The 57671-nt window shown below is 55.5% G+C and carries 56 protein-coding genes and 1 riboswitch (2 of these 57 cut by a window edge); of the genes, 49 read left to right on the plus strand and 7 right to left on the minus strand.

The genetic code is table 11. The features are described from left to right. From JJB07_RS01930 to JJB07_RS01965, 8 genes are all read left to right on the plus strand, one after another. Positions 1 to 106: the end of a response regulator gene (locus JJB07_RS01930; protein ID WP_201630658.1), read on the plus strand. The gene continues 266 nt to the left of window position 1, outside the view; only the last 106 of its 372 coding nucleotides appear in the window; its start codon lies off the left edge, out of view; the stop codon is at positions 104 to 106. A gap of 14 nt (positions 107 to 120) precedes the next feature. Beyond that, a complete protein-coding gene (kal, locus tag JJB07_RS01935; protein WP_236587556.1) occupies positions 121 to 528 on the plus strand; it encodes a 3-aminobutyryl-CoA ammonia lyase in 408 nt (135 codons plus the stop codon). A 4-nt stretch (positions 529 to 532) separates the two neighbouring features. Next, positions 533 to 1360, plus strand: coding sequence for a 3-keto-5-aminohexanoate cleavage enzyme (gene kce, locus JJB07_RS01940; RefSeq protein ID WP_201630660.1), 828 nt, complete (start codon positions 533 to 535; stop codon positions 1358 to 1360). 84 nt (positions 1361 to 1444) lie between these two features. Beyond that, positions 1445 to 2302, plus strand: a complete 858-nt coding sequence (gene fba / locus JJB07_RS01945) for a class II fructose-1,6-bisphosphate aldolase (protein ID WP_201630662.1) — start codon at positions 1445 to 1447, stop codon at positions 2300 to 2302. A 47-nt stretch (positions 2303 to 2349) separates the two neighbouring features. Then, a complete protein-coding gene (gene fsa, locus JJB07_RS01950; RefSeq protein ID WP_201630664.1) occupies positions 2350 to 2994 on the plus strand; it encodes a fructose-6-phosphate aldolase in 645 nt (214 codons plus the stop codon). 91 nt (positions 2995 to 3085) lie between these two features. After that, positions 3086 to 3745, plus strand: a complete 660-nt coding sequence (locus JJB07_RS01955) for a hypothetical protein (protein ID WP_201630666.1) — start codon at positions 3086 to 3088, stop codon at positions 3743 to 3745. 42 nt (positions 3746 to 3787) lie between these two features. Next, the gene (dapD, locus tag JJB07_RS01960) at positions 3788 to 4504 is read left to right on the plus strand and encodes a 2,3,4,5-tetrahydropyridine-2,6-dicarboxylate N-acetyltransferase (RefSeq protein ID WP_236587557.1); all 717 of its coding nucleotides are present in this window, start codon (positions 3788 to 3790) and stop codon (positions 4502 to 4504) included. A 13-nt stretch (positions 4505 to 4517) separates the two neighbouring features. After that, positions 4518 to 5663, plus strand: coding sequence for an N-acetyldiaminopimelate deacetylase (locus tag JJB07_RS01965; RefSeq protein ID WP_201630668.1), 1146 nt, complete (start codon positions 4518 to 4520; stop codon positions 5661 to 5663). A gap of 54 nt (positions 5664 to 5717) precedes the next feature. On the opposite strand, the gene JJB07_RS01970 is transcribed toward JJB07_RS01965, so the two are convergent. Continuing rightward, positions 5718 to 7232, minus strand: coding sequence for a M1 family aminopeptidase (locus JJB07_RS01970; RefSeq protein ID WP_201630670.1), 1515 nt, complete (start codon positions 7230 to 7232; stop codon positions 5718 to 5720). A gap of 149 nt (positions 7233 to 7381) precedes the next feature. On the opposite strand from JJB07_RS01970, the gene glpX reads away from it, so the two are divergent. From glpX to JJB07_RS01985, 3 genes are all read left to right on the plus strand, one after another. Beyond that, positions 7382 to 8350 (plus strand): class II fructose-bisphosphatase, encoded by a 969-nt coding sequence (gene glpX / locus JJB07_RS01975; RefSeq protein ID WP_201630672.1) that lies wholly within the window; start codon positions 7382 to 7384, stop codon positions 8348 to 8350. A gap of 130 nt (positions 8351 to 8480) precedes the next feature. Next, the gene (gene rho / locus JJB07_RS01980) at positions 8481 to 9749 is read left to right on the plus strand and encodes a transcription termination factor Rho (protein ID WP_430727196.1); all 1269 of its coding nucleotides are present in this window, start codon (positions 8481 to 8483) and stop codon (positions 9747 to 9749) included. A gap of 92 nt (positions 9750 to 9841) precedes the next feature. Then, positions 9842 to 11110, plus strand: coding sequence for a radical SAM family protein (locus JJB07_RS01985; RefSeq protein WP_201630676.1), 1269 nt, complete (start codon positions 9842 to 9844; stop codon positions 11108 to 11110). Positions 11111 to 11160: 50 nt separating this feature from the next. Here JJB07_RS01985 and JJB07_RS01990 read toward each other — a convergent pair whose 3' ends face one another. Further along, complete coding sequence (locus JJB07_RS01990) at positions 11161 to 11331, minus strand: hypothetical protein (RefSeq protein WP_201630678.1); 171 nt, start codon at positions 11329 to 11331, stop codon at positions 11161 to 11163. 254 nt (positions 11332 to 11585) lie between these two features. After that, positions 11586 to 12875 (minus strand): helix-turn-helix domain-containing protein, encoded by a 1290-nt coding sequence (locus tag JJB07_RS01995; protein WP_201630680.1) that lies wholly within the window; start codon positions 12873 to 12875, stop codon positions 11586 to 11588. Positions 12876 to 13108: 233 nt separating this feature from the next. Between JJB07_RS01995 and rpmE the strand changes: the two genes are divergently transcribed. The 3 genes from rpmE to JJB07_RS02010 all read left to right on the plus strand — a co-directional run bounded on the left by rpmE (position 13109) and on the right by JJB07_RS02010 (position 14781). Beyond that, positions 13109 to 13306: a 50S ribosomal protein L31 gene (gene rpmE / locus JJB07_RS02000; RefSeq protein ID WP_038087537.1), complete on the plus strand. Its 198-nt coding sequence runs from the start codon at positions 13109 to 13111 to the stop codon at positions 13304 to 13306. 114 nt (positions 13307 to 13420) lie between these two features. Beyond that, the gene (locus JJB07_RS02005; RefSeq protein WP_201630681.1) at positions 13421 to 14041 is read left to right on the plus strand and encodes a thymidine kinase; all 621 of its coding nucleotides are present in this window, start codon (positions 13421 to 13423) and stop codon (positions 14039 to 14041) included. Positions 14042 to 14118: 77 nt separating this feature from the next. Beyond that, a complete protein-coding gene (locus JJB07_RS02010) occupies positions 14119 to 14781 on the plus strand; it encodes a YhcN/YlaJ family sporulation lipoprotein (RefSeq protein ID WP_201630682.1) in 663 nt (220 codons plus the stop codon). Positions 14782 to 14828: 47 nt separating this feature from the next. On the opposite strand, the gene JJB07_RS02015 is transcribed toward JJB07_RS02010, so the two are convergent. Genes JJB07_RS02015 through JJB07_RS02025 form a run of 3 tightly spaced genes read right to left on the minus strand, consistent with a single transcriptional unit; the run spans position 14829 to position 18750 of the window. Further along, positions 14829 to 15971 (minus strand): Ger(x)C family spore germination protein, encoded by a 1143-nt coding sequence (locus JJB07_RS02015; RefSeq protein WP_201630683.1) that lies wholly within the window; start codon positions 15969 to 15971, stop codon positions 14829 to 14831. Further along, positions 15968 to 17137: a GerAB/ArcD/ProY family transporter gene (locus tag JJB07_RS02020; RefSeq protein WP_201630684.1), complete on the minus strand. Its 1170-nt coding sequence runs from the start codon at positions 17135 to 17137 to the stop codon at positions 15968 to 15970. Before JJB07_RS02020 ends, JJB07_RS02015 begins: the two co-directional genes overlap by 4 nt. Then, complete coding sequence (locus JJB07_RS02025) at positions 17134 to 18750, minus strand: spore germination protein (RefSeq protein ID WP_201630685.1); 1617 nt, start codon at positions 18748 to 18750, stop codon at positions 17134 to 17136. Before JJB07_RS02025 ends, JJB07_RS02020 begins: the two co-directional genes overlap by 4 nt. 136 nt (positions 18751 to 18886) lie before the next feature. On the opposite strand from JJB07_RS02025, the gene JJB07_RS02030 reads away from it, so the two are divergent. The 20 genes from JJB07_RS02030 (at position 18887) to wecB (ending at position 44090) form a co-directional block, all read left to right on the plus strand. Beyond that, positions 18887 to 19780, plus strand: coding sequence for a DUF1385 domain-containing protein (locus JJB07_RS02030; protein WP_201630686.1), 894 nt, complete (start codon positions 18887 to 18889; stop codon positions 19778 to 19780). A gap of 25 nt (positions 19781 to 19805) precedes the next feature. Then, a complete protein-coding gene (gene prfA, locus JJB07_RS02035) occupies positions 19806 to 20882 on the plus strand; it encodes a peptide chain release factor 1 (RefSeq protein ID WP_201630687.1) in 1077 nt (358 codons plus the stop codon). Positions 20883 to 20884: 2 nt separating this feature from the next. Then, positions 20885 to 21766, plus strand: a complete 882-nt coding sequence (prmC, locus tag JJB07_RS02040; protein ID WP_283809034.1) for a peptide chain release factor N(5)-glutamine methyltransferase — start codon at positions 20885 to 20887, stop codon at positions 21764 to 21766. 111 nt (positions 21767 to 21877) lie between these two features. Further along, the gene (gene spoIIR, locus JJB07_RS02045; RefSeq protein ID WP_236587559.1) at positions 21878 to 22582 is read left to right on the plus strand and encodes a stage II sporulation protein R; all 705 of its coding nucleotides are present in this window, start codon (positions 21878 to 21880) and stop codon (positions 22580 to 22582) included. A 427-nt stretch (positions 22583 to 23009) separates the two neighbouring features. Further along, complete coding sequence (locus JJB07_RS02050; RefSeq protein WP_201630689.1) at positions 23010 to 31208, plus strand: S-layer homology domain-containing protein; 8199 nt, start codon at positions 23010 to 23012, stop codon at positions 31206 to 31208. 99 nt (positions 31209 to 31307) lie between these two features. Beyond that, positions 31308 to 31808, plus strand: a complete 501-nt coding sequence (locus JJB07_RS02055; protein WP_201630691.1) for a GNAT family N-acetyltransferase — start codon at positions 31308 to 31310, stop codon at positions 31806 to 31808. Positions 31809 to 31886: 78 nt separating this feature from the next. Beyond that, a complete protein-coding gene (locus tag JJB07_RS02060; protein ID WP_201630693.1) occupies positions 31887 to 32954 on the plus strand; it encodes an L-threonylcarbamoyladenylate synthase in 1068 nt (355 codons plus the stop codon). A 77-nt stretch (positions 32955 to 33031) separates the two neighbouring features. Next, positions 33032 to 33189, plus strand: a riboswitch (cyclic di-AMP (ydaO/yuaA leader). A gap of 55 nt (positions 33190 to 33244) precedes the next feature. Then, complete coding sequence (locus tag JJB07_RS02065; RefSeq protein WP_201630695.1) at positions 33245 to 33655, plus strand: NAD-binding protein; 411 nt, start codon at positions 33245 to 33247, stop codon at positions 33653 to 33655. Positions 33656 to 33785: 130 nt separating this feature from the next. Beyond that, on the plus strand, positions 33786 to 34142 hold the full coding sequence (locus JJB07_RS24160; protein ID WP_201630697.1) for a hypothetical protein: 357 nt from the start codon (positions 33786 to 33788) through the stop codon (positions 34140 to 34142). A gap of 94 nt (positions 34143 to 34236) precedes the next feature. Beyond that, complete coding sequence (locus JJB07_RS02075) at positions 34237 to 34818, plus strand: manganese efflux pump MntP (RefSeq protein ID WP_201630699.1); 582 nt, start codon at positions 34237 to 34239, stop codon at positions 34816 to 34818. A 219-nt stretch (positions 34819 to 35037) separates the two neighbouring features. Then, positions 35038 to 36006 carry a 2,3-diaminopropionate biosynthesis protein SbnA gene (sbnA, locus tag JJB07_RS02080; RefSeq protein WP_201630700.1) on the plus strand — a complete coding sequence of 323 codons (969 nt, stop codon included), beginning with the start codon at positions 35038 to 35040 and terminating at the stop codon, positions 36004 to 36006. Between the two features lie 34 nt (positions 36007 to 36040). Beyond that, the gene (gene sbnB, locus JJB07_RS02085; RefSeq protein ID WP_201630701.1) at positions 36041 to 37009 is read left to right on the plus strand and encodes a 2,3-diaminopropionate biosynthesis protein SbnB; all 969 of its coding nucleotides are present in this window, start codon (positions 36041 to 36043) and stop codon (positions 37007 to 37009) included. Positions 37010 to 37102: 93 nt separating this feature from the next. Next, positions 37103 to 37804, plus strand: a complete 702-nt coding sequence (locus tag JJB07_RS02090; protein ID WP_201630702.1) for a low molecular weight protein arginine phosphatase — start codon at positions 37103 to 37105, stop codon at positions 37802 to 37804. Positions 37805 to 37907: 103 nt separating this feature from the next. Then, positions 37908 to 38966, plus strand: a complete 1059-nt coding sequence (locus tag JJB07_RS02095; protein WP_201630703.1) for an AAA family ATPase — start codon at positions 37908 to 37910, stop codon at positions 38964 to 38966. Then, complete coding sequence (locus JJB07_RS02100) at positions 38963 to 39748, plus strand: DUF4435 domain-containing protein (protein WP_201630704.1); 786 nt, start codon at positions 38963 to 38965, stop codon at positions 39746 to 39748. The genes JJB07_RS02095 and JJB07_RS02100 overlap by 4 nt, the downstream gene beginning before the upstream one ends. Before the next feature lie 42 nt (positions 39749 to 39790). Then, entirely contained in the window at positions 39791 to 40261 is a 471-nt protein-coding gene (gene rpiB, locus JJB07_RS02105) for a ribose 5-phosphate isomerase B (RefSeq protein ID WP_201630705.1), read from the plus strand. Next, entirely contained in the window at positions 40255 to 40836 is a 582-nt protein-coding gene (locus JJB07_RS02110; protein ID WP_201630706.1) for a TIGR01440 family protein, read from the plus strand. The genes rpiB and JJB07_RS02110 overlap by 7 nt, the downstream gene beginning before the upstream one ends. A gap of 76 nt (positions 40837 to 40912) precedes the next feature. After that, a complete protein-coding gene (locus tag JJB07_RS02115) occupies positions 40913 to 42178 on the plus strand; it encodes a serine hydroxymethyltransferase (RefSeq protein WP_201630707.1) in 1266 nt (421 codons plus the stop codon). A gap of 118 nt (positions 42179 to 42296) precedes the next feature. Then, entirely contained in the window at positions 42297 to 42926 is a 630-nt protein-coding gene (gene upp, locus JJB07_RS02120) for a uracil phosphoribosyltransferase (RefSeq protein ID WP_201630709.1), read from the plus strand. Positions 42927 to 42947: 21 nt separating this feature from the next. Beyond that, the gene (gene wecB, locus JJB07_RS02125; protein ID WP_201630711.1) at positions 42948 to 44090 is read left to right on the plus strand and encodes a non-hydrolyzing UDP-N-acetylglucosamine 2-epimerase; all 1143 of its coding nucleotides are present in this window, start codon (positions 42948 to 42950) and stop codon (positions 44088 to 44090) included. A gap of 44 nt (positions 44091 to 44134) precedes the next feature. Here the strand turns inward: wecB and JJB07_RS02130 are convergent, their stop codons facing one another. Continuing rightward, positions 44135 to 45451, minus strand: a complete 1317-nt coding sequence (locus JJB07_RS02130; protein WP_201630713.1) for a helix-turn-helix domain-containing protein — start codon at positions 45449 to 45451, stop codon at positions 44135 to 44137. 208 nt (positions 45452 to 45659) lie between these two features. Here JJB07_RS02130 and JJB07_RS02135 point away from each other — a divergent pair, with 208 nt between their 5' ends. The 15 genes from JJB07_RS02135 to nuoH all read left to right on the plus strand — a co-directional run. Continuing rightward, a complete protein-coding gene (locus JJB07_RS02135; protein WP_201630715.1) occupies positions 45660 to 46844 on the plus strand; it encodes an acetyl-CoA C-acetyltransferase in 1185 nt (394 codons plus the stop codon). Positions 46845 to 47114: 270 nt separating this feature from the next. Next, the gene (locus tag JJB07_RS02140) at positions 47115 to 47495 is read left to right on the plus strand and encodes a hypothetical protein (protein ID WP_201630717.1); all 381 of its coding nucleotides are present in this window, start codon (positions 47115 to 47117) and stop codon (positions 47493 to 47495) included. Between the two features lie 31 nt (positions 47496 to 47526). Beyond that, a complete protein-coding gene (atpB, locus tag JJB07_RS02145) occupies positions 47527 to 48297 on the plus strand; it encodes a F0F1 ATP synthase subunit A (protein ID WP_201630718.1) in 771 nt (256 codons plus the stop codon). Between the two features lie 93 nt (positions 48298 to 48390). Further along, the gene (atpE, locus tag JJB07_RS02150; RefSeq protein ID WP_201630719.1) at positions 48391 to 48603 is read left to right on the plus strand and encodes a F0F1 ATP synthase subunit C; all 213 of its coding nucleotides are present in this window, start codon (positions 48391 to 48393) and stop codon (positions 48601 to 48603) included. 92 nt (positions 48604 to 48695) lie between these two features. After that, positions 48696 to 49181 carry a F0F1 ATP synthase subunit B gene (gene atpF / locus JJB07_RS02155; RefSeq protein WP_201630720.1) on the plus strand — a complete coding sequence of 162 codons (486 nt, stop codon included), beginning with the start codon at positions 48696 to 48698 and terminating at the stop codon, positions 49179 to 49181. Then, the gene (locus tag JJB07_RS02160; protein WP_201630721.1) at positions 49178 to 49711 is read left to right on the plus strand and encodes a F0F1 ATP synthase subunit delta; all 534 of its coding nucleotides are present in this window, start codon (positions 49178 to 49180) and stop codon (positions 49709 to 49711) included. Before atpF ends, JJB07_RS02160 begins: the two co-directional genes overlap by 4 nt. A gap of 25 nt (positions 49712 to 49736) precedes the next feature. Then, on the plus strand, positions 49737 to 51245 hold the full coding sequence (gene atpA, locus JJB07_RS02165; protein WP_201630722.1) for a F0F1 ATP synthase subunit alpha: 1509 nt from the start codon (positions 49737 to 49739) through the stop codon (positions 51243 to 51245). Positions 51246 to 51288: 43 nt separating this feature from the next. Continuing rightward, positions 51289 to 52167, plus strand: coding sequence for an ATP synthase F1 subunit gamma (gene atpG / locus JJB07_RS02170; RefSeq protein WP_201630723.1), 879 nt, complete (start codon positions 51289 to 51291; stop codon positions 52165 to 52167). Positions 52168 to 52201: 34 nt separating this feature from the next. Then, the gene (atpD, locus tag JJB07_RS02175) at positions 52202 to 53614 is read left to right on the plus strand and encodes a F0F1 ATP synthase subunit beta (protein ID WP_201630725.1); all 1413 of its coding nucleotides are present in this window, start codon (positions 52202 to 52204) and stop codon (positions 53612 to 53614) included. Between the two features lie 29 nt (positions 53615 to 53643). Further along, positions 53644 to 54048 (plus strand): F0F1 ATP synthase subunit epsilon, encoded by a 405-nt coding sequence (locus tag JJB07_RS02180; RefSeq protein ID WP_201630727.1) that lies wholly within the window; start codon positions 53644 to 53646, stop codon positions 54046 to 54048. Positions 54049 to 54258: 210 nt separating this feature from the next. Further along, positions 54259 to 54627, plus strand: coding sequence for an NADH-quinone oxidoreductase subunit A (locus JJB07_RS02185; protein ID WP_201630729.1), 369 nt, complete (start codon positions 54259 to 54261; stop codon positions 54625 to 54627). Next, a complete protein-coding gene (locus JJB07_RS02190) occupies positions 54618 to 55163 on the plus strand; it encodes a NuoB/complex I 20 kDa subunit family protein (protein ID WP_430727197.1) in 546 nt (181 codons plus the stop codon). Before JJB07_RS02185 ends, JJB07_RS02190 begins: the two co-directional genes overlap by 10 nt. Beyond that, entirely contained in the window at positions 55164 to 55703 is a 540-nt protein-coding gene (locus tag JJB07_RS02195; RefSeq protein WP_201630731.1) for an NADH-quinone oxidoreductase subunit C, read from the plus strand. It begins immediately after the preceding gene. 15 nt (positions 55704 to 55718) lie between these two features. Beyond that, the gene (locus tag JJB07_RS02200) at positions 55719 to 56822 is read left to right on the plus strand and encodes an NADH-quinone oxidoreductase subunit D (RefSeq protein ID WP_201630733.1); all 1104 of its coding nucleotides are present in this window, start codon (positions 55719 to 55721) and stop codon (positions 56820 to 56822) included. 1 nt (position 56823) lies between these two features. Beyond that, positions 56824 to 57671: the 5' portion of an NADH-quinone oxidoreductase subunit NuoH gene (nuoH, locus tag JJB07_RS02205; protein WP_201630735.1), read on the plus strand. Its footprint extends 157 nt past the window's final position; 848 of the gene's 1005 nt are visible here — the first part of the coding sequence; it begins with the start codon at positions 56824 to 56826; the stop codon falls past the right edge of the window.

Here is a 57671-nt window from a genome sequence, read left to right on the forward strand (position 1 = left end):
CGACCTGATCAAAGAAGCGACCGTACTCGGTGCGATCACCCACTTCACCAAGCCTTTCGACATTGACGAACTGCGCCAAGCTGTCAACGCGCAACTCGTTTCCTAAGGAGGGCGTCCCCGATGAACAAAGTCGAAACGGCCATGATTCGTCTGCGCATGAGTTCTCATGACGCACATTACGGCGGAGACCTCGTGGATGGCGCCCGCATGCTCGGGCTCTTCGGAGACGTCGCAACGGAGCTCCTGATTCGCCTCGACGGCGATGAGGGACTTTTTGTTGCGTACGACAAAGTTGAATTCAAAGCTCCTGTCTATGCAGGAGATTACATCGAAGCCCACGGCACCGTCACCCAAATCGGCAATACCTCGCGCAAAATGGAGTTCCACGCCTACAAAGTCATCCGCGCGAACATTGACCCGTCCAACCCGTCGGCAGCCGAACTGCTCCAAGAGCCGATCCTCGTGACCTACGCGAGCGGAACCTGCGTCACACCCAAGGACAAACAGCGTTTCAAGAGGGAGGACTAAACTCATGGAGAAGCTGATCATCACCGTTGCCCTCGACGGAGCGGAAGTTACCCGTGAGCACCAACCGAACCTGCCGCTCAGCCCGGACGAAATTGCAGAAGCCGCCTACGAAGCGTGGAAAGCCGGAGCTTCCATCGCCCACGTTCACGCTCGCGACGAACAAGGCAACCCCTCGCAAGACAAGGAAATCTACCGCCAGATCATCGAAAAAATCTCCGCCAAGTGCGACATCATCGTCCAAGTCTCGACCGGCGGTGCTGTCGGCATGACTCCCGAGGAACGCTTGCAACCTGTCACGCTCAAACCGGAGATGGCAACGCTCACCGTGGGCACCGTCAACTTCGGCAACGACGTGTTCATGAATACCCCGACCGATATCGAAATCTACGCCAAAGCGATGCAAGACCACGGCGTGCGACCGGAATTGGAGATCTTTGACGTGGGCATGATAACCAACGCGATGCGCTTGGTTAAACAGGGCCTCGTCTCCGAACCTGTGCACGTTGACTTTGTCATGGGCGTTCCCGGTGCCATCGCCGGAACCGTGGACAACCTCCTGCACATGGTCCGCCAACTTCCGGCCGGAGCTACGTGGACAGTCGCCGGCGTCGGCCGCGTGCAATTGCCGTTGAACACGATGGCGATTCTGCTCGGGGGCCACGTCCGCGTAGGTTTCGAAGACAATGTCTACTATGAAAAAGGCGTGCTGGCAACCAGCAACGCTCAATTTGTGGAACGGATTGTCAGACTTTCCAAGGAATTGGGTCGAGAAGTCGCAACCCCAGCAGAGGCGCGAAAAATCTTGGGCCTCGCCCCTGTAAATGTTGGGTAAAAAGCGGTATGATGAAGTGGAAACCAGATCTCTAGACATACAGACAGAAACCAAATTCATTGATAGGACGGAGGAGGCTACATAATGGCATTTGCATCCTTTAAGGAAGTTCTTCTTGACGGTCTCAAAAATGGCTATGCAGTCGGTCAGTTCAACATGAACAACCTCGAGTTCACGCAAGCGATCGTCGAAGCGGCGAACGAAGAGAAGTCCCCGGTCATTCTCGGTTGCTCCGAAGGCGCAATCAAGTACATGGGCATCGACTACACCGTCGCGATGGCACGCGTCGCTGCAGAAACCGCGAAAGTTCCGGTCATCCTGCACCTCGACCACGGCCCGAGCTTCGAGTACGTCGTCAAGTGCGTACGTGCAGGTTTTTCCTCGATCATGATCGACGCGTCGCACTACGCGCTCGAGCAGAACATCGAACTGACCAAGCGCGTCGTTGAACTGTGCCACCCGCTGGGCATCGAAGTAGAGGGCGAACTGGGCCGCATCGGCGGTACCGAGGACGACCTGACTGTCGATGAGCGCGACGCAACGCTGGCTCTGCCGGCAGAAGCGAAACGTCTGGTCGAAGAATCCGGCATCGATGCACTCGCTCCGGCGATCGGTTCCGCGCACGGCGTCTACGTCGGCACCCCGAAACTGGCATTCGATCGTCTGGAAGAAATCCGCGACCTGCTCCCGACCACCCCGATGGTTCTCCACGGCGGTTCCGGCATCCCGGACGAAGACATCCGCAAAGCAATCTCGCTTGGTGTTTCCAAGATCAACGTCAACACCGAAAACCAAATCGCGCTGACCCAAACGATCCGTGAGATCTTTGCGAAAGACGCGAAAGTATACGATCCGCGCAAATACCTCGGCCCGGGCAAAGCTGCGATCAAAGAAGTCGTCAAGGAAAAAATGCGCCTGTTCGGTTCTTCCGGCCGCGCGTAAGAGACGGGTCTTTATCACATCCTAGAACATGAGGAGGGGGATGACCCGTGAAATTTTTCATCGACACCGCCAATGTAGCGGACATTAAAAAAGCGGCGGAACTCGGCGTAATCGCCGGCGTTACCACCAACCCGTCGCTCGTTGCGAAGGAAGGCGGCGACTTCCACGCGATGTTGCGCGAAATCGTGCAAATCGTAGATGGACCGATCTCCGCAGAAGTAATCTCGCTGGATGCAGAAGGCATGGTCGAAGAAGGCCTGAAGCTCTCCGAAATCCATCCGAACATCACCATCAAGCTTCCGATGACGCTCGAAGGTCTGAAAGCGTGTCACCAGTTCTCGAAGCGCGGAATCAAAACCAACGTCACGTTGATTTTCTCCGCGAACCAAGCGCTGATGGCAGCTCGTGCAGGCGCTACGTTCGTTTCGCCGTTCCTCGGTCGTCTGGACGACATCTCGACGGACGGCATGGGCTTGATCAACGACATCGTGCAGATTTTCGACGTACACGGCATCGAAACCGAGATCATCGCGGCTTCGATCCGTCATCCGATGCATGTTACCCAAGCGGCTCTCGCTGGTGCGCACATCGGCACGATGCCGTACAACGTGTTGACCTCTCTCGTCAAGCATCCGCTCACCGATGCCGGTATCGAGCGTTTCTTGGCAGACTGGGATAGCATGAAGAAATAAACAAACACTAAGCTTCACTTCCAAGCACCTTCTCTCAAGGGAAGGTGCTTGTTTTTTCTTGTGTAAGGAACGAAAGGGGCATGACCTCGTTATGAACGCATCTTCGTGGGTCCCGTTGGGAGCCAGCCTGATCTCGTTGTGGTTTGCTGTGCTGCTGTTCCGTCAGTACACCGGCCGTAAGAGACTGTTTCAATTGTGGTGGTCGATCTCGATGTTGTCGTATGCGTGTGCGTCGTTTGGCGAGTTTTACGCGCTGGCATTCGGTTGGAGTTCGGCGATGTACAAATTTTATTACTTCAATGCGGTCTCACTTGTCGCGATCATGGCGGTGGGGGAGATGTATATGCTGTTTAAAGCCAAGGTCGGACACCTCTACTTGGTGGTCATGATCGCGTTAATGGCAGCGCTTGCATTTTTGCTCACCACGGCGGTGCCCGACCCGGCCGTTATGGGGCACAACGATGCGGCGATCGGCGGCAACGCATTGCCCAAGGGCTCTGTGATCCGCTCGGTGTTCCCGCCGATTCTCTCAGGGGTCGGAGGAATGATCTTGATCTTCGGACCGCTCTGGTCGTGGTGGAAGACACGCTTCACCGGCAACTGGTTCATCGCGGCGGGGGCGGTCATTCTCTCGCTGGTGGGTCGTTTGGCGGTGCTCGGCTACCCGGAATGGCTGCCGCTTGGCGAATTGGTTGGGATCGTCGTGATCTTCTACGGCGTATTCGGCTGGTCGCGTGTAAAAAAAGCATGATATGATAGGTCAGACAGCTATAGGAAAAGGGGAATGAACTTCATGAGCAACATGATGGACGCACGACAAATTATCGAATTCATTCAGAAAAGCGAAAAGAAAACTCCGGTTCAAGTACATATCAAAGGCACCGACCTCGAAAGCATCGACTTCGGCGCAAATTCGAAGACCTTCATCACCGGCGGTGTCGGTGTGATCTTTGGCGACTGGAAAGAAATCGGCCCGGCTCTCGAAGCGGCCGGCGACAAAGTCGTCGATTACGTCGTGGAGAACGACCGCCGCAACTCGGCGATTCCGCTGCTCGACATGAAAAACATCAAAGCTCGCATTGAGCCGGGCGCAATCATCCGCGACCAAGTGGAGATCGGGGACAACGCAGTCATCATGATGGGCGCTTCGATCAACATCGGCGCTGTGATCGGCGAAGGCACGATGATCGACATGAACGTCGTCATCGGCGGTCGCGGTACGGTCGGGAAAAACTGTCACATCGGCGCAGGTTCTGTCATCGCAGGCGTCATCGAGCCGCCGTCCGCACTGCCGGTCGTCATCGAAGACGATGTTCTCGTGGGCGCAAACGCCGTCATCCTCGAAGGCGTTCGCGTAGGCAAAGGCTCGGTCGTCGCAGCAGGTGCAATCGTGACCCAAGACGTTCCGGCTGGAGTCGTCGTCGCAGGGGCTCCGGCGCGCGTGATCAAAGAGATCGACGCGAAGACCAAGTCCAAGACGGAGATCATGCAAGAACTGCGTCAACTGTAAGGGGAGTACGCACATGCCGACCTTGGAATTGGAACGCTTCCTTCAAATCCGCAGGGATCTCCACCAGATCCCGGAACCGGGTTTCCAAGAGTTCAAGACGCAGCTCTACCTCTTGAACTACATCTCCGAACTCCCGCAAGAGCGCTTGGAGATCAAAACTTGGCGCACCGGCATCCTCGTCAAAGTAAAAGGGAAAAACCCGACCCGTACCCTCGCGTACCGCGCCGACATGGACGCTCTGCCGATTTCAGAAGACACGACCTACGAATTCAAGTCCACCCATCCGGGCTACATGCACGCCTGCGGGCACGATGTTCACATGACCATCGGTCTCGCCGTCCTCACGCATTTCGTGCAAGGGGAGAACTCCGTGGACGATGATTTGCTGTTCCTCTTCCAACCGGCAGAGGAAGGTCCCGGCGGAGCGTTGCCGATGATGGAGAGCGAGGAGTTCCAAGCGTGGCGTCCCGACATGATCTTCGCGTTGCACATCGCACCGGAACATCCGGTCGGCACGATCACGACCAAACCGGGCATCTTGTTTGCGAACACGTCGGAGCTGTTCATCGACTTGATCGGCAAGGGCGGCCATGCGGCGTTCCCGCATACGGCAAACGACATGGTCATCGCCCAAGCCCACCTCGCGACGCAGTTGCAGAGCATCATCTCCCGCAACCTCGATCCGCTGGACTCCGGCGTCATCACCATCGGCAAGATCGAAGCGGGCACCCGCCAGAACATCATCGCCGAACGCGCCCGTCTTGAAGGGACGATTCGCACGTTCTCGATGGAGTCGATGACCAAGATCAAGTCGCGCATCGAAGCGCTGGTGAGAGGGATTGAAGTCGGATTCGAGTGCCGAGCGGAGATCGACTACGGCTCGAACTACTGCCAAGTCTACAACGACGAAGCGTTGACCACCGACTTCATGAACTGGGTTCGGGAATCGGGAGAAGCCAACCTGATCGTCGCCCGCGAAGCGATGACCGGCGAAGACTTCGGCTATTTCCTCGCCGAAATTCCCGGCTTCATGTTCTGGCTTGGAGCGGACACTCCGTACGGTTTGCACCACGCCAAGATCGAACCCAGCGAAAACGCCATCGATGTTGCGCGCAACGTCATGACCAAGTACCTCACCAAAATGGCCACCAGGGCATAGAAAAAAGGGACTCTCCTACTCGCAGGAGAGTCCCTTTTTTTCATACCCGTTCGTCTAGCCCTCGAACGCCGCTTTCACCTGCCCGAGCAACTGGTCATTGGGCGTGTCCAGCCACAACTTCATCCGCGCGACCATCGCGGGATCGATATCGGAGAGCGCTTGTTCCAAATCGGCGCGTGTCGCGGTCCTCTCCACGTTCTTCAGATAATACTGCTTGAGGAACTTGAAAAACTTCTCATCCCCCAACTGCATTCGCAAGTCGTGGTACATCAGGATCGGCCGCAGATAGCTGTAGTAGTAATGCGCTTGCGATGTCGGATACGTCCCGTAAGGCACGGCGGTCTCGCCGTTTTTGACCCCGGCGGGTGTTCCCGGTTTGTACGGGGAGTAGGTGTCTCCCGCTTTGAAACGCTGCCAATCTCCTTGGATCATCGCCTGATACGCATCCGTTCCTTGACGTGTCTCTATCTCGATCAACGAGAGGTAATCGGCCAAGCCCTCATCCAACCACGGCGTCTCCGCTTCGTAATTCCCGACCGCGTTGTAAAACCACACATGCCCGATCTCATGCGCAATCCAATGCTCAGGGTCGTCATATCCCCACAAGTCCTGCGAGAACAACGCCAGATTAGGCAATTCATGCGCGTAGATCGTGCCGGCGGGCAACTCCAACACGTTCAACACGGGATACGGATCGATCCCCACTCGGTCTGAGTACGTGGAAACCGCCGACTTGGCGAGCTCCGCCGTTTGTGCCAACCGTGCCGGATCGATCGTCGCGACGACAACATGCGTGCCATACCCGGTCTCAAACGCGGTCTCTTGAAACCCGCGCCCGCCGACCAATGCGAAGTTCCTGACTTTATCCGCTTTCCAAGTCGAGACGACACGTCCGCCCTCGACCGTCGTTTCTGAAAGCTTCGAGCCTGTTCCGTACCACTTGAACCCGGCGGGTGCATTCCACTCGACTTGGTAATTCCCCAAGTCCATGAGAAACGGATCGCCAAACCCCAGACTATCCGGGCGCGGCACCCAATGCCCATCGCGCTCCACCGCCAGAATCGGGTACCAATAACAAACGGTCGCCACGCCCTTGTACATCCCGAATCGTTTGGCGCTGTCCGGCACCGACACATCAAACTTCAGCGTCACGGTCTGCTCCGTTTGTGCGGGTGTTGCTTGCAACGTGATTTGCTTGGCGTTCAGGTCATATTTCACCTCTTGCCCGTTCAACTTCACTTCATGAATCTGCAACGCACTCTCTGGGGTATATAAATAGAAGGGAATCCCACTCACGTTCAACTGCGGGATCTTCACCGTCTCCTCAACCGAGATCACATGCTTGCCCTCATCAAAAAACGCCTTGATCCCATACGTGGACTCATGCGGCGTCGGCACAGCCAACGGCTGATAGGCAATCGGCTTCGAGCCGAACCAGCGTTGGTAGGTGTCCTTCACGATCGGGGACCAGCCAACCGTTGGACGCAACACAATCGCCAAGATCACCAACGTCGACAGCAACGTCAACAGCATGGAATACAAAATCAATCCCCGACGCTTCCGTCGCATACAGCCGCCTCCATCCGTTCCCAATCCAAGTCTCTCCCAATTCGACAAGGATTCCAAGCTCTCCTGCATAAAATGGTATAACACATTGGTGTCAATGTGTTATAATTAATGGCGAAATGACAGCACAGTGAAACGGAGTGACCTCATAGATGGAACGTGAACTAGCGCTAGAGATCGTACGCGTCACCGAAGCAGCAGCCTTGGCAGCAGCCCGCTGGGTCGGATCGGGCAAGAAAAACGAAGCGGACAACGCCGCGACCACCGCGATGCGGGCAATGTTTGATTCGGTCAACATGAAGGGGACGGTCGTCATCGGCGAAGGCGAGATGGACGAAGCACCGATGCTCTACATCGGCGAGCGCCTGGGTGCAGGTTGGGGCCCGAAGCTCGACGTCGCCGTCGATCCGCTGGAAGGCACGAACATCGTCGCCAAAGGTCTCTGGAACGGCTTGACCGTCGTAGCCGTGGCACCGAAAGGCACTTTGCTCCACGCACCGGACATGTATATGGAGAAACTCGCCGTCGGTCCGCGCGCCAAAGGTCTCGTTCACCTCGACGCCACCGTCAAGGAAAACCTCGAAGCCGTCGCCAAAGCGTCTAATAAAAAAGTCTCGGACGTCGTCGCGACGCTCCTCGACCGCGAACGCCACGCCGAACTCATTGAAGAGATTCGCTCGGCGGGTGCCCGCATCAAATTGATCTCCGACGGCGACGTGGCCGCTGCGATCAACACCTGCTTCGACGAAACCGGCGTAGACATCATGTTCGGCTCCGGCGGCGCACCGGAAGGCGTGCTCGCAGCAGCAGCCATCAAGTGCCTCGGCGGTGAATTCCAAGGCAGACTGAAACCGGAGAACGATGCAGAATTTGAGCGTTGCATCTCGATGGGCCTCCAAGACCCGAACTCGATCCTCTTGCTCAACGACCTCGTCAAAGGCGATGACGCGATCTTCGCCGCAACAGGCGTTACGGACGGCGAACTGCTCAAGGGCGTCCGCTTCCTCGGAAACTCGATCACCACCACGCACTCGGTTGTCATGCGTGCCAAAACCGGCACGGTCCGCTTCGTAGAAGCCCGTCACAACCTCGATCAAAAACCGCATCTCGTCATGGTCTAAATCAGCATGATCGCGTAGAGATATAAGTAAAATTCAATTAGAATAATTTTTGCATAATCGATTTCATGGGCGGGAAAAATGATATAATAACGGTACTTATGACTGAATTGAAGGTGACGGTTCCTTGCCCATGAACATGAACGAATTAGAAGACATGAAGCTGACTGACTTGTATAAGTTAGCCAAGCAATTTGAAATTCCCTATTACGGCACGCTGAAAAAAAAGGAACTGGTCTTCGCCATCCTCCGCGCACAAGCTGAAGAAGAGGGCTTGTTGTTTGCGGAAGGTGTGCTGGAGATCATGCAGGACGGCTACGGGTTCTTGCGTCCTGTCGGCTATTTGCCGTCCACCGAAGATATTTACGTTGCGGCCTCGCAGATTCGCCGCTTTGATCTTCGCATCGGCGACCGCGTCTCGGGCAAAGTTCGCAAGCCCAAGGAAAACGAACGCTATTTCGGTCTGTTGCAAGTCGAAGCCGTCAACGGCATGACGCCGGAGCAAGCGGCGGAACGCATCCACTTCCCGGCGTTGACCCCGTTGTTCCCGACGCGCAAGATCCAGATGGAAACTTCCCCGGACAAGACTTCCACTCGCATCATCGACCTGCTCTCTCCGGTCGGCTTTGGACAGCGCGGTCTGATCGTGGCACCGCCCAAAGCCGGTAAAACCCTCCTGCTGAAGGAAATCGCCAACTCCATCACCACCAACCACCCGCAAGCCGAGCTGTTCGTGCTCTTGATCGACGAGCGCCCGGAGGAAGTCACCGATATGCAACGTTCGGTCAACGCCGAAGTTGTCGCTTCGACGTTTGACGAAGTGCCGGAACATCATATCAAAGTAGCGGAAATGGTCTTGGAGCGTGCGATGCGACTCGTGGAGCACGGCAAGGATGTTGTCATCCTCGTCGACTCGATCACCCGCCTGACTCGTGCCTACAACCTCGTCATCCCGCCGTCCGGCCGTACGTTGTCCGGTGGTATCGACCCGGCGGCGTTCCACCGTCCGAAGCGATTCTTCGGCGCGGCGCGCAACATCGAAGAGGGCGGATCGTTGACGATCCTCGCCACCGCGCTGGTCGAGACCGGTTCGCGGATGGACGATGTAATCTACGAGGAGTTCAAAGGCACGGGCAACATGGAATTGCAGCTCGACCGCAAACTGGCAGAACGCCGCATCTTCCCGGCGATCGACATCCGCAAATCGGGCACTCGTCGCGAAGAGTTGCTGATGGACCCGGATCACCTCGACAAGATCTGGGCGATGCGCAAGACGATGAGCGACTCCCCGGACTTCACCGAAGTGTTCTTGCGCAACATCAAGAAGACGACCACGAACGAAGAGTTCATGGCGACGATCGAAGGGCAGAAGGAACAAAAGCAACTCAACGAACAGCCCTAGTTGCAAAAAAGAACCGGATGCGCATGCATTCGGTTCTTTGTGTTAGAATAGTGCTCAGACCAGGTCTTGATCAGAAATGAGGGAACCAACCCATGCATCTCGTGTATGCAGACTCCAAAGGACAAATCTACGATCACTCCGACCTGCTGGCTCTCGGCCGCAACGGAGAGTTCCTCACCGATATCTACGACGAAGAATTGATTCCGCTCCCGGACGGCGCCACGCTCGTCTCGTTGCCGGGCGCTCGCGCACTGGGCGTGGACCCGGAAACCGGCAAGACGATCGCCATGCCCGAGGAATTCTCGGCTGTCGGCGCACTCTTGCCGCAGGGCTTCACCCGCTTGCTCCTGCCCGCTTATGCGAAAAAAGACGAGAGCGAAACATGGCCGCTGTTCGGCTACACGGCAGTCGTCTGGAAAGACGATAACTTCTACGTCGCTGCCGAATCAAGCGACGATCCGGACAAATGGAATCCGCTCTCCGCTCCCGACGACAAAGTCGAAGCGGCGGTGAGCAAGATCACCACGCTCTACCCGGAGAACCGCATCTGGCAACACTTGACCAAGTGTGCGCTCGAATACGGATGCCTGACGTCGCGCAACACGTTCCTCGAACGCTGGGAGGGTTCGCTCCCGGTCTCGATGACTTGCAACGCAGGGTGTGTCGGTTGCATCTCCGAACAGCCGGATGACTCGCCGTTCCCGTCGCCGCAAGTGCGGATGGACTTCAAACCGACCGTGGAAGAGATGGTCCAATTGATGGTTCACCATCTCAACACGGCGGGCGAGGACTCCATCATTTCGTTTGGACAAGGCTGTGAGGGCGAACCGTCCACTCGCGGCGTCGACATCGCCGAAGCGATTCGTCGTGTGCGCGCCGAGACCCACCGCGGTTTTATCAACATCAACACCAACGCCGGTCTCACCGATATGATCAAATTGATTACAGACGCAGGTCTGGACCTCATGCGCGTCTCCACGATTTCGGCGCTTGACGATCATTACAACGCCTACTACCGTCCGCGTCTGTACGGCGTGGAAAACGTCGGCCGTTCGCTGAAGTACGCCGCGGACAAAGGGGTCTACACCTCGATCAACTATTTAATTTTCCCCGGTGTCACCGACCGCGAAGAAGAGATCGAAGCGATGGTCGATTTCGTGAACGAGAACAACGTCCGCCTGATCCAGATGCGCAACTTGAACATCGACCCGGAGTGGTACTTAAACCACATCCCGAAGGCGCGCGGCGAATTGCTCGGCATGAAAACGATGCTGGAGATCTTCCGCCAAGAGTGTCCGAACACCGTGATCGGGTCTTTCACTCACGTTCCGCCGGAACAACTGCGTCGCAATCGTGCATAAATATGTAAAAAAGCCTCCAAGGTCTTCATGACCGGGAGGCTTTTTATTGTTTAATGGTTCGGGCCGGGTTCGTTCCACCAATCCGGAAGTACCGTCCCGTCAGCCAGTTGCTTGTGATTCGGGCCCGTCTCATTCCACCAAGCCCCCGCGATTTGTGTACCCAGTGCCAAGGAGATCAACGCGCATGTTGCTACTACCAACAGACCCAACCGTTTTTTCATCGAGAACACCCTCCCATGCTGATCGAAAAAGTTTCTTTGAAATCCGGTCATAACTCATATTGAGCTTATAAATATTCATAATATATAGCGACCGGTTGCCTTACATCCATTATACATGCCGGAGCTGATATTACAACAGATTTATCGAAAATTCTTTGTTGTCAACTTAGAAAATTTACATGCCTTATAACTACAATTTACGACAAATTTCAACAAAAAAAGAAGCCTACCTGATGGTAAGCTTCTTCACAAATTTACACGAGCATGCCGATTTTGCGCAGCGATGTATCGAGGACAGTATGAAGTTGGCGGAGGGTTTCGTTCGCGGAGATATAGTCGCCGATCTGTTCATAGAGGTCGGCCAGTTCTTCGATCGCCGAACGCAATTCGGAACGGTGGCCGCGTTGTTCGTGTAAGTGAATGGCGCGTTTGATCCATTCAATGGAGGAATGGGTGTCGCCTTGCTCACGCTTGACACGGGCGAGCGATTGGTAGACGCCGGCCAGATTCTGGGCGTGTTCGGGGAGGAGGAACAACGTCTCTTGGCAGAAGGATTCCGCTTCTTGCAATTTGCCGGCGCGGATATAGAGGCGGGCAATCTCACTATAGATGCGCAAGTTATCGGTAGGCAATTCGTGCTTGCGGTATTCCGCGAGGCATTCGTGCAGGAGTTCAATTCCTTCTAACAAATCGCCGTTCTGAGCTTCGACCAGCGCGAAGTTGACTTTCACTTCAATCGCTTGGCGAATGTTCTGCAAGCTTTCGTAGATCGTCAGCGCATCATGGCAATAGTCGATGGCGCGGGAATATTCTCCGAGGTTCTTATAGGAATTGCCAAGTCCCAAGTAGACGTCCGCCAATTGGCGCATGTTGGTGCTGCCGCGTAACAAATTGTACGCTTCTCGATAAAAGCGGACTCCGTCTGAGAATTCGCCCAGTTGATAGTGGGCATGTCCCAAGTTCGTAATGATCCGTGCCCGAGTGAACGGGTCGATCTCTTTGACGCGGGAGAATGTTTCGTAGGCTTTGTGCCAATGATAGAGAGCAAGCGGGTAGTTTTCTTGTTCATAGCGAGCTTCGCCTAACTTGTTCAAGCAAAGCAGGGCGAACGCATCGTCGTTCTTGCGGACCACCGTGTCGAGAACTTGCTCGAACAACTCGACCGCTTTCTCACGTTCGCCGCTCGCAAGCAACGCGTCGGCGAGGTCGTATTGCACTTCGTACACCATTAAGTGTGGGGCTGGATTGGAGATCAGGTCGCGAAACAGCGGAATCGCCATCTCGAAGTTCTTCGCCGAGAGATAGGCACGAGCTAATTTGTAGGTGGAGCTCTGTTCCATCTGTGTTTGCATGTCGGCTACGAAATATTCAATCGGCGTTTCCAACCGAGTTGCGATCTGTTCCAGTACTTTATGCGACGGGTAAGCTTTATCCGATTCGATCTGACTGATCATAGAGATCGTCACGATCCCGGCGCCGAGCTCTTGCTGTGTCAATCCTTTACGAATGCGCAACTCACGGATTTTTTGCCCCAAAGAAATCAAAGTACACCCTCCTAGTTGTTTAATGCGAGTCATGGTATACATCATAGACCGATTTAAGTTGATCATTATAGAGTAAACTCTATCACTTAAAGTACACCGATTTTTGAAACTTGTAAAGCATTTTTATGTACGAGGCTTTCTTGCTTCTGATGAGTGGTTTGTGATATATTATTTTTTGCGTGTGAACAAAGAGCCATGGCAAAATCTATGGCTAGGAATGAGGTGAACAGACAATGAAAACTGATATCCATCCGAAGTATCATCTGACCACCGTCACCTGTGCTTGCGGCAACAAGTTCGAGACCGGTTCCGTTAAGGAAGGCCTCAAGGTCGAGATCTGCTCGCAGTGCCACCCGTTCTACACCGGTAAACAAAAGTTTCTGGATGCAGGCGGCCGTGTCGACCGTTTCAAGAAGAAATACGGTATCTAAGACACGTGACAAGAAAGCAGGGCAGTATATCGCTGCCCTGCTTTTTATGTTTCTATCGAAATCTGCGCTATACTGGTTGATATACATTCTTTGAGAGTTAGGGAGAGATCGCGGTTGCATTTCATGAACAAGCCTGGTTGGATCGAGGTCATCTGTGGAAGTATGTTTTCCGGGAAAAGTGAAGAGCTGATTCGCCGCGTGAAACGGGCCAAGATCGCCCGTCAATCCGTGCAGGTGTTCAAACCGAAGATCGATGACCGCTACCACCAGACCGCCGTCGTGTCGCACAGCGGGGAGAAGGCTGAAGCGTACGCGGTGGAGTCTGTTGCGGAAATTCTCGCCTTGATCGAACCGGAGATCGAAGTGATCGCAGTCGATGAAGTGCAATTCTTCGACCGCGAGATCATCGCGGTGTGTCAAGAATGGGCGAACAACGGCATTCGTGTAATCGTCGCGGGTCTCGACCAAGATTTCCGCGGCGAGCCGTTCGGTCCGACGCCGGACTTTCTGGCGATTGCCGAGTATGTCACGAAATTGCAAGCGATCTGCACCGTCTGTGGCAACCCGGCGAACCGCAACCAGCGGTTGATCAACGGCGAGCCGGCGGGCTTTGACGATCCGATCATCCTCGTGGGCGCGGCAGAAGCGTATGAAGCTCGTTGTCGTCATTGCCACGAGGTTCCGGCAGGTCGTTCGGCGTCTTGCTGCTCGCAAGAACCCGCGGTTGCCCTCTAATCGATCCCCACACCAATTTCCAGTGTCTCGGCACTTCCTCTCGGGCAAGCTAACCGTACCCGAAGGAGGTGACCTTGATGCAGATGAACAAGTGGGTTCGAGGTCTTGCTGTCATGCTTGCAGTCGTCACGCTGACGGGCGTGACAGGTTGCACGAAAGGCGCTCAAGAGAAAGCGGACAACCGGTACGGCATCAATACGGTCGAAATTGCACCGGGTCAAGATTTGCAAAAGGTGCCGAACTGGGACAACAAGAACATCGACATGGACGGTGACGGCGACCGAGAGCATCTCTCCGGCCGCAACAACATCGCCAACCCGTCGGTGGACTTGCGTTCCTTCGCTCATCCGGGCGGCGGTTCCGATCTGACGCAGGGGGTCTATCCGCATACGTTCACGGCGGACCGCATCGCCGATTTGGCGCATTCGGTCAACGGAATTGCGAATGCACGGGCGCTCGTCATCGGCCAGACGGCGATCGTGGCCCTGAATTTGGACAAGGGTGTCAAACCGGAGGCGCAGGCGAATTTGGTTCAGACGGTTCGTCAGCGAATTTTGGTGCAAGCGCCCGAGTTCAAGCGCGTACACATCACGGCGGACCGTGCGTTGCAACGTCGCGTGCAACGGATTGCCGACGAGATTCGTTCCGGCCATTCTCTGAGCATGTTCAACGACGACATCATGGATTTGACCCGCCGGATTCCGGCGATCGGTCCGTCGATGGCGCCGGCTATCCCTTAATACGCGAAAGCAAAAAGCGGAGTCGTCTCGAGCGACTCCGCTTTTTTTTATCGGGTGATCCCGGTGCGGATGATGCGCAGTTCGAAGTTGACGTCGATGACTGCGTTCTCGTAGGATTTGCGCCACAGGTCGTACGTCCAAGGTTGGTCGTAGAGACGGGCGGCACGAATTTTGGTGCCGAGTCCCAGCGGATCGACATGGTATTTGTGTTGAAATTGGTCGATTAGGTCTTTCATGCGGGTTTCCAGCCCCGATTGGATTTGCTTTTCTACGCCCTTGGCCACTTTGTCGTCGGTGAGGTCGTCGTCTCCGGAGTATTCGATGACTTGTCCGGCAACTTTGACGTTGTAGGTGGCGTGGACGCGGCCGTTTTTCAACTCGAGTTTGCATTTGTTTTTGGTGGTGACAAACGTCAGCATCACTTGGTCTTCTTTCCCGTCTTGGCCCTTGGTGTGCAAGGATTGTTTGATGTCGCCGCCCTCGCCCTTGCCGCCCAGGAGCAGCATCATTTTGGTTTCTTCCGGCGAGAGGGAACCCACGAATTTGTCGTTTCGAAACAAGGCGGTGCCGGCTGCCATAATTGTGGTTTTGTTCATCAAGCGCACATAAGGGATCATGGGATCGGCACCTTCGTCGTGATACATGCGTTCAAAGTCTTGGATGCTGGTTTTCGGGACGGCGTAGTTTTTCTGGGACTTTCTGAGCAGTTCATACAGATAGCGTCCGCTGGACGGACGTGTGGGGACTTTGCTTTTCAACAGATCGGCTGCCGGGCCGTCGGAGACGCAGAGCACGAGCGTTTTGGTGACGTTGACGTCGCGCATCAGCGTGTCCAAGAGGTGCCAACAGCCCTTGCGTGCGAGCATCTCCGAGATCACGACGACGCGCATCTGACCGGAAACCACTTGCCGGTCGGTGGAGAGACCGGCGTTCTCGCGGGCTTCTTTGGACAGGCTGCCCTTGGAGGTCAACGCCAACGTTCTGCTCTCCCCGGTCTCTTCGCCGATGGAAGGCAGGGTGAAGGTGACGAGCAGTCGGCCGTCGTCGGCAAGGTCGTAACCCGCGGTGAGGATCATCCCCAAATCTTCGAGGATGTAGGGTCTCGCACAGCCGGTTACGGCAACGGAGAGCGCGAGGGCCAGCAAGAGCGGGCGGGAGCGTTTTTTCCAAAAAGGGGTGGAAGTCTTCATGAGGCGTTCACCTCCTCTGGTTCTTCTTCTTCATCGTCTGAAGGCGGGGGGGCGGTGGAACCGCGTTTTCGAAAAAGGATGGCTGACAACAGGACGAGCAACGGCAAGACGCCCGCAACGATGCCGCCGATGGTGCTGACGAGCGTTTCGAATTTGGTCAGGAAGTACACGTCTTTGCCCCAGATGCCAATCACGAAGGTGAGGGGAAGAAAGACCAACACCGATTTGGGCTCGTCCCATTTGCCGAATGAATAGACGTACCGGCCGGCCGCCCATAAGTACGTGGAGCAGGTGTTGACGACCAGAAACAGCCAGGTGGAGATGCCGATGTGTTCGATGCGCTCGATCATCGGCAATTCGACGATCTGGTACATTTGCAAGGTGGGCGAGAGAATCTTGGCGATTTGTGCCGGGCTGTAAAAGCCGATTGAGATCACTGTCACGACCAGGTAAATGAACGTGGTAATCCAGATGCCGTAGGAGGACGCTTTCAGAATTGTTTTTTTGTCTTTGGCGAACGTATGGTAGACCATCAAAACTTCAAAGCCGATGGCAGAGGCGGACACTTTCCAGGAGGCTCGAATGAGCTCCCAGAGGGTCGAATCATAGATCGGGAAGTAATAGTCGACTGTGATCTCCCGCGCAGGGGCGATCAACAGAAAGACCATCCAGATGGTGGCGAAGAAGACAAAGATTCCAAATCGCCCCAAGATGCGGGCTCCGGCTGTGGCCGCGTAGAAGCAGGGCAAGAGCAAGAGGAGGTAAAACATGTTCGTGGAGGTCGTCGGGAACATCCACTGTTGAACGACTTCGATATAAGCACGTCCGACCAGTGAAGCGACCGCGACGCAATAGAGTGCAAAGATGGCTCCCAAAAAGCGTCCGATCCATTTTCCATAGACCAGGTTCAAGATGCCGTACAAGTCGTGTTCAGGGAAGCGGCGGGTCAGCAAGACGATAAACCAAAGTGCCAATTGGACAAGCGCCCCTGTCATCAGGATCGAGATCCAACCCGAGTGGCCGGCTTCTTCGACGACGATTCGCGGCAGGTTGAACAAGCCGATGCCCACTTGGGTGGCCTGGACGAGAAATATGATCTCTGTGAAGCCAAGCGAGCGCAATTTGTGCTCGTCCGGTTTGGAGCCGCTCGACGAGGATTGGGTCATGATTGATCACCCCCTGTTGTCTCATCATCTGCTTGGGGCGGCGGTATGGTCGGGGAGATCGCAGTTTGTGTGCTTTCGTCGCGATACTGCATGCGTTGGCTGTTTTTTGGCGCGGTGTTCGTCGGACGGTATTTCATAAACGGCAACGGTGCACGAAGAAATGTGTCTTTCCAGTCGATCAAACGCAAAGGGGCGAACGGTGTAAAGTACGGGGACCCAAGTGATGACAACCGCAAGAAGTGAATCGCCATCATCGAATACCCGACGAACATCCCGTAGAGACCCCACCATCCGGCGAGCAAGATCAGGGGGAAGCGGATGGCTCGCAGCGCAGACGACATGACATAGCTTGGTGTGATGAAGGATGCGACGGTTGACAGGGCAACGGAAATGATCAAAATGTTCGAGGTCAGCCCCGCCGTGACGGCCGCTTGCCCGATGACGATACCGCCGACGATGCCGATCGTTTGCCCGACTTTGGTGGGCAGGCGGGCACCTGCTTCGCGCAAGAGCTCGATGGTCGTCTCCATCAGCAAGGTTTCATAGAGCGGGGGAAACGGAACGCGAGCTCGGGATTGCGTCAGCGGCACCAACATGTTGGTGGGAATCAGTTGGTAGTGAAACGTGACGACGGCGACATAGAGCGCCGAGAGCGAAATGGAAATCAAGACCCCGATCAAGCGCAGGGTTCGGATGACCGAGGCGCTCAACCAGCGGTTGTCGTAGTCCTCGGAGGACTGGAAGAATTCGATAAAAGACGCAGGTCCTGTGAGCGCAAACGGGCTTCCGTCGTTGAAGATCGCCACTTTGCCGTCGCACAGGTGGGCGACGACCCGCTCGGGACGCTCGGTCATATGAAATTGCGGAAACGGCGAGTAGGGATTGTCATCGATCAGTTGGACAAAATCGCCGGCGTCGGTGAGGTTGTCGACATCGATACCCTCGATTCGGTCTTTGACCGATTGAACGTACTCTTTGGGGGCGATGCTTTCCAAATGGGCGATGGCGACGAATTTATTGTTTAAGCGGCCGACGCGGGTGAATGCGATTTTGAGGTCGGTCGATTTCACCCGTTTGCGCAACATCGAGAGGTTGATTTGGATCGATTCGGTGAACGCTTCTTGCGGACCGAGGATGACAGATTCGGTTTCGGAGCGCTCGATGTTGCGTGCAGGTGGGAAATAGGTGTTGACGGCGTAGGCTTTGTTTGTTTTTTCGACAAAGAAAACACACCAGCCGTCGAGGACGAAGTCGACCGCTTTTTTGATCGTGTCCACGGTGACGACATCCATGGCGCCGGAGGTTTCGTTGGGCCGCAGGTTCTTGGGGTGATCGGTAATGGATTGGATTTGGGAGTAGGCAAACTCCATCCAGTCGATTTTGATCAGCGATTCAATATAGGCGACGGTGACGGGGCAGTCGGTAATCTTGCCGGCCGTCAGTTCGCGCAGTTTGACATCGTCACAGCCTTGGAAGCTGGCTTTCAGAGCTTTGACGTCCTCTTTGTACGAGCCGATCTGCTTCTTGGTAACCTTCGGTGTGGGGGGGACGGGTTCATGGACCTTGGGGCGACGATGCAGTTTTTTCAAGACCGTTTGGAACAGTTTGTTCATCGGCACACCCCTCCTTGGCTTGGTCCTCTATACTGTCTGCTTATCCGAACCATTTTATGAGATTTTGACGGGTGGGGGGAGCTGTACTATAATTAGACTGTTATAGAGAGAGATAACGGGAGGAGGGTTTCACAAGATGGAACCGCAATTGTATATCGGCGGTCAGGCTGTCATCGAAGGTGTGATGATGCGCGGTGGTGATAAGGTCGCAGTCGCTGTCCGGAAACCTGACAACTCCATCCATGTCGAGTCAGAAGTGCGTCTGGCGTGGACGCAGCGTTTCAAGTTCTTGGCCCTGCCGCTCGTACGGGGCACGGCTGTGCTGTTTGAATCGACGTTTATCGGTTATCAAGCTCTGAACAAGTCGGCGAACCTGTCCATCGACGAAGAAGGCGAGGAGCTGTCGAACTGGCAGATGGTCTTGACGATGATCTTCTCGTTGGGATTCGGTGTGGCGCTGTTCATTCTCGCCCCGCTCTATATCGCGAAATGGATCACCGACGGTGCGACCGGTACGGCGTTTGCTGCGATTGAGGGCGTTTTGCGCCTCTTGATCTTTGTGGCATATATGTGGTTGATCTCGCGGATGAAAGATATCCAGCGGGTGTTCCAGTACCATGGTGCGGAACACAAGACGATCAACTGTTTTGAAGCGGGTGAAGAGTTGACGGTCGAGAATGTTCGCCGTCATACGTTGATTCACAAGCGTTGTGGGACGAGTTTTTTGTTGTTTGTTATGGTCATTTCGATCATTTTGTTCTCGTTTTTCTCCAAGGAAGGCATGTCCCATTGGGAGATGATGGCCTACCGCATCGGTTTGATGCCGGTGGTGGCGGGGCTTTCGTATGAGTTGATCCGCTGGTCGGGCAATTCGACGAACCGTTGTGTAACTTGGTTGGTGTCGCCGGGGATGCTGATGCAGCGCCTGACGACTCGCGAGCCGGATGACAGCATGATTGAGGTCGCGATTGCTTCCGTTCAGGGAGTCATGAATGAGGAAAAGCAAACAGATTCGACGTTGACTGCGTAATTTATAGAAGAGGTGAGGAACGACCATGATCGACAAGTTGCAATCACTTGAAGACCGTTATAACCAACTGAGTGATTTTTTGTGTGATCCGGCTGTTGCAAGTGACCCGGCGAAACTTCGCCAGTACGGCAAGGAGCAGTCCGATCTGGAAGAGATCGTCAATGTTTTCCGTGAGTACAAGGACGTGTTCAACGGCCTGACGGATGCAAAAGCGATGTTGGAGGAAAAGCTGGACGATGAAATGCGCGATCTCGTCAAGATGGAGATCTCGGAGCTGTCCGAGCGCGAAGAAGTTCTGAAAGACCAACTGACCATCTTGCTCCTGCCGAAAGACCCGCTCGATGACAAGAACGTTATCGTCGAACTTCGCGGCGCGGCCGGCGGCGATGAAGCGGCTCTGTTTGCGACCGACCTGTACAAGATGTACGTCGCGTATGCAGAGCGTCAAGGGTGGAAGACCGAAGTGATCGATGTGTCGTACACCGAACTTGGCGGCTACCGCGAGATGGTGTTCTCGATCAACGGCAAGGGCGCGTATTCCAAGCTGAAGTGGGAGTCCGGCGCTCACCGTGTCCAACGCGTTCCGGCGACGGAGTCCGGCGGGCGTATCCACACGTCGACGGCTACGGTTGCCGTACTTCCGGAAGCGGAAGAGGTCGAAGTTGAGATTCATGACAAAGACCTGCGCATCGATACGTTCTGCTCCTCCGGTCCGGGCGGGCAGTCTGTCAACACCACGCAGTCTGCCGTTCGGATTACGCACGTTCCGACGGGCACCGTGGTTTCTTGCCAAGACGAGAAATCGCAGATCAAGAACAAGGACAAAGCGATGAAAGTTTTGCGCGCGCGGATCTTCGAGATGGAGATGCAACGTCAGCAAGCCGAGTCGGCTGCGGCTCGTAAGTCGCAGGTTGGGACCGGGGATCGTTCGGAGCGCATCCGTACGTACAACTTCCCGCAATCTCGTGTGACCGATCATCGCATTGGTTTGACGCTTCATAAGTTGGATTACGTTCTGGCGGGCGACCTGGACGAAATCATCAACACGCTTCATATGTATGAACGCACGGAAGCTCTGAAATCTCAGAGCGACGAGGCGTAAGTTTGAACGGAACGACTATACGGGAAGTCCTCATGGGGGCTTCCCGTTTCTTTGATTCGGTCGGGGTTCGCTCACCCCAGTACAATGCAGAAGTTTTGGTGCAGCATGTGATGGGTGTGGACAAGACCCGCATGCTGATGTTGTGGAACGACCCTTTTCCGGAGGAGAAGCGGGCGTTTTTTGATGAGTTGGTGAAGCGTCGCGCAGAGCAGGAGCCGTTGCAGTATTTGACGGGGGCGACTGATTTTTACGGGCGGGACTTTGTGGTGAGCCCTGCCGTTTTGATTCCAAGGCCGGAGACGGAGTTGTTGATTGAGCAGGTTTTGGGGCAGCGGGGTGTGTTTGAGGAGCGGCTTGGGGGAAGAGCTCCTGTGATCGTCGATATTGGGACGGGGAGTGGCGCGATTGCCATCACGCTGGCTTTGGAATGGGTCGGGGCGAAGGTGTACAGTGTCGATATTTCCGAAGAGGCGTTGGCGGTTGCTCGGGAGAATGCAGAGAGGCTCGGGGCTTCGGTTGAGTTTTTGCACGGCGATTTGGTAGAGCCGCTTTTGGAAAAAGGGATTCGGGCGGATCTGGTGGTTTCGAACCCTCCTTATATTCCGACGGCCGATTGTGAGGAATTGGATGTGGAGGTTCGGGATCATGAGCCTCGCTTGGCTTTGGACGGGGGGCCGGATGGGATGTACCCTTATCGCGTGATTTCCAGTGCGCTTCCTCGGTTGTGGCCGGAGAGTGGGCCGGGGTATGTGGCTTATGAAGTCGGGATTCATCAGGATGTGTTTGTTGAGAGTATGATTGCGGAGGCGGTTGAGGGTGTGGATACGGGCATCCTTCCCGATTGGCAGGGGATTGGTCGCGTGATCTGGGGCCTCCGGAGGTAAGTCTATTGTTTTTTGCTAGTTTTTTTGGGTTGGTAGGTTTAGTGGTTGGCTCTCGTGTCTATACTGCCTAGTAGAAGCGGTTGAGAGACTACGAGAGAGGGATGACGAACGATGAGAAAAGGTCTGGTTCTGGTTACGCTGGCGGTTTCGATGTTGCTGACGGGGGTTGGGTACTTCCAACAAGCCAACGCACAAGCTGCGGCTGTCTCTCAGCAGATGGTTGTGGAGGATGACGATGCAAATGATGTCATCCCGAGCGATGCCATTCGTCTGCGCATCATCGCCAACAGCGATGACCCGGCCGACCAACAACTCAAACGCGATGTTCGTGATCAGATTATCGTAGCCGTTGCCGATGAGATTCGCGGGTTGCAAGATCATGAGGCGATTCGCGGGACGATCGCTCAGCATGTGGAAGTTATGAACGAGATTGCTGAGGGTGTGATTGCGAAGGAAGGCTATTCGTACCCGGTGAAGACCGACTACGGCAATGTTCCGTTCCCGACGAAGATGTACGGGGACAAGGTGTATCCGGCGGGGGAGTATGAGGCGCTCCGCATTCAGATCGGGGAGGCGAAAGGGCAGAACTGGTGGTGCGTGCTGTTCCCGCCGCTGTGCTTTGTCGATATGGCGAATGGGGATGCCGCAGCTGGTGATGCGAAGCCGAAGGATATGGAGGAGCATAAGTCTGAGAAGTCTGCTCCGATTACAACTGTCGATGTGAAGGACTCGGAGGATGGGTCGGAGCAGGAAGTCGAAGTTCGGTCGGCGCTGTTGGATAAGATTAGTGAGTGGTGGCATGAGATTTTTGCTTGATACTAAGGTCCGTTTCCTGGCTGGTTGGCCGGGGGGCGGGCTTTTTTCGTGGGGGGAGTGCTGGGGGGGTGGTCGGGACTGGGAGGCTGTGGTCCCCCGGCTCCTGAGGAAAATTTCTTTTTTTGAATTGGTAAAGTCGTATAGGGGTGAAAAAAATCTTTCCAAAGTCGCTCGTTGGACCACATCCTCCCCGTCCCAGCGCCGCCGACTGCTCGACTCGGTTTGGGTCCTTATGATCTGGGGTGGGGTTGGAGGGGCGTTTTTATTTAGGTTTCGATGGGAAATTACATGATTTTTAAGAAGGTGTTCTGTTCTAAAAAGATAATATATAAATGTGTATTGTGAACATTTTTTAGTGAAGGGTGAGGTGTGCATGGGTAGAGATAAAGGTCGTAAACGACCTTGGTACCTCAGGGGGCCTTGGAGCGTGCTTTTGACCGGCGCTTTGGTCGCCAATTTGGTGGTGCCTGCTTTTGCTTTGCCCTCTCGGGCAGGGGCTGCGGAGCTGCCGAGCGGGGACTGGAATTTTAATGAGAAGGTCAGCCGCTCTTCGGCTGGCGCCGAGGGCAATGGGATTTCGGATCACGCACGGATTACCAAGGACGGCCGGTTTGTGGTGTTTGAATCCAACGCTTCTACGTTGGTGGATGGCGCCGGGTACGAGTGGCAGGTCTATCTGCACGACCGCCAGACGGGGTCGACGGAACTGATCTCCAAGGGGTTGGATGGTCAGGTCGCAAATGCATTTTCTACTTGGCCGTCTGTTTCGGACGACGGGCGATACGTGGTCTATCAGTCGAAGGCGACCAACTTGGTTCAAGAGACGGCAGGTCAGAACCCGGACGGGTTCGATGCGTTTGATCGCGTCTATTTGTTTGACCGGGTGACGCAGTCTACGAGGTTGGTCAGTGTTGCGCCTACGGGGGCTCCGGCAGACTATTTTTCTCAGGTGCCCGTGATTTCGGGCGATGGGCAGTGGGTCGCGTTTGCTTCGGAAGCCAGTAACCTGGCTCAGGATTCGGTGCAGTATCAATGGCGCTTGTATTTGCACAACGTGCAAAGCGGCATGACCGAGATGGTCAGGAACGGTGGCGAGTCCATGGATGTGGATGCGCTGGAGCCTCCCTCGATTGCGGAGAATGGGCAGTATGTTGCGTTCCGCTCGCGCGCGTCGTGGAACGCCGACGATCTGAATGAGACGGACGATATCTATCGATACGATCGTTCGACGCAGAGCGTCTCGCTGGTATCTCGGGCGGAGTCCGGCAAGGCCGGCAACGGCCTGAGTTCGTCTGCGAGTATCAGCGCAGACGGGGGGCGCGTGGCGTTCGTTTCGGAGAGCAGCGATTTGGTGGCGGATGACACCAACGGGGTCTCCGATGTGTTTGTGTGGGATCAGAATTCGCCGAATTTGATGCGGGTTTCGGTCACGGAGAACGGGGAGCAGGCCGATGGGCGCAGTTTGATGCCGTCGCTTTCACCGAACGGTGACAAGGTGGCGTTTGCTTCGCATGCGTTTAATTTGCTGGCCGCTGAGATTCCTGTGGACGCAAATCGTATGCCCGATCCGTCGCTTGTGTATGTCCATAATTTGACGTCGCACAGCGTCCAGTTGGCGAGCCAACCGTATCAGGGGATGTTGAGTGGCGAGGAGACCAATCCCGCTCTGTCGGACAGCGGCGCTTTGGCGTTCCGTGGGGATTCGGAGAATCTCGCTCCGTTTACCGATCCGAATACGAATTATTCGTATGGTTCGTTGTATGTGGCGCAGAATGCGTCCACACTTCCGTCTTGGCCTGTCGGCAGCAAGTTGACGGGAGAGGCGACTGCCTCCGGTGTCACGTTGCAGTGGCCCGCTTTGCCGGGTCAAGATGTGATCGGGTACAAGGTGTATCGTACCAATACGCACAAAGAATTGTTGGGAGCGACGGATGGAAGTACGACGTCGTTTACGGTGAGCAACCGGACGGAGGAGGAGTTGCAGGACGGGTTCCAAGTGGAAGCCGTCAGCCATTCGTACCAGACGTCTTGGGGCTCGGGTCCGATGCTGGTGAAGGGCTGGAACGATCATCAGGCCCCGACTTGGCCGGAATCTCCGATGTTGGAGTACAGCACTTATGAAGGTTATATATCGATCTTTGTGACTCCGCAGGCAGCGGACAATGTCGCGGTTGCCGGATATCGGTTGTATTCGGTCAATCCGACGACGAAGGCAGAGACTGTTTTAAAAGACAGTCCGTGGTCGGGGTTTGAGTTCGAATCGGGCGATCTGTTGCCCGATACGGAGTATACGGTGCTCGCCAAAGCGTATGATGCGGCGGGCAATGAGAGTGAACCGACTCCGACGAAAGTGTTCCGTACGCCCGCAGGCATCGTGAAGCAGACGGGGACGTTGTCCAAGTCGGATATCTCCGGCGGGTTCCACTTGTCGTGGACGCCGGGCGATAACACGATTTCGTCGTACGAAGTTTGGGACGTGACGCCGGGAACGAATCCGTCGATGCTCAAGGATGGAATCAGTGCGACGTCGCCGCAGTACGATGTGACTCATCTGCCGCCCGGCTCGTACACGTTCGTGGTTCGTGGACGCAACGCGTCGAGGCAAGTGGCGTACGAAACCAATACGGTCACGGTTACGGTGGCAGGCGCGAAATTGCTCTTGGCCGTGGACCGTACGGGGATGAGCGGCAGCACGCTGGCTCCGGGCGCATCTCAAGCGGTGACGGTGACCGGTTTGCCGAATTCTTCGGTGACGGTGACGGTCAACTATGACAAGTGGGATACGTCAAACAAGCCGTATGTGAAAACACACGAGACGATGTCCGTCCCGATGACGGAAAGCTCGACGCAAGGGGTCTACAAAGGGACGTTGAAGCTCGCCGAGAACACGGCGACGATTACGAGCATCAGCGCGTCTCAAGCAGATCCGAACGGCGGCGATCCCGCAACTGCTTCGGTGCAAGGGTTGCCGTGGCAGGTCTGGGGCTCGTGGGAAGCAACGGTGACAGTTCCAGCGGAACTGACTCGCCCGCTTCAATACCGCGTGGTCCTGTCGAGCAAGAGCACGGGGGTCTCGCAGACCAAGGTTCTCAATGATTCCGGCACGTTGTCGTTTGTTCGCTTGCCGGAAGCAAGCGACTATCAATGGCAACTGTTCGATTCCTTTGGACACAAAATCATGGAGTCGACCAACGCCGTCTCGATCTATGGCGGGTTGAAGCAACTGGAGTCACTGGATGTGAAGGTGACCACGATTCAAGTGAAGGTCACGGAAGATGACAACACGACTCCGATTGCCAACGCCGCCGTGACGCTTTTCAATGCAGACAATGGAAGATATGTGGGTCAAGTGACGACGGATGCCAACGGCGTGACTCGTCTGTATACCTTGACGGATCGCCAGGTGCAGAATCTGCAAGTTCGTCTGCTGGTCGATGAAAATGTCTACCAGCGCCCCGAACCGCAATCGTTCGCTCTGAATCTGGAGCAGTTGAATCAAAAAACGATCGCGGTCCACAAGTTGCAAAAAGGCAAGCTGCAAGGCCATGTCGTGAGCAACGGCAAGCCGATAAACGAGGCCGTCGTATCGGTCTCCGGGAACGTTCAAGGACGTTTTTATTCTGAACAGGTGAAAACGGATCGAGACGGGTTCTATAGCTTCGATCTGTTTGCGGGGGATGCCACGGTGAACGTGGTGCTTCCGAGCCAGTTCGAATACGGCTCCGAATCCCGCAATGTGAAAGTCGAAGGGAATTCGACGACGACGGCAGATTTCTCGATTGCCGCGCTGCAGGTCGCAAATCTCAAGATCAAGTTGTACACGAAGTATAGCTCGGATACCGAATGGCAAGGCCCGCTGCCGATCGACTGGACTGTCGGCATCCATATGCATGTCACGGTCAACGGGGCCGGTGTCAGCTCCGATTCGGTGGTCCTGCGGGGCCAGAAGCCCGGAGACAAAGTCAATGTGTGCATAGACGGTACGGAGGGCAATCTCTCGAAAGTTTGTGTGGACGCTCCGATCGGTGAAGACATGAACGCAGTCGCTGAGATTCGTCTGCAAGAAAACTCCACCGACATCTTCGGAAGCCTGCGTCTGCCGGCAGCGGCAGGAGCACTTCGCATGTGGTCGGGAGCTCTCTACGATCAGAACAACAACATGCTGGATTATCTCTTTGGCAACAGTTCCGCGTTCCGCTTCAAACCGAAGACCGAAGGCCCGATGAAGTTGGTCTTTAACGCCGAAGGGAATGTCTACGGGGCGACGTATCAGAAGTCGGTGAACGTCAACCTCATCAAGGGAACTCCGCAAAACCTCGGGACGCTCGACCTCACGCGAAGCGGTGTGTTTGCCACCCAAGAAGGCAATTCCCTGCAAACGTCCACCCCGCAATTGCGTCCGGGTCAAAACGGCACGTTGCGCGCCGCGTACAAAGCAACCCGCGATGTGAGCAACGCCAAGCTGACCTTCCGCATCCCGGACGGCACCGACGCCGTTGCCAACTCCGTGGTGATCAACGAGGTGACGGCCACCGCCGATCAGGTCGATCTCGTCTCGAAACCGGGCTTTGCAATCGTAAAGCTTGGCAACGTGACCAAAGGTCAAGCCGGTGTGGTGCGCATCTCGTTCCAAGTACAAGACAACTACCGCGGCACCGAATTGCTGTCCGATGCGACCATTTCGTTTGATGGCAGCAACGGCGAAGAAGTGCTCGGTCAAGTGAAAATCTCGACTTCGCTGATCTCTCTGACCGCTCCGCTGCGCACAAACGCGCTGACGTGGACGGTCACGGGAACAGGTCCGATCAATGGAGAAGTCTCGGTCTACGAAGGACAACAACTTCTCGGAAAAACAACCGCCGGCGCCGGCGGCGTCTGGGCGATGAGCTTGACTCTGCCCGATCCCAAGGGCGACAAACTGTTCCACCTGCAAGCGGTCTCGACCGATGGAGACGGCAACGCGATTCGCTCGAAAGTCACAGATGTCTCCTACGAGCCGAACGAGCCCGTGCTTCAAGAAATGACGATGCGCCAAGGCGACAGTCGGATCGTCACGCTCGACCTCACCAAAGGCGTGCCGCGCTTCCCGTATGTCGTTCGTCCGTGGGATGGGTTCTACTTCGACTTGAAGTTCAACGACCCGACCAAGGTCGAGAACGTCAAAGTCCATCTCGGACACGGTGCCAATGAAACGGTGGGCATCGCCAAACTCGGTGATGACAACCTCTGGCACGTCGAGATGTCGGGCGTCAGTTCTGTCGGCGAAGGCATCTACGTGACCTTCGACCGCAAAAAAGCACCTCCGGTGCCGATCACTCAAGTTCCGACGGAAGCCCAAGCCCGTGACCGCATGCCGGCCGGGATGCGCGACGTCACCATCGACAGCAAAGAAATGCTGCACACGACGGGCAACGTCACGACCGGACACGTCGATCTGACCCTGCCGGATTCCCAAATGGGTCTGGGCGTCGACGTCTCGATGGAGGAGAACCTGACGTACACCCCGACGGTCGAGGAGCAGCAAAAAGCGGCCGCAACCGGCATCCCGGTCTACGGCCTGTCCTTCGACGTCAAGGAAGAGGATGGCAAGCAAGTTTCCTACCTCTCCGGCTACGTGCAAAAACCGAACACCAACCTCAGCGTGAACGCCGGCTTGAATCTGTTGGTCTCGGCGTTGAACAACACGTCCTCGCAAACCACGATCTCGCCGCAATACAGCGCGGCAGGCGGCAACATCGTCAACGCCGTCAAAGTCACGGGCAAGATCGTTTGGAATGAAAAAGACGCCCTCTACAAAGGCGGCAACGACATCCAGCAAACCAAGCAAAACATCGACGGTCGCTTCGATGTGGAGAAGAAATTCGACCAAGTCGTCGACCTCGCCGTCCGTGCGAACTCCTGCCCGGGCGGTCAAGTCTGGAACTCGAGCATCGAGATGACGAACAACTTGATCATCGCAGGCGAAGTCACGAAGTGGGCGCTCAACCTCGCCGGAGCCGTGCTCGCCCCGGAAACGCTCGGTGCCTCGCTCGTGTTCAACATCGCCGGCAACTTGCTGCAAAGCGGTGTCGACATGGTCGTCGACGCTCGCCTCAAATCCCTCAACGACCACATCTCCCAGATGGGCGACTGTGCGAAACCGAAGGATGACAGCAACAACGAGAATGGGGGCAGCCAACCGACCGCTTCTCCGGTCTGGATCTACGACCCGAGCGGCTTCGTTTACGAAACGTTCGAAGACAATCCGGTTGCCGATGTGAAAGCGACGGTCTACTACCTCGACGCGCAAAGCAACCAATGGATTCCGTGGGATGCAGAATGGTATGAACAGATCAACCCGCAACTCACCGACCCGGAGGGCAAGTACGGCTGGGACGTACCGAACGGCACGTGGAAAGTCGTCTATGAAAAAGACGGCTACGACGTCTCCGAAAGCGCCGCGATGGACGTACCGCCGCCGCGCTTCAACGTCAACACTCCGATGATCTCCAACCTGCCGCCGCAGTTGACGGTCCATCCGGCCCAATCTTCGAACAGCGGCACGACGCTTGAGATCACCACCGACAAGTATGTCAGAACGGATTCCCTGACGACGAACTCCGTAACGCTCACCGTCGACGGAACTCCGGTCACGGGAACTCTCACAGCAGGTGGTGCGCGCACAGATAGCAACAACGTCTCGCTCGCTCGCACGTTCACATTCACAACAACTCAGAAGCTCACCGTCGGCAAGCAAGTACTCGTAACCCTGCTCGCTTCCGACATCGTCTCCTACGCAGGCATCGCGTCTGAGCCGGATGCAGACCTCGACACCGTGACGCAAACCGTCCCGGTGCAAGCGGCCGACACCCAAGCTCCGACCCTGAGCACGGCAGTGCTTGGCGCCAACGGGGACGTGGTGACGCTTATGTTCAACGAAGCCCTGAACACGAAAAAAGCCTTGGCAGGCTCTTCCTTCACCCTGCAAGGTTCCACCGTCACCCCGCAGTCTGTCGAGTACGGCGTTGACGGGCAAAGTGTCAAACTGTTCCTGAACGGCAAAGTCGCAACGTCCGGCGTCAAAGTGAACGTCGTGGCAGGTGGGGTAGAGGACGCTTCGCACAACGGATCGGGCGCGCTCACCGCAGCGCTGACCGACAATTCCGTTTCCAGCGACGCAACGCTCAAAACCCTGCTCGTCGCGGGCGGTTCCTACCCGATGACGCCGACGTTCTCGCCAAACATCACGTCGTACAAAATTTCCGTCCCCGACAACCTGACCACGACGACGATTCGCGCGGTCCCGACGAACAACGGAGCGACGTTGCGTCTGGACGGCTACGTTCTCACCGCGAATCTCGACCGTGAAATCGCGTTGCAAAAAACGGGCGAAACGGTCATCCCGCTCGGTGTCACGGCGGGAGACGGGACGACGACCCGCCAATACGAGCTGCGCATCTCGCACGGCTACGTGCCGCCGGTCTACAACGGCGGCGGTTCCACAAGCAATACTTCGAACGGCACCTTGACGCTGAACGATGTGAAAAAACTCCTGCGCGACTCCGCGCTCACGATGGATCTGGCTTCTGCCAAGGCTCCTCTGAGCCTCCAAGCGGACGCGCTCGCCTACCTCAAGGACCAAGGAGCCAAGATCGTACTGAAGCAAACAGAAGGCACGATCACGCTCCCGGCGAACGTGTTTGGCGATCAGATCGAGAAGCAAGTGGGCGCACTCGACAGCAAAATCACGTTGACCTTCAACTGGAACGCCATCACAGGCGACACCGCCTCGAAGTGGTTCAAGCAAGCGCAGCAGCGTGATGCTTCTTACCACGCCGCATCGTCCGCTCTGCAACTGACCGTCACGGCAACGTCCGGCAGCAAAACCAGTACGCTCAACCCGATGGGAGCTCTGGAAGTTCAACTGGCGATTCCGCAAGTGGTCGACTCCCGCAAAGCAGGCGTCTACGAATACGATGCAACCACGGAGACGTGGACCTACCTGCGCGCAACGCTCGACAAGCAAACGAACGTCTTGACGGCACGGGTCAGCGGCGGTCAACCGCTCGCCCTGTTCCTCTATGACAAAACGTTCACCGACACCACCGGCCATTGGGCGCAAAGCTCCATCGAACGCCTGGCCGCGCATCACATCATCGCAGGCAAAACGGAGACGGAGTTCGGTCCGGAGAGCAGCATCAACCGCGCCGAGTTCGTCTCGCTGATCGACCGCCTGTTGAATTTGCCGAACCCGATCAAGCAAACGACCTTCAGCGACGTCGCCAACGGCGACTGGTACGAAGGAAGTGTGTCCCGCGCCGCTGGTCTTGGCATCGTCCACGGCCGCGAAGACAACCGCTTCGCACCGGAAGGCTTGATCACCCGCGAAGAGATGGTTGTGATGATCGCAAACGCGCTGCAATTTGACGGCAAGATCGCCGTGATCTCGCCGGAGGAGCAAGCGAAACTGCTCGCTCCGTTTGCAGACGCCAACGACATCTCCGACTGGGCGCGTTCCTCGTTCGCACAGGCGATCAAACTGGGCCTCGTCAGCGGCGTTTCCCCGGATGAATTGGCACCGGGCGACCTCCTGACCCGCGCACAAGCAGCGGTGATTCTCGACCGTTATCCACAAACAACCCTGTAAGTTGGAAAAAAAGAGCCGTGCCTTTCGAGGTCACGGCTCTTTTTTCGTTTCTATCCTCATAGATTGATAGAAACCAGCAAACAGGGAGGACGTCCTACCATGAGCCTGATCATCCGCCAAGCAACCCTCGAAGACTTTGCACCCATCCACAAGTTACTCACAGCCGCCGGGTTGTCCACAAACGGACTCGGCGATCACATCCACAACTACCTCGCCGTGGAAAACCCGAACGAATCGAAACTTGTGGGCACCGTAGGCTTGGAAACGTACCAAGAACACGAACGTTTGTACGGTCTGATGCGGTCGCTCGTTCTGGAAAACTCCGCTTTGCAAGCGAAGATGGGGATGGAGCTGTTGCGCCTCTTTTTTGCCTATGCCGAGACGAAGGAACTCTCGGCGTTGTACTTATTCACAAAATCCACAGGTTTGGACCTGTTTATCCACATGGGGTTTTCCACAATCGAGGCAGAGGCGTTGCCCGCGTGTATTCGCCAGTCTCCATCCTACCTCGCGTATGCCGGACAGGAGATCATTCCGATGGTCCATGTGTACAAGTCCACAACTTATCCACATAGCCCTGTGGATATTGTGGGTAACTAAGAACAAACGTTCCTACGTTGGAATTTCCCCGAACTTTGCCTATACTGGATAGGACAATGAAAATGGGCAGGGATTCCAATGAGCATCGAAACACAACGATTTGGCACAGGTCCAGACGACCTTGAACGTGCCGCACACATGCTTCGTGACGGTCTGACCGTGGCGTTTCCGACGGAGACCGTCTATGGATTGGGTGCCAATGCACTCGATGCAGAAGCGGTGAGTCAAATTTTTGCAGCCAAGGGGCGACCGTCCGACAATCCACTGATTGTCCACATCGCCCGTGAACAAGATCTTCACCCGCTGGTCACGCACATTCCGGATCAAGCACGTCTGTGCATGGAACGTTTTTGGCCGGGGCCGTTGACGTTGATCTTGCCGTGTACAGATCGAGTGCCGACGACGGTAACGGCCGGGCTTTCGACGGTGGGCATTCGCATGCCTGATCATGATACCGCGTTGCAACTGATCGCGATGGCGGGCGTGCCACTGGCCGCTCCGAGCGCGAACCGTTCTGGACGTCCGAGTCCGACGACCGCCGATCATGTTCTGGAAGACCTCTCCGGACGCATCGCCGGCGTTGTGGACGGAGGACCTGCGGGCGTCGGCGTGGAGTCCACCGTTTTGGACGTAACGGGGGACAAGCCGATGATTCTCCGGCCGGGCGGCATCACCCGCGAGATGTTGGAGGAAGTTTTGGGCCCCGTAGGAATCGATCCGGCGCTTGGCAATGAAGCGATCGCCCCCAAGTCCCCAGGCGTCAAATACACGCACTACGCGCCGCAGGGCACGATGTATTTGGTTGAGGGAGCGTCTGCGCGTACCAAGATTGCAGAACTTGTGCGCGCGGCTCGGGAGCAAGGGAAAAAAGTCGGCATCCTCACGACAGACGAAGAGACAGAGGCGTACCACGCCGCTTTTTCATCAGAGCGCTTGCCAAATGGGGAGGAAGCTGTCATCACGCTGTCGCTCGGCTCCCGCGATGATCTCGCCACCGTCGCAACGCATCTCTACGACGCGATTCGATCCTTCGACCATCATGGCGTGGAAGAGATCTACGCCGAAACGTTCTCCGAAGCGGGCGTCGGTCTCGCGATCATGAACCGACTGCGAAAAGCGGCGGGACATCGGGTGATTTCTTCGTAGGTTCACAGAATTGGCGGAAAAATAGGCGTGAAAGCGCTTCATCTTTCCCCAGTGGAACGTGTATAATGGAAGCAGACAACACACAACAGCTGAGTTCGTGACCTGAGATGGGCACGAAGCGGAGGACCCAATCAACATGGGGTGAGTTCTGCCAGACGTATAGCAGAAGGGGTGTAGTTTCTCTCTTGCCACCCTAACCCGTCAGCTAACTTCGTAAGCTGCTGCGAGAGAGGTCGATGACCTCGGTTCTTGTTGTCCAATACTACATTGGATAAAGAGGTGTATTTGGCATGAAACAATGTCTTGTTGTGACGATGGATGAAGCTGCGATTCCGTTCATAACCACGATGAAGGCGCTTGGCGTCGAGTGTTCCGTCCTCGATTATTGCGTGCAGACGACTCAGTTTCTGCGCGAACACGAGGTGGACGCCACGGTGATCTCGGTAGGTCATCACAAGTCGGACGTCATCGCAAACGAAGCGGTCCGCAACTGCGACACAGCTGTCGTCTTCGAAGGGGCTTGGCTTGAGAGTGCGCTGATCGTGCAAGCGCTCAAACAAGCGGGAATCCAGAAAGTCGTCGTCGTCGCTCAGAACCAAAGTTTCATGCGCGCGTACCGTGCCCTCGGAGCAGACCGCGTAGTTGGCGTTCGCCGTTGGAATCGGGACTCGTTGCGCGTGCTCTATGCGCAACACGCGTAGGGATGAAGTGAATTTTCTTACACCAAGACCGTCCGAATCGGGCGGTCTTTTTCGTGCGCTCGTCCGCACCATTTCGACCCCGTCTCCATAGGATATAGAAAATAATGAGACTGGCAGGTGGCAGCGTAGAATGAAAGGCAAAAAGGCAAACAGCATCACCCGTAAGGCGCGTAAGTCGCGCAAGTCGGTTCAAGTTCAAGCGGAACAAGTCTTTTATCCGGGATACGGCGGCTTTGGTGGGTATCGCGGGTTTGGCGGCATCGGCTATGGTGCCGGGATCGGAGTTGGCGTAGGCGTAGGAGCTGGCATCGGTGCAGGATTTGGCGGCGGCCTTGGCTATGGCGGGTTCGGTGGCCTTGGCTATGGAGGTTTCGGCGGCCTGGGCTACGGCGGGTTTGGCGGCCTGGGCTATGGTGCGGGCATCGGAGTCGGTGCGGGCATCGGCATTGGTGCCGGGGTCGGTTTTCGTCGAGGTCTCTACTGGTAAGCATAAAAAAACCTCAGACTCCCTCGCGGAGTCTGAGGTTTTTTTTCGCAGACAAGCCGCATAGACATGGTGTAGCAGGACAACCGGGGGAGGGATGCCAGTGGGCAACATACTTCTACATAACGGTGAGTTCATGACGTTGCTCGTCATGGCTCTGGCTCTGGGCATGGATGCATTCTCTCTGGGGCTCGGCATGGGGATGCTCAAGCTTCGCACGCACGAAATCGCCCGCATCTCGGGGACGATCGGTGTTTTTCACGTGGTGATGCCGCTGCTCGGGATGGTCGTCGGGATGTATCTCTCAAGCGTCGTCGGGGACGTCACGCGCTGGATCGGAGCTTTGCTTCTGATCGGGTTGGGCGGTCAGATGATCTGGAACTCGATTTTCGGCAAGGACGACGAGGCCGGAGATAGCCGGGCATCCGCGCGCACGAGCGGGATCGGGCTGTTTTTGTTTGCGCTCTCCGTGAGCCTCGACTCGCTGTCGGTCGGGTTTTCGCTCGGAACATTCGGGGCCAACATTGCGCTTGCCGTCACGTTGTTTGGCATCTGCGGTGCGATGCTTGCCGCGTTGGGACTGGGTGTCGGTGGGCGCGTGTCCCATCTGTTTGGTGAATACGGCGAAGTCATTGGCGGCGCGGTGCTGGTCGCATTTGGCTTGAAGTTCTTGTTCTGACGAGCCTCAACAACGCGAAAAAAACGGCGGGGACACTTCCTCGTCGTTTTTTGTTTTTACATTTGGTAACCATTCTTTCCTAGACCTAGTTTTAATGACTATTAGAATCTTGAAAAGTATAATCCAATATCTCTTGACGAGTATTTAACGTAGGGGTTATGATCTTTATGACATTGCAAAATCGCCGGATCAAACTTTTTCAATCGGGGAGAGAAGATCATGATTGAGAAGCTGTCATCGATCGGGAATTTTATCGGCCGGACGCCGCTTGTGCATCTGGAACATCCGACCGTCGATCTGTACGCCAAGTTGGAGTTTCACAATCTTATGGGCAGCGTAAAAGTTCGCCCGGCCTATTACATCTTGAAGTCCGCGATTGAAAGCGGGCGCGTGACCCAAGACACGACGGTGATTGAATCCTCATCCGGGAATTTTGGCATTGCGCTTGCCACGCTTTGCAAGCGTTTGGGGATCAAGTTCATCCCGGTCATCGATCCAAACATCAACCCGAGTTACGAGAACCTGCTTCGCTCGCTGTCGTACCGCGTGGAAAAAGTCGAAGAACGGGACAAAACCGGCGGCTTTTTGCTCACCCGTGTTCAGCGTGTCAACGACTTGCTGCGGGACATCCCGAACTCGTTTTGGACGAATCAATACGGCAACATCGACAACTTCAACGCGCACTATAAAGGGTTGGGCACAGAGTTGGCAGAACACTTCGACGAGTTGGACTACGCGTTCGTGGGCGTGTCTTCCGGCGGGACGATCTCCGGTGTTTCGCGCCGTTTGAAGGACAAGTTCCCGAACGTGCGCATCGTGGCGGTGGACAGCGTGGGATCGGTGATCTTCGGCACGCCGCCGAAGAAACGCTACATTCCGGGCATCGGATCTTCGATGGTGCCGGACATCTTGCGCGAAGCTGTCATCGACGAGGTCTTCCACGTCGAGGAAGTGGACACGATCACCGGCTGCTACCAACTGTTCGAAGACCATTGCATCTTCGGCGGCGGCTCGTCGGGGACGTCGTACTACGCGATTCAGCAGTATTTCAAGGACAAGATTTTTGAGAAGAGACCCAAAGTCGTATTTCTCTGCCCGGACGGCGGCACGCCTTATGCGGACACCGTCTACAACCAAGATTGGGTGCAAGACATTCGTGAAAAAAACTCCGTCCAGATTCAGTCGTAATTCTGTCGTAAGCAAAGAGAGGAGATAAAGCCCCATGTTGTATTTGAACACGAAGGACCTGCAATCCATCGGCATCAACTGGCACAAGACGATCTCCGTGGTCGAAGATGCCGTGAAGTGCCTGGCAACGAACGACTTCGCCCAACCGGTCAAGCCGTACCTGCGCTATCGAGACCTGACCAACCGCATCATCGCGATGCCGGCATTCTGCGGCGGCGATGTGAACGTGGCGGGGATCAAGTGGATCGCGTCCTTCCCGAAGAACATCCAGCAAGGCGTTCAACGTGCGCACTCGGTCACGATCTTGAACCAAGCGGACAACGGCAAGCCGATGGCGGTCTTCAACACCGCGTACGTCTCCGGCATCCGCACGGCTTCGGTCACCGGTCTGGTGATCAAAAAGTATGAAGAAGTGAAACCGCTTGCAAACGTGAACGTCGGCATCATCGGGTTCGGCCCGATCGGCCAGTTGCATCTCGAAATGGTCACGGCTGTACTCGGGGACAAAATCGCGAAGGTGTTCCTCTATGACATCGGCGGCGTGAAGACGGAGTACATCCCGGCTGCGATCAAAGATCGCGTGGAGATCGTGGATACGTACGAAGCGGCGTATGACGATGCAGATGTGTTCATCACCTGCACCGTTTCGTCGGGCGGCTACATCGACCGCAAGCCGAAAGAGGGCGCGCTGTTGTTGAACGTCTCTCTGCGCGACTTCAAGCCGGAGATTCTCGACTACACGAAAGCGATCATCGTCGACGATTGGGAAGAAGTCTGCCGTGAGAACACCGATATCGAGCTGATGCACAAAGAGCGCGGCTTGCAGGAGGAAGACACCAAGTCGATCGTCGACGTGGTCTGCAAAGAAGCGTTCAAGGGCTTTGGCTCGGACGAAGCGGTGATTTTCAACCCGATGGGGATGGCGGTGTTCGACGTGGCGGTGGCTCGTTATTACTACGAGTACGCGATGGAGAACAACGTCGGAACCCTGCTCGAAGACTAAGCTTTGGAAAAAGGAGACCTGTCCGCACGTGCGGTCAGGTCTCTTTTTGATTATACTAAGAGGAAAGGCGTGTGGAACGAAGGAGGAGACGACATGAATTTGTTGTTTGTATGTACAGGGAACACCTGCCGCAGCGCGATGGCAGAGCCGCTGATGCGCAAGCGTTTGGATGCTGCGGGGCTTGGTGACGCAGTTGAAGTGCGCTCGGCGGGGATTGCGGCGTATGCGGGGCAACCGGCGAGCAAGGGAGCCAAGCAGGTGCTGACGAATCACGGGTTGGACCCCGACGCGCACATGGCGACGCCGCTCGATGATGAACTGGTGAAGTGGGCCGATCTGATCCTGACCATGTCGCAGTCGCACAAGCGGGCGATCTTGGAGCGCCACTTTGAAGCGCTCGACAAAACGTTCCAATTGAAAGAGTTCGTCGATGACGATCCGGAGAGCTTGCGGATTCTCGAAGAGATGGGCGAGTTGCAAGCGGAAGCGCAGACCAAGCAGGCGCTGTTCATGGCGGAGCATGCTGATGAAATCGAGAGCCTGCAACAGCGCTATGCGGACAGCGGGGGGCAGGATGCAACGATTGATGATGAACTGGCGGCGCTGCAAGAGCGCCTCGAAGCTTCCGTCCAACAAGAAGCCGACCAGATGATGAAACTCGTCGCCAAACTGCCCGACTACGACATCGCCGACCCGTACGGCGGCACGCAAGACACGTACGACACTACGGGCCAAGAGATCGGCGTGTTGCTGGATAAGTTGGTTGTCCGGTTGAAGGAAGAAGGCGTGGAGTAAAAATGGAGAGCCCCGTTAGCTTAGATAGGTGCGGGGCTTTTCTATTTCGTGGGTTGGTAGGATATACTAGAGGTGAGGGAGTCATGTTTCGGGAGGTGTATTTGTGAAACTGAGGAGTTTGAGTTTGCACGGAGTAAAAGGGTTCCGAAAATTAACGATAGAACTCGTTGACCCAGTAAATAACAAGGTACGCCCTCGTACCGTCATTGTTGGGAAGAATGGTTCGGGGAAAACAACGATCCTTGATCATATTTTCGGAGTAATTGATATTCTAAGCAAAGGTGAGGAAGCAATCCTCCGCTGGAATACCAATGCTTTTCATGTAGCAGGGATAGAAATGGCCTTGGAATATCCGGAATTGAAAGAGCAGACCCCCTTTATGATTCATACAGGCAATTGGTATGGGATCAATCAGCAGACGATTCGGTCAGATGATATATATATGGGAGAGGACTTTTCCTACTTAGATCGGCCTCGAAGTGGTAAGCTTTTGGTTCGCACAGAACGAGCAGAACGTTTGGTGAAGGAGATCAAGTACGCGAGCGCTGGAGTAGACTCGAATCCAGATCTCGGCAATCTACTCTATTTTCCGACCGACCGACTTACGACGTTCAAGTTTTCTGGAGAAATTCAGAACGAAGCCCCTCAATTTCATTGGACTTACCGCTACAATCGCTACCACAACGAGTGGAAGGGTTCTGTAGAGAGCTTTTTAGTGTGGCTCTATTTTCGTGACTTGAAAGCGCGAGAAACCAATCCCGATGCTACATCCCGCTTTCATGAGTTCGCTCAACTAGTCAATCGTTTTCTTGAGGATAAAACCATCACAACTGTTGGCTATGATTACCGTGTAGAGGTGGTCCATACCATCTCGGGGCAGAAGCTTCATCTGGATGCATTGAGTTCAGGAGAAAACCAACTTATCCTGTTACTCGGAGAGATTTACCGATATATTCGAAAGGGTAGCATTCTGTTGATCGATGAGCCGGAAATTCACCTCCACCCGGTTTGGCAACGTCTCTTTATGGAAACGCTCACTGCGCTTTGCAAAAAGTATGACGCCCAATTCATCGTGACAACCCAGTCTCCACGTATAGCGGAATCGGTAGTGGGATATGAAGTCATCAACTTGGATAACCTCTTGGAGGAATCACGGTCATGACGGCCTATTCGAAGGTTTTTGTGGAGGGAAAAGATGATCAGGCAGTGCTGGATCAGCTATTTCCCATCGGGGGGATGTTTGAGCGGGCGGGTAACAAGAGAAAAGCCTTGGAAAAAGTCGAGAAAGACCCTACTGCCGTAGGTCTTGTAGATCGAGATTTCGACTCGGACGAAGTAGTAAAAGGTAGTCGTGTAGCAGAGTGTCGCTGTGCAATCCTTTCCCGTTACTCGTTGGAAAACTACTTTATTGAACCCAAATATCTATATAAATTAGCGGTTTTTCGTGATTTTGATCATCTTCCGAATTGGAAATCCGAGGAGGAGATCGAATGCCTGATCCTTTCCAAAGCCAAGGAATTATGTTATCTTGCAGCAGCGAACGAGCAGCTTTTGATTTTTCAAAAAAATAAGGCTTTTCACGAACTTACACCGTTCTTTGACAAACCTCAGCTTGAGGCTGAGGCTGTAAAAAACGAACTGTCAAAGCGAATGGAGCAATTACCAACTCGCGGAGACCTTGATGAGGTCCTGAAATCGTGGGAACAACGTTCCTCAGAAATCATAAAGGAATGCCAGACACTGCAAGGAGTAAATCGGTGGATTAATGGCAAGATTCTTTTGCGAAAGGTAATCTACCAAGAAATTTGCAACATCGTTCATCGTTACAAAGAAGATCATTTCATGTCAGACCTCGTCAACATTGCCAAGGAAGAAGGTCCGCCAAGTGAATTGGTTGAGATCTTATCCGGTTTTGGGGTTGACATTCGGACAATCACTTTCTAACGTGTAAGTAACCGAACTACCTACCAAGGAGGTTTTTGACAGATGAAACTTGCAATTGCAGCCGACCATGGCGGCTTTTCTTTGAAAGAATCTGTGAAAAAGAAACTCGACGCGATGGGGATTGCCTACCACGACTTCGGGACGTATTCGGAAGAGTCGGTGGACTACCCGGACTACGGGATCAAAGTCGCGGAAGCTGTGGCAAGCGGTGAATACCAGCGCGGCATCCTCGTCTGTGGCACCGGACTTGGCATGAGCATCGTCGCGAACAAAGTTCCGGGCATTCGCTGTGCCCTGCTCCATGATACGTTCTCGGCAAAAGCGACCCGCGAGCACAACGACACCAACATCATGGCGATGGGCGCACGCGTCATCGGGCCGGGTCTCGCCGATGACATCGTGGAAATTTGGCTCACCACCGAATTCAGCGGCGGTCGTCACCAAAAGCGTCTCGACAAGATCGCCGACGTCGAAAAACGCTACGGTCAAGAAGAAGGCGTGACAGGATGCTAGAGAACGAAACTTCCCAACACGAGGCGTTTGATCCCGCTCTCGTGAAGGCACAGACCCTGCAAGTGCTCCGCGAACTGGCGGGAAGCACCGAATTGGACAGCGAAACCATCGTCGTCATAGGCTGTTCCTCCAGCGAAGTCGTCGGGCGCAAGATCGGCACGGCCGGTTCTGCCGAAGCCGCGCAGCAGATCGTGGAGGCGGTGCTGGAAGCTCGCACACAGTACGGGTTTCACGTGGCGTTTCAATGCTGCGAGCATCTCAACCGCGCTCTCGTCGTCGAGCGTCAGACGATGAAGGAGTTTCACTTAGAGGAAGTCACCGTCGTCCCCGTTCCGACGGCGGGAGGTCAAGTGGCGTCCACCGCGTTTCGATCCCTGACCAAGCCGGTCCTCGTCGAACGCATCCAAGCCCACGCAGGCATCGACATCGGAGACACGTTCATCGGGATGCATCTGCGCCCCGTCGCCGTGCCCGTTCGTCCGACCCTTCGTTCGATTGGCGAGGCTCACGTCACGATGGCGAAAACGCGTCCGAAACTGATCGGTGGCGCACGCGCCATTTACGTTCTCGATTGACCGCAAAGTACGAACCATTTCGTGTCGAATGTGTTATAATGTTCGGAAATAGCCGTTCCAAGGAGAGTGACCGAAGATGACAAACCATCTGTCCCAAACATTGAAACAGATCGACCGCGAAGTTGCCGAAGCCATGGAAAAAGAGCTGGGCCGCCAGCGTTCGAAAATCGAATTGATCGCCTCCGAAAACTTCGTCTCCACTGCAGTTATGGAAGCGATGGGCACCGTGCTCACGAACAAATACGCAGAGGGCTACCCCGGCAAGCGCTACTACGGCGGCTGTGAATACGTCGACGTCGTAGAAGACATCGCCCGCGACCGCGTGAAGAAATTGTTCAACGCGGAACATGCCAACGTCCAACCGCACTCCGGCGCCAATGCGAACACAGCTGTGTATTTCGCATTCCTGAAGCCGGGTGACACCGTGCTCGGGATGAACCTCTCGCACGGCGGTCATTTGACCCACGGTTCTCCGGTGAACATCTCCGGCCAATACTACAACTTCGTTCCCTACGGCGTCGAAGAAGGCACGCACCAAATCGACTACGACAAAGTCCGCGCCCTCGCCGTCGAACATAAACCGAAGATGATCGTCGCCGGCGCTTCTGCGTTCCCGCGCGAGATCGACTTCCCGAAACTGCGTGAGATCGCCGACGAAGTCGGTGCGTACCTCATGGTCGACATGGCGCACATCGCAGGTCTCGTTGCGACCGGTCACCATCCGTCTCCGGTTCCGTACGCAGATTTCGTCACCTCCACCACACATAAAACGTTGCGCGGCCCGCGCGGCGGTCTGATTCTCTGCAAAGAGCAATACGCGAAGGCGATCGACAAAGCGATTTTCCCGGGCATCCAAGGCGGCCCGCTGATGCACGTCATCGCATCCAAAGCGGTCGCATTCGGCGAAGCGCTGCAACCGGACTTCAAAGACTACATCCAAGCGGTCGTGGACAACGCACAAACGCTGGCAACCGCTCTGACCGACCGTGGTTTCACCCTCGTGTCGGGCGGCACGGACAACCACCTGCTCTTGCTCGACGTCCGCAACTTCGGACTGACCGGCAAAGAAGCGGAGCACCTGCTCGACGAAATCGGCGTCACGACGAACAAAAACACCATCCCGTTCGATCCGGCGTCTCCGTTTGTCACCTCGGGCGTGCGCATCGGCACCCCGGCTGCCACGTCCCGTGGTTTTGACGGCGAAGCGATGGTGGAAATCGCTGCGATCATCGAGCTGACCCTCAAGCATCGCGACGACGCGGCCAAAGTCGAAGAAGCACGCCAGCGTGTACAGGCGCTTTGCGACAAATTCCCGATGTACGAAGGCTTGACCTACCTCTAAGACCCCACAGTCGGAAAAAAAGACCCGACACGCCCCGGAGCGTGTCGGGTCTCTTTTGGTATTCCAGAAAGGTTTTGCTATAATGGTACAGACGAAAATTGCAAAGGGGAGACGGCTCATGGGAAAAGTCTACGTATTTGATCACCCACTGATCCAACATAAATTGACCTACATCCGCAGCACCGAAACCGGGACGAAGCAATTCCGCGAACTGGTGGAGGAAGTCGCGATGTTGATGGCGTACGAAGCCACTCGCGATCTGCCCCTGGAGGAGACCACGATTCAAACGCCGGTTTCGGAAGCCAAAACCAAGATCCTCGCCGGGAAAAAGCTCGGCGTCGTGCCGATCTTGCGCGCCGGACTTGGCATGGTGGACGGCATCTTGAGCCTCATCCCGAGCGCGAAGGTCGGTCACATCGGCCTCTACCGCGATCCGGAAACCCTGCAACCGGTGGAGTACTACTGCAAACTCCCGACCGATTTGGAAGAGCGCGACTTGATCACGGTCGACCCGATGCTTGCGACGGGCGGTTCGGCTGCGGCTGCGATCACGTTTATGAAACAACGCGGCGCGAAAAACATCAAGCTGATGTGCTTGATCGCCGCTCCCGAAGGCATCGAAACCGTTCAACAAGCACATCCGGACGTAGACATCTACGTCGCCGCCATCGATGAATGCTTGAACGACCACGGGTATATCACGCCGGGCCTCGGCGACGCGGGCGACCGCTTGTACGGCACGAAGTAACAGAGGAGAGCGATAGAAACTATGGAACCGATTCGTGTACTGACCGTGTTTGGCACCCGACCGGAAGCTGTCAAGATGGCACCGCTTGTGAAAGCGCTGGAGAAGGCCGGAGACAGAATTCACTCCAAGGTGTGCGTCACCGCGCAGCACCGGCAGATGCTCGACCAAGTGTTGAACTTGTTCGAGATCAAGCCGGACTACGACCTCGACATCATGGAGCCGCGCCAAACGCTGACCGGCGTGTCGATCAAAGCGCTGGCAGGTCTTGAGAAGGTCTTGCAAGAGGAACAGCCGCACATCGTGCTCGTACATGGCGATACCACGACGACGTTCGTGGCGGGCTTGGCCGCTTTTTACCAACAGATCGCCATCGGTCATGTGGAAGCGGGTTTGCGCACGTATGACAAGTACTCCCCGTTCCCGGAAGAGATGAACCGCCAACTGACCGGCGTCATGGCCGATCTGCACTTTGCGCCGACCGACATGTCCAAGGCGAACCTTCTGCAAGAGCACAAACCGGAGGCGCGCATCTTCGTCACGGGCAATACGGCGATTGACGCGATGGCGACCACCGTTCGCGATACATACTCCCATGAGATCCTTGACAGCCTGCAAGCGGGCCAACGACTCGTGTTCATGACGGCGCACCGCCGTGAGAATTTGGGGGAGAAGATGCACAACATCTTCACCGCCGTTCGCCGCTTGGTCGAAGAGCATGAGGACATCGTGCTCGTCTACCCGGTGCATCTGAACCCGGCTGTGCAAGAACCGGCGCGTGCCATTCTCGGAGGACATGATCGGATTCATTTGATCGACCCGCTCGACGTGTTCGATACGCACAACTTCATGTCCCGTGCGTACTTGATCTTGACCGACTCCGGCGGGATTCAAGAAGAAGCACCGTCGCTTGGCGTTCCGGTACTCGTGCTTCGCGACACCACCGAGCGTCCGGAGGGCATCGAAGCCGGCACGTTGAAACTGGCGGGCACGGAGCAAGAGGTGATCTACTCGCTCGCTCATGAACTGCTGACCGACGAAGGAGCGCACGAAGCGATGTCGATCGCCGCGAATCCCTACGGCGACGGACAGGCTTCGGAGCGGATCGTGCAAGCGATCTTGTACCACTTCGGGCAGGGTGAGAAGCCGGACGAGTTCCGCGTATAAGGTAAAAAAAGACCCCTGCCGCCGTGTGGCGAGGGGTCTTTTTTCTAAATGAAACGGTCGAGGATGATGCCGCAGTTCTCGTACACCGCCAAAGCTTCGGCAAACAAAAGCGTTGCGGTGGTCGGATCGCCGGAATTGGCGCAGATGCGACCGAGGCGTACGAGGGTGTCGGCGACGCGCTTGGGGAACGGCAGCTTGCGGGTCAGGGTCAAGCTTTCCTCGAGTGCGGCACGGCCCTCTTGGGACTTGCCGGAGAGATGCAGGAGTTGGTAACGCAGCGCCAAAGCGCGGGCACGTTCCTCCTCCACGCCGAACTGGTCGAGCAAGAGAGTCGCACTTTCCAGACGTTCCAGTGCTGGTTCGATATCACCGGACAGAATCAACGTCTCGACATGCTCAAGAGAAGTGGAGACGACGCTTGGGTCTTGGTGTTGCAACTTCTGGTCGATGGCTTGCGCGTAGTGACGGTGCGCTTCCTCGAAGTTGCCGGTCTTCACGAACAGCGACGCGAGGTTGTAGGAGATCTCCGAGAGCTCTTGCTGCGCATCGACTTGGTGGATCAAGCGCTGTGCCTCTTGGAAGAGGTCGAACGCTTGGTCGTACTGCTCCTTCTCTCGATACGAAGCGCCAAGCATGATCAGCGATTCGGCATACGCTTCCAGGTTGTTCAAGCGGGACACCAAATCGCGGGTCTTCTCCGCATAGTGAAGCGCTTGGTCAAACTGACTGAGCTTGTGGTAGGTCTGCGAGATCATCGAGAGAATTTTGCGGGTGAGATCGTCCTCGACGGTTTTCAGCTCCACCAACTCCGTCTGCTCGGCTTGCTTGAAGTAGTCGAGCGCTTGGGCATAGAAAGACTGGCGGAACGACACGAGGCCGAATTGGTAGTAGATGTTGGGCAACCATCCGTCGTTGCCGGACAGGATCGTTGCGTTCTGTGCTTCGAACAGATATTGATTCGCCTTGTGGTATTCGCCTTTCTCCAATGCAATCTGGCTGAGCAAGAGCGAACTCTGCCCGATGAGATGCATAAGCTTCAGTTCTTTGGCATCTTCCAGAATCTCCTCCGCGAAACGGGCGGCCATCCCGAAACGCTTGCGGTAGAGCAGGACTTCGGCTTCTGCGAGAAGAGTCTTGGCCCTGCGGTTCAAAGTCTCCTCTGGAGTCTCCCTGAAGTACGGATAGGGAGTCTGCAACTTGTCGGCGAGGTAACGCAACAGGTCCTCCGAAGGCACCTGCATATCGCGTTCCACGAGGCTCAAAGTAGCAGTTGAAATGTAGTCTCCAGCGACGTCTTTGAGAGTGAGGTTGAGTTCTTTGCGTTTGAGTCGTAGTTTTTGGCCAAGGGTCAAATAGTTCATCGTGACTCTCCTCTTTTCAAAGCGACATATTACTTATTTCGGTAGCATTCTGATTTGTATGATCGTATCTTACCATCCCAAAAGACTTCTTGAAAAGAGAATGTTTCCGATGTAAGCGTTTTCATGAGCAGGGAATTGGTTCCCGGACGAGAATAATAGAGATTGGTAAACACGCAACCTAACGTTTGGTACGAAAGGGGAATTTTTTATGAGCAATCGTGATGCAGTTATCGTAAGCGCCGTCCGTACGGCGATCGGGAATTTTCAAGGGGCTTTGGCGGGTGTCTCGGCACCTGAGTTGGGCGGTTTGGTTCTCAAGGAAGCGCTTTCCCGTGCAGGAGTCTCTGCCGACCATGTAGAGGAAGTCATCCTCGGCAACGTCTTGCAAGCGGGTCTCGGCCAGAACCCGGCTCGTCAAGCGGCGATCAAAGGCGGTCTGCCGAACACCATCGCGTCGATGACGATCAACAAAGTCTGCGGCTCCGGTCTCAAAACCGTCATGTTGGCGGCGCAAGCGATCAAAGCGGGCGACGCAGATGTGATCCTCGCAGGCGGCATGGAGAACATGTCGCAGGCTCCTTACTTATTAGAAGGTGCTCGCAACGGCTATCGCATGGGCGACGGTAAAGTGGTGGACGTTATGATTCGCGACGGCCTCTGGTGCGCGTTCGATGACACCCACATGGGCATCACCGCAGAAAACATCGCCGAGCGCTACGGCCTCACCCGCGATGAGCAAGACGAATTCGCCGCTTGGTCGCAACAAAAAGCCGAGCAAGCGCTCGCTTCTGATCGTTTCAAGGACGAAATCGTCCCGGTCGTACTCCCGCAGCGCAAAGGCGACCCGATCGTCTTCGATCGCGATGAGTTCCCGCGTGCAGGCACCACCGCCGCAACGCTTGGCAAACTGCGCCCTGCTTTCAAAAAGGACGGGACCGTAACCGCGGGCAACGCGTCCGGCATCAACGACGGTGCAGCGGCGATCCTCGTCATGTCCCGTGAAAAAGCGGAAGAACTCGGTCTGCCGATCCTCGCGACGATCAAGTCCTACGCATCTGCGGGTCTCGACCCGAACGTCATGGGCCTCGGTCCGATCTACGCAACCAAAAAAGCGCTGGAGAAAGCGAACCTCTCCATCGCCGATATCGATTTGGTGGAAGCGAACGAAGCGTTTGCCGCTCAATCGCTTGCGGTAGGCAAAGATTTGGAAATTCCGCGTGAAAAATTGAACGTCAACGGCGGCGCCATCGCCCTCGGTCACCCGATCGGCGCATCCGGCGCACGCGTGCTGGTTTCCCTGCTCCACGAAATGCAAAAACGCGATGCCAAGCGCGGTCTCGCAACGCTTTGCATCGGCGGCGGACAAGGCGTTGCACTCGTCGTTGAACGCTAAAACAGGCACGATTTCACATAGTTATGTCGTTTCTATGAAAAAATGGCTAAAATCTCTCTTGAGCCCTTGCTACGCCTAGTTCCTTCGTTGACAATGCAGTTGGGGATATAGTAGTATGTTCTCTGGGTTGGGGTTTCATACACAGGGACTTCCGTTCCGTAAGGTGAAACCTCCCTAGAGATATGTGGACTCACATACATATCCTAACCACTGTTTGGCAATGCTGGAGGATGGTGCCTACAGGCGGTACAGATGGGAGCCACGCATAAAATGAACGAATTTCATCTCTTGGCAAGGCGCACGATCAAGAACACGACCATCGTCACCGTTCTACTCGCGGCACTCTGGGCGCTGTTGCCACAGTATGCTTCTGTCTTTGCCGGCCTGACGATAGGGTCGGCAGTTAGTTTGTATTTCGCTGTCAGTGTGGCGAGACAGACAGAGCAAGCGGCGGAAGTCGCGCTTTTTCAAGTCAAGAAACGTCCTAGTATCGTGATGGTGTTTCGCATCGTCATGGTGATGGCTGCGATCCTGATCATGCGGATCGTAGAGAAAAAAATCGGGTATGTAAGTCTTCCGGGGCTGATTGTCGGGTTGTTCACCTATCAATTCGTCCTACTGGGAGGCTTCCTATACAAAAAAACTTCATAATCCATCAAGTACGGAAGGGGTGAAATAAGTAATGGAACACCTTTTTCCCACCATTGGGGAAGGGATTTGGAAGCTCAACCTGACCTCGGCTGCGATGACGGTTCTTGCGATTCTCGTCGTCTTGATTCTCGGTCGTCTCGCCGTAGCCAATATGAGCATCCGAAACCCTCGTGGCGTGCAAAACATCTTCGAGTGGCTGACTGACTTCATCTCCGGCCTCGCGAAGGATACCATCGGTGGAGAGCGTGCGATGACGTATGTGCCGCTTGCGATGACCTTGATCACCTACCTGTTTGTTTCCAACCAAATGGGTCTGATCATGAACCTCAACTTCGATGTGCATTCTCCGATGGTCGGTGTCTCTGCTGAGGCGCTTAAAGAGCATGGAGGTCACAGCGTCGTTGCGTTCTTCGCATCGCCGACGGCGAACATGTCGGTTGCGCTCGCAATGTCGATCTCGATCGTCCTGTTCACCCACATCATTGGTCTGAAGAATCCGCGGAGCTATTTCAAGCACTACATTCAACCGTATCCGCCGTTTGCGATTCTTCACATCATTGACGAAGTGTCCAAGTTCTTCACGCTCGGTCTTCGTCTCTTCGGTAACATCTTCGCAGGTGAGGTCTTGGTAGGCATCATCCTGGCGATCCCGATGGCCGGCGGCTGGTTCCCGACCGGGGGCATTCCGCTGCTCGTGTGGATTGCGTACTCGCTGTTCGTAGGTACCATCCAGTCCTTCGTCTTCACCGTCCTGACCCTTGTTTACATCGGTCAAAAGTTGCCGCACGACGAGCATCACTAAGTCGTCAAGCAGTCGTCCGTTTTTTGGCAAGACAACGTTTTACCCTTTCACCCAATAAAACAACCTTAATGGAAATCAAGGAGGTACTCTCTCATGGAAATGGCAGTAGGTCTCTTGCTCGGTCTCGCAGCAGTTGGCGCAGGTATCGGTAACGGTCTCGTAGTTGGTCGCACGATCGAAGGTATCGCTCGTCAACCGGAAGCACGCGGTATGCTTCAAACTCAAATGTTTATCGGTCTGGGTCTCGTAGAGGCACTCCCGATCATCGCAGTTGCGTTCGGTCTGATCCTGTTCGGCCGCCTGTAATATCCAACCACTCGGACGTTCTGTTGGGCGGCGGGGCGGACCCAATACCGCCTGCGCCTCTCTTTTGTCCAGCCCGAAAGGAGTGAACCTTCATGGATTTTGAACTTGGCACGGCGTTATTCCAGCTCGTGGCCTTCTTGATCCTCTTCCTGTTGCTCCGCAAAGTTGCCATCGGTCCGCTGATGCGCATGATGAAAGAACGCGCGCAATATATCGAGAATCAGATCACCACGGCTGAAAAGAACCGTGAAGAAGTAGAACGTCTCGCAGAAGAAAACCGCGCTGCTCTGCAAAGCGCGAAGAAAGACGCTGCTGAGATGCTTGAAAACGCACGTCGCTCCGGCGAAAAGCAAGCTGCTGACATCCTCGCTGCGGCTGAGGAAGAAGCACGTCGCATCCGCGAAGAAGCAGTTGCAACGATCAACCGCGAGAAAGACGCTGCCATCGCGGAACTCCGCGAACAAGTCGGCAACCTGTCCGTTCTGCTGGCTGGCAAGATCATCGCGAAAGAACTCAACGCAGAATCCCACAAGGCCCTTTTCGAAGAGGCTGTTAAGGAAATGGGTGTTCGCGTATGAAGAACGCAACAGTAGCCAAGCGTTATGCTGAAGCGCTGTTCGAAGTCGCACAGCAACAAGGCAACGCAGATACCGTGCAAGCGGAACTCTCGGCCATCACGGACGCGCTCAAAGCGCATCCGGAACTGGAACAAATGTTGCTCCATCCGAGCATCTCGACTGAAGTGAAGAAAAAGCAGATGAACGAGCTGTTCAACGGCCGTGTCTCTGCGATCGTCATGAACTTCATCCAACTTCTGCTCGATCGTCGTCGCCAAGAAGACCTCCACAGCATCGCTGAGGAGTTTACCGTCCTGGCTGACAAGGCGAGCGGTCGTGTCAAAGTGAAAGTAGAGTCTGCGACTCCGCTTTCCGAAGAGGAAATTTCGACCTTGAAAAACACGCTCGGCGCAAACGGCAAGCAGATCGAAGTCACCGCGACTGTCAATCCTGCTCTGATCGGCGGCGCGAAAGTGCGCGTAGGCGATACTGTGTTTGACTACACCGTCGCCGCTCAGCTCGAACGTTTCCGCCAAACGCTGAAATACTAAGTCTTTTATCCAGAGGGGTGAGATCATGAGCATTCGTCCTGAAGAAATCAGTGCGCTGATCAAGCAACAGATTGAGAATTATCAATCTGAAGTTCAAGTATATGATGTTGGGACCGTAATCCAAGTTGGTGACGGGATCGCACGTATCCATGGTCTTGAAAAAGTCATGGCGGGCGAACTCCTCGAGTTCTCCAACGGCGCCATCGGTATGGCGTTCAACCTTGAAGTCAACAACGTCGGTGCCGTTATCCTCGGTTCCGTTGTCGGCATCAAGGAAGGCGACACCGTAAAACGTACCGGCCGCATCGCGCAAGTTCCGGTCGGCGAAGCACTCGTAGGCCGCGTTGTGAACCCGCTCGGCCAACCGATCGACGGCCGCGGCCCGATCGAAACCAAGGAATTCCGTCCGATCGAGTCTCCGGCTCCGGGCGTAATCGACCGTAAATCCGTTCACGAACCGCTGCAAACCGGTATCAAGTCGATCGACTCGATGATTCCGGTCGGCCGTGGCCAACGCGAATTGATCATCGGCGACCGCCAAACCGGTAAGACCGCGATCGCGCTCGACACGATCATCAACCAAAAAGGCAACGGCATGATCTGTATCTACGTTGCAATTGGTCAAAAGCAATCCACCGTTTCGCAAGTTGTGGAAACCCTCCGCAAGCACGGCGCAATGGACTACACCATCGTCGTTTCCGCATCGGCATCCGATCCGGCTCCGCTGCTCTTCCTGGCTCCGTACGCAGGCGTTTCGATGGGTGAATACTTCATGTACAAGGGCGGCCACGTCCTTTGCATCTACGATGACCTGTCCAAGCAAGCGGCCGCTTACCGCGAAATGTCCTTGCTGATGCGCCGTCCTCCGGGCCGCGAAGCATACCCGGGCGACGTCTTCTACTTGCACTCCCGTCTGCTGGAGCGCGCAGCGAAGCTGTCCGACAAGCTCGGCGGCGGTTCTCTGACCGCGCTGCCGTTCATCGAGACCCAAGCGGGTGACATCTCCGCGTACATCCCGACGAACGTCATCTCGATCACCGACGGTCAGATCTTCCTCGAGTCCGACCTGTTCAACTCCGGCGTACGTCCGGCAGTCAACGTCGGTCTCTCCGTCTCCCGTGTCGGTGGTTCTGCTCAGATCAAAGCGATGAAGCAAGTCGCAGGTACGATCAAAACCGACCTCGCACAATACCGTGAGCTGCAAGCGTTCGCGCAGTTCGGCTCCGACCTTGACAAAGCGACCCAAGCACGCCTCGACCGCGGTGCTCGCACTGTCGAGATCATGAAGCAAGGCCAATACCAACCGATGTCCGTTGAGCGCCAAGTCGTCTCCCTGTGGGCCGTCAAAGAAGGTCACCTCGACGCAATTCCGGTTGAATCTGTCCTGCGCTTCGAGTCCGAGTGGCTCTCGTTTATCGATACGAACTACCCGCAAATCTTCAAGGGCATCATCGAAGGCAAATCCCTTACCGATGAACTGATCGCGTCCCTGAAGGAAGCGGTTGGCAAGTTCAAAGCGACCTTTGTGGCGTAACGTCGTCTAGCAACTCCATTTCATCCGAAGGTGGTGTTTTCACATGGCAGTGAATGCTCGCGACATTCGTCGACGCATCAAGTCCGTGAAGAACACCCAGCAAATCACCAAAGCGATGAAAATGGTAGCGGCGGCGAAACTGCGTCGTGCGCAAGAACGCGTTGAACAAGCGCGTCCGTACGCCGTAAAATTGGAAGAAGTCATCGGTTCGATCGCATCGGCTTCCGGTTCTACGAACCATCCGATGCTCGTCAAACGTCCGGTCAAGAAGACCGGCTACGTGATCATCTCCTCTGACCGTGGTCTTGCGGGCGGTTACAACTCGCAGATCATCCGTGCGCTCGTCAACGAAGTGCGCGGCAAGGACAAGAGCACGTATGCCATCTTTGCGATCGGGCGCAAGGCGCGCGACTTCTTTAAGCGCCGCAATTACCCGCTTGTGGGTGAAGTGACTGGGTTGTCCGACTCGCCGACTTACTCCGACGTCAAAGATTTGTCGTCTCAAGTCGTCAAGTTGTTCCAAGAGGGTGTGTATGACGAAGTCTTCCTCCTCTACAACGAATTCATTTCCCCGTTGACTCAAGTCCCGAAATCCCGCAAACTTCTCCCGCTCGAAGACCTCGGCGCGAACCAGAAGAAACCGGAACCGGGCGTGGTCACGGCTAAGTATGACTACGAACCGTCTGCAGAGGCGGTCCTCGATAACCTGCTCCCGAAGTTCGCAGAGACGCTGATCTTCTCCGCGCTGCTTGAAGGCAAGGCTTCCGAATTCGGTGCGAAAATGACCGCAATGGGCGCTGCAACCGACAACGCAGGTGAAATGATCAACCGTTACACACTCGAACTCAACCGCGCTCGACAATCGGCGATCACCACGCAGATCACCGAAATCGTCGGCGGGGCCAGCGCTCTGGAGCAGTAACAGCTTGTAGTACGCAAGAATGGAGGGAAACGTGATGAACAAAGGACAAGTAGTCCAGGTACTCGGTCCGGTCGTCGACGTTCAGTTCCCGGAAGGCCAACTTCCGCAGCTGAACAACGCGCTGACCATTACCTATAAAGCTCAATCCGAAGGCGAAGCGGATATCAACCTCACCGTTGAAGTCGCTCTCCACCTCGGTGATAACCAAGCTCGTACCATCGCGATGTCTTCCACCGACGGCCTCGTCCGCGGTATGGAAGTTGTCGACTCCGGCGCTCCGATTTCCGCAGTCGTAGGTCCGGGTACCCTCGGCCGTATCTTCAACGTTCTCGGGGAAACCATCGACGAAGCGGGCCCGGTAATCGGCGAAACCAGCCGTATGCCGATCCACGCTGATGCTCCGGAATTCGCAGACCTCGCAACCAAAGTCGAGATCTTCGAAACCGGGATCAAAGTTATCGACTTGCTCGCTCCGTACATCAAGGGCGGTAAGATCGGTCTCTTCGGCGGTGCAGGCGTAGGCAAAACCGTTACCATCCAGGAACTCATCCACAACATCGCGAAGCAACACGGCGGTTACTCCGTCTTCGCAGGTGTTGGTGAGCGTACCCGTGAAGGTAACGACTTGTACTACGAAATGAAAGACTCGGGCGTTATCGAGAAGACCGCAATGGTCTTCGGCCAAATGAACGAGCCGCCGGGCGCACGTGCACGCGTTGCACTGACCGGTTTGACGATCGCGGAATACTTCCGTGACGTGGAAGAGCGCGACGTTCTGCTCTTCGTTGACAACATCTTCCGCTTCACCCAAGCAGGTTCCGAGGTTTCCGCACTGCTCGGCCGTATGCCGTCCGCAGTAGGTTACCAACCGACCCTCGCAACGGAAATGGGTCAGCTGCAAGAACGCATCACCTCGACCAAAAAAGGTTCCATCACCTCGATCCAAGCGATCTACGTTCCGGCCGACGACTACACCGACCCGGCTCCGGCAACGGCGTTCGCTCACTTGGACGCAACCACCAACTTGGACCGTAAAATCGCTGAGATGGCACTGTTCCCGGCGGTTGACCCGCTCGCGTCTACTTCCCGCGCACTGTCTCCGGACGTTGTCGGCGAAGAACACTACCGCGTAGCTCGTGGCGTTCAGGGCGTCCTGCAACGTTACAAAGAACTCCAAGACATCATCGCGATCCTTGGTATGGACGAACTCTCTGACGACGACAAGCAGATCGTAGCGCGCGCTCGTAAGATCCAGCGCTTCCTGTCCCAACCGTTCTTCGTCGGCGAAGTCTTCACCGGCCGTCCGGGCCGTTACGTCAAGATCGCGGACACCGTTCGCGGCTTCAAGGAAATCCTTGAAGGCAAACACGACGACATCCCGGAAGTTGCATTCTACATGTGCGGTGGCATTGAAGACGTCCTCGAAAACGCGAAAGCTCAAGCCTAACGCTTGAACGCGCTTAGGAGGCTAATGATATGAGAAAAATGCCGATCGAAATCGTCACGCCCGAACGCAAAGTCTACGAGAACGCTGTAGACTTGATCATCGCCCGCGGTGGCGACGGCGATCTCGGGATCTTGGCCGGTCATACCCAAGTCGTCACGACGCTGAAGGTTTCCCAACTTCGCCTCAAAAACGACGGGCAAGAGATTGTCATCGCAGTTTCCGGCGGCTTCCTCGAAGTCAAACCGGAAGGCGTGTCGGTCCTTGCTGAAGCGGCTGAGCTTCCGGAAGAGATTGACGTTGCACGCGCCACCCGTTCTAAGGAACGTGCGGAGAAGCGTCTGAACGATAAAAGTGATTCCACGGACCACCGCCGCGCAGAATTGGCGCTGGCTCGCGCAATCAACCGGATTTCCTTGGCAACGACCAAACGCTAAGGGAAATCACAGAGAAAGTCCCACGCCTTCGGGTTGTGGGACTTTTTTTACGTGTAACGAAGGGGAGTTTTGGAAATTCCTAAAGAGAAGTTGTCTGCTTTGCGTAGGTTCGCGAAATTTGATTGCAGAGCCCTGTTTTACAGCGTTTAGACGGTCTGTTATACTATTGGGGGCAAAACTGTAACTTTTTGAAAAGATGGAGGGGCTGCTATGGTCTCGTATTGGAACAGTTATCTATTTATTTTCCTGTTCCTGGTGTTAGGCTTGGTGCTCCCGATTGGTGCCATTATGGTTGTCGGTCCGCTCCTGCGACCGAAGAACCCGACTCCGGAGAAGTTGACCACGTATGAATCCGGGGTGGAGCCGTTCGGTGAAGCGCACGTTCGGTACAACGTTCGCTACTACCTGTTTGCACTCATGTTCGTAGCGTTCGATGTGGAAGTCATGTTCCTCTATCCGTGGGCTGTCACATTCGACTCCCTCGGTCTGTTCGGTCTGGTGGAGATGCTCGTCTTCCTCGGACTTTTGGCAATCGGCCTCATCTATGCCTGGAAGAAGAAGGTGTTGGAATGGAAGTAAACAACAACGCAACCCAACAACCGGCGTACATGGAGTTCGAAGGCTTCACACAAGAGGAGTCGCAAGAACTTTCCAAAGCCGGCGTCCTGATTGGCACGCTTGAACAAATCAAAGGTTGGGCTCGCTCCAACTCGCTGTGGCCGCTGACGTTTGCAACGGCTTGCTGCGGCATCGAAATGATGGGAACGGGCGCGGCTCACTATGACCTCGACCGTTTCGGGATCATCTTCCGTGCGTCTCCGCGCCATGCGGACTGCATCATCATCGCCGGCACGATCACGAAGAAAATGGCGCCGATCTTGAAGCGTCTCTATGATCAGATGCCGGAACCGAAGTGGGTCGTCGCGATGGGCTCCTGCGCAACGGCAGGCGGTCCGTACGTTCGTGCGTACTCCGTCGTCAAAGGGGCTGACCAAGTCATCCCGGTCGATGTCTACATCCCGGGTTGCCCGCCGTCTCCGCCGGCGCTGATCTACGGCCTCAACAAGCTGCAAGAGAAGATCCGTATGGAAGCGAAAGGGAAGAAGGTGCGATAGATGAGCGAAGAAACCAAAGCGCCTGAAACGAAAGCCCCGGAGGCCGAAGCGGCTCCGGAGCCGGTTGATCCGCGCGTCGAGAAAGCGACGGAGAAGTTGGAATTTCTCCGTGGCAAGCTGCTTGGCAAGTTTGGCGAAGATGTTCTGGAAGCGGCGGAACTCAAGCAGTTCCAACCGACCTTCACGATCAAGAACGCCAATTGGGTCGAAGTCGTGGAGCATTTCAAAACCGATTCGACGCTCGCGTTTGTCTATCCGCAACTGATGGCGGGGACCGACTACAAGGACTACATCGAGGTCTACATCCTCTTGCACTCCTTCACGTTGGACACCGACATCTCGCTGAAGACCCGCACGCCGCGCGACAACGCAAGCGTTCCGTCGATCACGCACTTGTTTGCGGGCTTCAATTGGGAAGAACGCGAAATTTACGACCTGCTGGGTGTCGATTTCCCGGGGCATCCGGACATGCGTCGCATCATGCTGGAGGACGACTGGATCGGTCATCCGCTGCGCAAAGACTACGTCGTCGAGAACTAGGGGGAAAGGAACGCGATGGGAGAAATACGTACTGAAGAAATGTTAATGAACATCGGCCCTCAACACCCTAGTACCCACGGGGTGTTGCGCGTCGTCGTCAAGGTGGACGGGGAGATCATCACCGAAGCCGATCCGGTTGTCGGCTACCTCCACCGCGGCACCGAAAAACTCGCGGAAGACCTGCAGTACACGCAGATCATTCCGTACACCGACCGCATGGACTATCTGTCCTCGATGGTCAACAACCACGCGATCGTCAATGCCGTGGAGAAGGCGATGGATCTGGAAATTCCGGAACGCGCCGAGTACATGCGCATCATCGTCGTAGAATTGAACCGTCTCGTCTCGCACTTGGTCTTCCTTGGTACATACCTGCTGGACTTGGGTGCGATGACCCCGTTCCTGTACGCGTTTGCCGATCGGGAACAAGTTGTCGACTTTTTTAACCGCCTCTGCGGAGCACGCCTGACCTACAACTACATGCGGGTCGGCGGCGTCAAATGGGACGCACCGGAGGGTTGGCTTGACGATGTTCGCAAATTCGTGCCGTACATGCGCTCGCAGATGGACATGTTCCATGAGCTGGTCACCGGCAACGAGATCTTCTTGCAACGCGTCAAGGGCATCGGCAAGTTCGACGCAGATACGGCGCTGAACTACGCGATGTCCGGCATCAACTTGCGCGCAACCGGCTTCAACTGGGACCTGCGCAAGAACAAACCGTATTCGATCTACGACCGTTTTGACTTCAACGTCATCGTCGGCGAGAACGGGGACTGCTTCGACCGTTACATGTGCCACATGAACGAGATCCTCGAGTCCTTGAAGATCGTTGAGCAAGCGTTGGAGCAGATTCCGGAAGGTCCGGTCATGGGCAAAGTGCCGAAGATTCTCCGCGTCCCGGCGGGCGAGTACTACTCCGCCGTCGAGGGCACCCGCGGTGAACTCGGTGTCTACATCGTCTCGGAAGGTAAGGACAAACCGTATCGCTTGAAGTTCCGCCGTCCGTCCTTCGTCAACCTCCAGCTCTTGCCGGAGATGTTGAAAGGCCAGTCGATGGCGAACCTGATCGCAATCCTCGGAGCGGTCGATATCGTGCTTGGGGAGGTTGACGCATAACATGGCGGATTTCTTCTCTTGGGTGGATAAACCGCTCGATACCCATGCCGTCCTGAACATGATCATCGGCGCAGTTGTCGTCCTCGCGTTTATCCTCGGGGTCGTCACCTACTCGATCTACTTCCAGCGCAAACTAATCGGCTGGATGCAATGGCGGATCGGTCCGAACCGCGTAGGTCCGCTCGGTCTCTTGCAGACCATCGCCGACGTTTTGAAGCTGTTGATCAAGGAAGACGTTGTCCCGGAAAAAGCGGACCGCCCGATCTTCTTGATCGCGCCGATGCTGGCGTTTTTCCCGTCGTTCATGGTTCTGGCCGTGATTCCGTTCTCGGCGAATCACGTTTTTACCGCGTATTCGAACGTCGGGGTCTTGTATTACATCGCGCTCTCGGCGATGACGATCATCGGGGTCGTACTCGGTGGTTGGGCGTCGAACAACAAGTACTCCCTCATCGGGGGGATGCGTTCGGCGGCGCAGATGATCTCGTACGAAGTGCCGCTGGCGATGTCCGTTCTAGGCGTCGTGCTGATGGCAGGTTCCATGAACCTCGTCAAGATCGTCGAAGCGCAAATAGCGTTCCCGTACGTGTGGTACATCGTGCCGCAGTTCCTCGGGTTCTGCGTGTTCATCATCTCGGCGACCGCAGAATTGAGCCGTACACCGTTCGACTTGCCGGAAGCAGAGTCGGAATTGGTTTCCGGCTACAATACTGAATACTCTGGTTTCCGTTTCGCCTTCTTCTACCTGGCGGAGTACGTCTACCTGTTCGCGATGTCCGGCCTCGGAGCAACGCTGTACTTCGGCGGCTGGTCCGGTCCGTTCCTGTCCGGCTGGATCTGGTTTGCGCT

Origin of the sequence: Tumebacillus amylolyticus (genome assembly GCF_016722965.1) — a bacterium.
Taxonomy (GTDB): Bacteria; Bacillota; Bacilli; order Tumebacillales; family Tumebacillaceae; genus Tumebacillus; species Tumebacillus amylolyticus.

Excerpts from the sequence above, each read along its gene's own strand:
- kal (WP_236587556.1), top strand. The coding sequence starts at position 121 with ATGAACAAAGTCGAAACGGCCATGATTCGTCTGCGCATGAGTTCTCAT.
- kce (WP_201630660.1), top strand. The coding sequence starts at position 533 with ATGGAGAAGCTGATCATCACCGTTGCCCTCGACGGAGCGGAAGTTACC.
- fba (WP_201630662.1), top strand. The coding sequence starts at position 1,445 with ATGGCATTTGCATCCTTTAAGGAAGTTCTTCTTGACGGTCTCAAAAAT.
- JJB07_RS01955 (WP_201630666.1), top strand. The coding sequence starts at position 3,086 with ATGAACGCATCTTCGTGGGTCCCGTTGGGAGCCAGCCTGATCTCGTTG.
- dapD (WP_236587557.1), top strand. The coding sequence starts at position 3,788 with ATGAGCAACATGATGGACGCACGACAAATTATCGAATTCATTCAGAAA.
- JJB07_RS01965 (WP_201630668.1), top strand. The coding sequence starts at position 4,518 with ATGCCGACCTTGGAATTGGAACGCTTCCTTCAAATCCGCAGGGATCTC.
- JJB07_RS01970 (WP_201630670.1), bottom strand. The coding sequence starts at position 7,232 with ATGCGACGGAAGCGTCGGGGATTGATTTTGTATTCCATGCTGTTGACG.
- glpX (WP_201630672.1), top strand. The coding sequence starts at position 7,382 with ATGGAACGTGAACTAGCGCTAGAGATCGTACGCGTCACCGAAGCAGCA.
- rho (WP_430727196.1), top strand. The coding sequence starts at position 8,481 with ATGAACATGAACGAATTAGAAGACATGAAGCTGACTGACTTGTATAAG.
- JJB07_RS01985 (WP_201630676.1), top strand. The coding sequence starts at position 9,842 with ATGCATCTCGTGTATGCAGACTCCAAAGGACAAATCTACGATCACTCC.
- JJB07_RS01990 (WP_201630678.1), bottom strand. The coding sequence starts at position 11,331 with ATGAAAAAACGGTTGGGTCTGTTGGTAGTAGCAACATGCGCGTTGATC.
- rpmE (WP_038087537.1), top strand. The coding sequence starts at position 13,109 with ATGAAAACTGATATCCATCCGAAGTATCATCTGACCACCGTCACCTGT.
- JJB07_RS02010 (WP_201630682.1), top strand. The coding sequence starts at position 14,119 with ATGCAGATGAACAAGTGGGTTCGAGGTCTTGCTGTCATGCTTGCAGTC.
- JJB07_RS02015 (WP_201630683.1), bottom strand. The coding sequence starts at position 15,971 with ATGAAGACTTCCACCCCTTTTTGGAAAAAACGCTCCCGCCCGCTCTTG.
- JJB07_RS02020 (WP_201630684.1), bottom strand. The coding sequence starts at position 17,137 with ATGACCCAATCCTCGTCGAGCGGCTCCAAACCGGACGAGCACAAATTG.
- JJB07_RS02025 (WP_201630685.1), bottom strand. The coding sequence starts at position 18,750 with ATGAACAAACTGTTCCAAACGGTCTTGAAAAAACTGCATCGTCGCCCC.
- JJB07_RS02030 (WP_201630686.1), top strand. The coding sequence starts at position 18,887 with ATGGAACCGCAATTGTATATCGGCGGTCAGGCTGTCATCGAAGGTGTG.
- prfA (WP_201630687.1), top strand. The coding sequence starts at position 19,806 with ATGATCGACAAGTTGCAATCACTTGAAGACCGTTATAACCAACTGAGT.
- spoIIR (WP_236587559.1), top strand. The coding sequence starts at position 21,878 with ATGAGAAAAGGTCTGGTTCTGGTTACGCTGGCGGTTTCGATGTTGCTG.
- JJB07_RS02055 (WP_201630691.1), top strand. The coding sequence starts at position 31,308 with ATGAGCCTGATCATCCGCCAAGCAACCCTCGAAGACTTTGCACCCATC.
- JJB07_RS02060 (WP_201630693.1), top strand. The coding sequence starts at position 31,887 with ATGAGCATCGAAACACAACGATTTGGCACAGGTCCAGACGACCTTGAA.
- JJB07_RS02065 (WP_201630695.1), top strand. The coding sequence starts at position 33,245 with ATGAAACAATGTCTTGTTGTGACGATGGATGAAGCTGCGATTCCGTTC.
- JJB07_RS24160 (WP_201630697.1), top strand. The coding sequence starts at position 33,786 with ATGAAAGGCAAAAAGGCAAACAGCATCACCCGTAAGGCGCGTAAGTCG.
- JJB07_RS02075 (WP_201630699.1), top strand. The coding sequence starts at position 34,237 with ATGCCAGTGGGCAACATACTTCTACATAACGGTGAGTTCATGACGTTG.
- sbnA (WP_201630700.1), top strand. The coding sequence starts at position 35,038 with ATGATTGAGAAGCTGTCATCGATCGGGAATTTTATCGGCCGGACGCCG.
- sbnB (WP_201630701.1), top strand. The coding sequence starts at position 36,041 with ATGTTGTATTTGAACACGAAGGACCTGCAATCCATCGGCATCAACTGG.
- JJB07_RS02090 (WP_201630702.1), top strand. The coding sequence starts at position 37,103 with ATGAATTTGTTGTTTGTATGTACAGGGAACACCTGCCGCAGCGCGATG.
- JJB07_RS02100 (WP_201630704.1), top strand. The coding sequence starts at position 38,963 with ATGACGGCCTATTCGAAGGTTTTTGTGGAGGGAAAAGATGATCAGGCA.
- rpiB (WP_201630705.1), top strand. The coding sequence starts at position 39,791 with ATGAAACTTGCAATTGCAGCCGACCATGGCGGCTTTTCTTTGAAAGAA.
- JJB07_RS02110 (WP_201630706.1), top strand. The coding sequence starts at position 40,255 with ATGCTAGAGAACGAAACTTCCCAACACGAGGCGTTTGATCCCGCTCTC.
- JJB07_RS02115 (WP_201630707.1), top strand. The coding sequence starts at position 40,913 with ATGACAAACCATCTGTCCCAAACATTGAAACAGATCGACCGCGAAGTT.
- upp (WP_201630709.1), top strand. The coding sequence starts at position 42,297 with ATGGGAAAAGTCTACGTATTTGATCACCCACTGATCCAACATAAATTG.
- wecB (WP_201630711.1), top strand. The coding sequence starts at position 42,948 with ATGGAACCGATTCGTGTACTGACCGTGTTTGGCACCCGACCGGAAGCT.
- JJB07_RS02130 (WP_201630713.1), bottom strand. The coding sequence starts at position 45,451 with ATGAACTATTTGACCCTTGGCCAAAAACTACGACTCAAACGCAAAGAA.
- JJB07_RS02135 (WP_201630715.1), top strand. The coding sequence starts at position 45,660 with ATGAGCAATCGTGATGCAGTTATCGTAAGCGCCGTCCGTACGGCGATC.
- JJB07_RS02140 (WP_201630717.1), top strand. The coding sequence starts at position 47,115 with ATGAACGAATTTCATCTCTTGGCAAGGCGCACGATCAAGAACACGACC.
- atpB (WP_201630718.1), top strand. The coding sequence starts at position 47,527 with ATGGAACACCTTTTTCCCACCATTGGGGAAGGGATTTGGAAGCTCAAC.
- atpE (WP_201630719.1), top strand. The coding sequence starts at position 48,391 with ATGGAAATGGCAGTAGGTCTCTTGCTCGGTCTCGCAGCAGTTGGCGCA.
- atpF (WP_201630720.1), top strand. The coding sequence starts at position 48,696 with ATGGATTTTGAACTTGGCACGGCGTTATTCCAGCTCGTGGCCTTCTTG.
- JJB07_RS02160 (WP_201630721.1), top strand. The coding sequence starts at position 49,178 with ATGAAGAACGCAACAGTAGCCAAGCGTTATGCTGAAGCGCTGTTCGAA.
- atpA (WP_201630722.1), top strand. The coding sequence starts at position 49,737 with ATGAGCATTCGTCCTGAAGAAATCAGTGCGCTGATCAAGCAACAGATT.
- atpG (WP_201630723.1), top strand. The coding sequence starts at position 51,289 with ATGGCAGTGAATGCTCGCGACATTCGTCGACGCATCAAGTCCGTGAAG.
- atpD (WP_201630725.1), top strand. The coding sequence starts at position 52,202 with ATGAACAAAGGACAAGTAGTCCAGGTACTCGGTCCGGTCGTCGACGTT.
- JJB07_RS02180 (WP_201630727.1), top strand. The coding sequence starts at position 53,644 with ATGAGAAAAATGCCGATCGAAATCGTCACGCCCGAACGCAAAGTCTAC.
- JJB07_RS02185 (WP_201630729.1), top strand. The coding sequence starts at position 54,259 with ATGGTCTCGTATTGGAACAGTTATCTATTTATTTTCCTGTTCCTGGTG.
- JJB07_RS02190 (WP_430727197.1), top strand. The coding sequence starts at position 54,618 with ATGGAAGTAAACAACAACGCAACCCAACAACCGGCGTACATGGAGTTC.
- JJB07_RS02195 (WP_201630731.1), top strand. The coding sequence starts at position 55,164 with ATGAGCGAAGAAACCAAAGCGCCTGAAACGAAAGCCCCGGAGGCCGAA.
- JJB07_RS02200 (WP_201630733.1), top strand. The coding sequence starts at position 55,719 with ATGGGAGAAATACGTACTGAAGAAATGTTAATGAACATCGGCCCTCAA.